Genomic DNA, 57,671 nt, shown 5'->3' with positions numbered 1-57,671 from the left:
GAACGTGCCGCTCTTAAAAGCTGGCTATATAGTTCAAACCTTTCTATTTCAGGAAGTTGAATTAAAATATCCTTCCGTACGTACTCTTTTAACCGGAAACACTCCTTCCAGCATTCTAATTCTTCAAAATTTCCATACAAAGCTATTTTTATCAATGGAACTATTGAGATTGAAAATCGAGGAAACTTGAAACATCAAATTATTCACTTTAACCACTAACCACGCCCCCCATTTACCAGTCCCCCGATAATCAAATCACCATCCCCGCAGCAACCGTTTCATTGGTACTTTCATCGATCAGGATAAAACTTCCGGTACCTTTGTTTTGGTTGTATTCGTCTACGAGTAAAGGCTTGGTAGTACGCATCTTTACGCGAATGATATCGTTCATGCCTATGGTATCGTATTCCTCCTGACGGTGTAAGGTATTGATATCTACCTTATACAACACTTCTTTGATCATCGCCCGGGCTTCTACACTGGTATGCTTGATCGCATATTTGGCTCTGGGACTCATCACATCACTGTTCATCCAGCACAACATCGCCTCGACATCTTGCTGAGGCTCAGGTTGATTGTGCTCACGCACGATCATATCTCCTCGACTGATGTCGATCTCATCTTCCAGATTGATGGTTACCGATTGCGGAGGGAAGGCTTCTTCCAGTTCTTCTTCACCCAATACAATAGACTGGATCTTTGATTTAAAACCAGAGGGCAATACCATCACCTCATCTCCTTTTTTAAAGATCCCACTGGTCACCCTACCCGCATAACCCCGGTAGTCGTGAAATTCATCACTAAAAGGCCTGATGACATTTTGCACCGGAAAACGGCAGTCTACCAAATTGTGATCACTACTGATATGAATGTTCTCCAAGGTCCCGAGTAAGGAATCTCCTGAAAACCACGGCATGTTAGCAGACTTATCTACCACATTGTCCCCATTTAAAGCGGAGATCGGGATAAAGCGCACATCGTTGATCTTCAGCTTTGAAGCAAAGCTTTTATACTCCTCAATGATCTCATTAAAACGTTCTTCTCCGTAGTCTACCAGATCCATCTTATTGACGCAAACCACAATGTGTTGAATTTGCAAGAGCGACGCAATAAATGAATGGCGTTTGGTCTGCTCGATCACTCCCTTACGGGCATCGACCAAGATCAAGGCCAAGTTGGCTGTTGAAGCCCCGGTGATCATATTGCGGGTATATTGCACATGGCCCGGCGTATCGGCAATAATAAATTTGCGTTTTGGAGTCGCAAAATAGCGATACGCCACATCGATGGTGATCCCCTGCTCGCGCTCGTCTTTCAAGCCGTCGGTAAGGTGAGCCAGCTCCAGGTGACTGATTCCTTTCTTTTCTGATATCTTTTGTAAGTTGTCAATTTGATCTTCGTAAAGAGACTTCGAATCAAACAGCAACCTTCCTATCAAGGTACTTTTACCATCATCTACACTTCCTGCAGTGGTAAAACGTAATATCTCTTTTTCTTCGTGTTGTAATCCCATTGTTTGTTGCTTAGCTGTTTAGAAATATCCTTCTTTTTTACGATCCTCCATGGCGGTTTCTGAGCGTTTGTCGTCAGAACGATTGCCACGTTCGGTCTGGCGGGCGATCGCTACCTCTTCCAAAATAAGTTCTAAGGTATCGGCTTCTGATTCTGAACCTCCGGTGATGGTAATGTCTCCCAAGGTACGGAAGCGTATTTTCTTGGTCACCACTTCTTCCTTAGGTCTTAGGCTAATGAACTCCGAATTGGGGATCCAAGTGCCTTGTCTACGGATCACTTGACGCTCGTGTGCAAAATACAACGAAGGAATGGCGATATTGTTTAAGGTTAAATACTGCCACACATCCAGCTCGGTCCAGTTGCTTATAGGAAAGACCCTGAAGTTCTCCCCCATATTGAGCTTTCCGTTGAGCAGGTTCCATAATTCGGGACGCTGGTTTTTAGGATTCCACTGCCCAAAATCATCGCGATGCGAAAAGAAACGCTCTTTAGCACGAGCCTTTTCTTCATCTCTTCGACCTCCTCCTATACAGGCATCAAACTGATGCTCTTCAATTGCCTCTAGAAGTGTGGTCGTTTGCAATTTGTTTCGGTTGGCATCTATCCCGGTCTCTTCTTTTACCGAACCGCTTTTGATCGAGTCTTCTACCAAACCTACCACTAGTTTAGCCCCTAGTTGTTCCATCAACTGGTCGCGAAACGCAATGGTCTCCGGAAAGTTATGTCCGGTATCTACGTGCAAAAAGGTAAAAGGGATTTTGGCCGGGTAAAAGGCTTTACGAGCCAATGCGGTCACTAAGATCGAGTCTTTACCTCCGGAAAACAAAATGGCCGGGTTTTCAAACTGTGCTGCGGTCTCCCGCAAGATGTATATGGCCTCTGCCTCCAGTTCCTGCAAATGCGATAATGCGTATTTTCTCATAATGTACTGGTTAGTCTATTTTTAATTGTATTCCAAATCTGTACAACACATTCGTCAACAGATTGTTCGTTTGTTTTGATTTCTATATCAGGATTTTTAGGCACCTCAAACGGCGCTGTTATCCCTGTAAAATTAGGAATCTCTCCTTTTCTCGCCCGAGCATACAAGCCTTTTACATCACGGGCTTCACATACTTCCAGCGGACAATTCACGTAGATTTCTACATAATCTTCACCCAAGATGGCTTTAGCTCGCTGCCGGTCTTGATGCATCGGCGTGATAAAAGCCGTAAGTACCACCGTGCCGGCATCGGCAAACAGCTTCCCTACCTCTGCGATCCTGCGAATATTTTCCGAACGTTCCTCGACAGTAAATCCCAGATCTTTATTGAGCCCCATACGAATATTGTCGCCATCAAGCGTATAGGTATCTATATGTTTTTCAAACAAAAATGCTTCGAGTGCGTCGCTTACGGTTGATTTACCACTTCCAGAGAGCCCAACAAACCATAAAACCATAGATTGATGTTGCTTTTTTTGAGCCCTCAGGTCTCTTGCAACCTGAAATGCTTGTTTTTTCACATTTGTGCTTTTCATTAAGTATATTTTAATTTCAAATACAGCAAAACCACACCTAAATAAAGTGCAGTGAACGGTAATCCTATTTTCCAAAAATCTTTAAACCGATAATCACCGGGAGCCATGATCAACAAATTAGTCTGATAGCCTATGGGGGTCATAAAAGCTGCCGATGCCGCAAATCCCACAGCCAAAAAAAGAGCTTCTCCAGGAATTCCTGTTTTTTGACTTATTGAATACGCTAAAGGAAAGACTATAGAAACCGCAGCTACATTAGTTATAAAAGATGTTAGCACTACGGTAAAAAGCATAAGCCCTAAAACTATACCCTCAAACCCAAAAGGCATAACCACTCGTAAGATAGCGGCACTTACTTGTTCTGAGAGACCAGAATTAATGAAAACCTCACCAACAATAAGAGAAGCGACGAGAATGACAAATAAATTACCTTTTAATTCTTTGATTACTTCACTCCGAGAAGCAAACTTTAATAAAAAAGTAAGCCCTAAAACCAACACCAGAAATAAAAATAGGCTTATTTTAAATACTAGTGCAAATGTAGCGATCAACACAATTCCCCCTAAAAGAGTATATTTTTTACGGCTTGGAATTTGTTCTTGAGTTACATTAGATAGGATATAAAAATCAGCTTTTAGAGATTCTGTAATATACGTATGTGGAACCACGATCAAAAGATCTCCACTCTTCAACCGCATCTCTCCAATTCTACCGCTTAAATCTTCACTATTGCGATGTACTGCTAAGATGGTTGCGCCATAGCGCTGCCTAAAGTTAGTTTGATTTACTTTTTTACCATCTAATGACGAATTAGTAGGAATAGAAAGCTCTAAAAAAGCAAGCTTTTGCCCTTGCATAAGTTTCTTATGAGCAATAAATTCAAGATTTTTTTGCTCTGCATTAATTTGCATCACATCAGCCAAACTCCCTGAGAAGATAAGTCGGTCATCTTCTTGTAAGATCATATTTTTTGAAGCGACCACTTCAAAATTGCGATCCCCTCTAACCAATTCAATTAGAGAAACTCCTTTCAAGTTTTTAAGACCACTATCTGATAACGGCAAACCGATTAATTTAGAATAAGCCCCTATACGTGCTTCGATAAAATACTTACGCACTTCATCTTGTTTTCTCGCAAAAGGCAAGGATCGAGAGGGCAATATGCGATAACCTACGATTATTAGATATAAGATCCATGTTGACAATACAAACAAACCAGGTACCAAAAAATCTGTAAACTGAAGCCCTTTCAATCCGCTAGACTCTATCAATCCATTCAATATAAGATTTGTAGATGTACCTATTAGAGTTAACATTCCACCTACTATGGCAGAAAAAGACAAAGGAATTAAGAATTTAGAAGGTGAAACGCCATACTTCTCTGCTTTCTGCATTACGTAGGGTATTAAAATTATAACAACCGGCGTGTTATTAAAAAATCCAGAAATTAAAGATACAAAAAGACACAAAACCCCTAGAAAAAGCAATGGGGACTGAATAGAACCTAATACTTTATCAAAATAAAATCCTAGATTTATATTGGAATTGATAATAGAAGAAAGTGCGATAACTAAGAAAATCACCAAAATACTCTTAGTGATTGCCGCACGAAGAATCATATCTACATCTACATACCCCAACACTAAAAACAAGAATACCACAATTGAAAAAACCAATGCAGGTTTGAGCCTTCCCACTACCAGTTCAAACACCATCACCAGGAGAATAACCCCGACTATACCGGCAGCATAAACATCTAAAACATTTCTAATTTCTTCCAATTTATAATTTGCTTTACACTAAGGCTTCAATAGATTACACTATCATTAAAAAATACGGAGTAATAAGTTAGGTAAGTTTTAAGCGTGCTTAAGCTGCTCATACAAAATCCCGCTAAAAAGCAAGCCTTTTGATTGAGATAAACTTTACCCATAAAGGTTCTTAATTTAAAAAACGAGGTAGACACTTTAACGCTGACCTTAATAAGACAATTACAGAACTATGATTTTAAATAAGACCACCAATTAAACATCAAATTCAATCACTGTTAAGTGCGCAGCAAACTTTAAAAAAACTTTTACAATTAACGTTCAATCCAAAGTGAATACATAAACTTCACTCAGTATTTTTTTTTACAATATTATGCAGTTTTAATTCTTAATCCTACAAAATCGATAGGAATTTATCCTTTAGTTATATTATTTAGGGTATTCTAACATATAAAAGCCACACACTTCTAGACTTTTCCTAGGTTTTTTGCTTGATTTTAGAACAAAGTCAATAGAAGAATAATACATCCCCGCTACAATTTAATAATGAATTTAAAGATTTAAGAAAGTTATACGCAAGAAAGCGTTGTCGGAAACCCAACACAGCTGACTCTATAAATCATCTAGAAAAAGGGTTAACGTATACACGTTAAAGGAGAAGACCTCGCAATCAGATGATATGCATAAAAAACTCTTTTCTGATACCCCAACCTTCGCTATACAAAAAAAGGGAGCGCCCCTAAAGACACTCCCTTTTTGTTAAATTAAAACAGTTAACGCTACTCCTGAAAGGTGGTTTCCCCATCCCATTCCATATAACCACCTAACAGGTTGTAGGTAGTTTCAAAACCTAATTGATCCATCAGCTGGGCTGCTTGTCCGCTTCGATTTCCGGAACGGCAATAGATGTAATAGTGCTTTGATTTATCAAGTTCGTTGACTTTATCAATAAAGCCCTGTCCTTCATAAATATCAATATGATGCGAATTCGGAATGATGCCTTCATCCACCTCATTTTGGGTGCGCACATCTAGGATGAATGCCTTATCGTCTTTTGCGATCTGCGCTTCCCATTCTTCCTGAGTTATATTTTTCATGATGTATTGTATTAAGATTAAGTCTCAAAATTAAAGCATTGCCCGCGCTTCTCCAACGCGATCAGGCTTTAATAGAACAACCAATGGCTTTGGTGGTTTCGGGATTCACTTCTTGATCGTTTAAAAGCGCCTCAACCGCCTGAGCCACAAAAAATGTGGTCACCGTCGAAGCATCGCGAACGCTATCGTCTATAGCCCCTATGTATTTTACCTCTAAAGCATCATCCTTTTTTTGGAGCACATAAACGTGCGGTGTTTTGGTCGCTCCATATTCGGCATAGATCTCATGATTGGCATCATAGAGATAGGGATAGGTAAATTGCTTGGATGCAGCTAAATCCTGCATTTCTGTAAAGCTTTCTCCTGCTTGAATCTCCGGATCATTCGGATTGATCGCAATCACCGGATAGCCTTTCGGTTTGAATTGTGTATCCAGGGCTTGTATACGCTCCTGATTGGCAATAGCAAACGGACAGGTATTACAGGTAAAAACAACAATAAAACCTTTAGCCTCTTCAAAATCGGATAAGGAAACCATGCTTCCGTCTACATTTTTCAACCGAAAATCCCCAACAGCATCACCTATTTCATACCCCGATTTAAAACTACCTAAACTGGCAATTGCTATCGCAGAAACGACCATAACAAGCGTAAGCGCTATTAATACTTTTAAGGACTTCATGTTATTCTTTTAAGTTAGGTTGTAAACTCAATAATTCGTTCTCGAGCTCCCGGTAGGAAAAGCTTTGCTCGTAAAACATATATTCTTCATTCGTTATGATAAGGCTTGCCGGTATAGCGCCACTCCAATCTTCTGAAACCTGAGGGATCCAGGTGTTCCCGTGTGCATCGTCCAGGTACAGCACTTTTGACTGAAGTTTCTTCTCCTTAATATAAGGAATAAGCCGTTGTTCAATTTGGTCTGAAAAGTCCAAACTCACCAGCAAAACTTCGACTCCCTTTTTGTGGTACGCTGCATAAAGCTTTTCAAAAGCCGGCAATTCTTTAACACAAGGCGCACACCAGGTCGCCCAAAAGTTGATCACTTTCACCCTGCCTGCTTTAGGGAAATCCAACATAGGCTTAAAGGCCTCAAAATCATACACGGGCAAATGATATCCATCAACCGACAGCATTTTTAGCGGTTTTGGCGTTCGGGTAGACGCAACTTTAGAGGCACAGCCTGCTAAAAGCATAACGCAACATAAAATACCCAATCTCCTAAACAATCGCTACCCGGTTTTTAATTTAACGACCACTACACGAAAGTTTCTTACTCTTGTAAGTCAAGAAAACCGCTTCGCAATGGACTGCGTAAATTTAAGGATTACAACATTTTGATAACAGATTTTAGGATTTGTATAACACCTACAGCGTTGTAACCAGAGGATTTTCGTTAAAAAGCCTTAAGAATACGTTAAAAATTACACCAGATTCTCATCGAATCCAAATAAACCATACATTTGTACATACAAATATTGTAGATACAGGATGAAGATTGAAGAAGCATTAAAAATAGGAAATGGGTTGGATTTATCATCCAAAACCCTGATCAATATCCAATACACTTCCAGAATACTGGAAGAAAAATTTGCTGCGCTTCTTAAAGAATATGATCTGAGTACGCCGCAATTCAATGTTTTGCGCATTTTGCGTGGTCAAAAGGGCAAACCTGCAAGTCTTGCATGCATTCAGGAGCGCATGGTAGATCGCAGCAGCAACACAACGCGCCTGGTAGATAAACTGATCAAGAAAGAATTGGTAAGCCGACGCATTTGTCCCGATAATCGTAGAAAGGTCGAAATAGAAATAACCACTAACGGATTGAAACTTTTAAAAGAACTGGACCCCCTCACCTCGGCTGCAAATGCCAACAACACTTCAAGCCTCAATGACGACGAATTAGTAACACTTAATAACCTATTAGATAAACTTAGAACCGATGAGTAATTATATCGATGATTTAAACTGGCGCTACGCTGTTAAACAATTTGATGCTTCCAAAAAAGTATCCGATGAAGATTTACAAAGGCTTATAGATGCAGTGCAACTTTCTGCTTCTTCTTATGGGTTGCAACCTTATAAAATTTTAGTGGTAAAAGATCAAGCCGTAAAAGAAAAGCTAAAAGCCGCAGGATACAATCAGTCTCAATTTAGCGATGCTACCGCCGTATTTGTATTTGCACATCAAACCGACTTTGACGCAGAACTCGTAGACTCTTATATCGAGCTCTCAGAACGCATCAAAGAACTTGAAACAGGAACGCTGGAAGGCTATGCAAACTTGATGAAAAATGCACTTCTTAACCTGCCTCAGGAAGCCAAAGCAGGGTGGACCTCTAGACAGGCTTACATCGCTCTGGGCAATTTACTAAGCGCCGCTGCTGCACATAAAATAGACACCTGCCCTATGGAAGGTTTTGAGGCAACTGCTTTTGATGAAATCTTAGGCCTTACCGAACAAAACCTGCACGCCGTAGTTGTTGCTGCAGTAGGATACCGCAGCGCGGAAGATGAAACCCAACATGCTCCAAAAGTAAGACGCCCTCAGGAAGAACTTTTCGAGATCATCTAAAAATTTTTTAATCAAATATTTGTACATACAACTTTAATCTATACAACAATGAAAATTCAGAATTCCATCAGCAACCTTAATCAAAGCTTAGCAAAACTAAACCTGGCTTCAAAAAAAGCCTTCAATCAAATAAACCGCGATAATCGCGTTAAATCAGTATTAATTTTAGCAGTAGGCGTTGCCGCTGCATCATTTACAACAAAAACAATCATGGAAAAAGTAAGCGTAAAAAGCAGTTCAATCACTTGGGTAGGTAAAAAAGTGACCGGTAAGCATTCAGGAACTATCGATCTTAAAGATGGTTTTTTTGAAATGGAAAACGGAAGCATCACCGGAGGTGAGTTTGTTATCGACATGAACAGCATCGCGTGTACAGACTTAGAAGGAGACAGCAAAGGTCAATTAGAAGGTCACCTTAAAAGTGATGATTTCTTTGGTGTAGAAAATCACCCAACTGCCAAATTGGTCATCACCAATGCGGTTAAAGACGGAAATTCGTATACAGTAACCGGTGACCTTACCATCAAAGAAACTACAGCGCCTATCTCTTTTGACTTGCAACAAGCAGGTGATAATTTCACAACTACCCTAACCATCGACCGTAGTAAATACAACGTGCGTTACGGATCTGGTAGCTTCTTTGACAACTTAGGAGATAAAACCATCTATGACGACTTCACACTAGACATCAACTTGTCTATCTAATTGATCGTCTATCATAAGTATTTAGAAAGCTGTCTTTAAAAAGACAGCTTTTTTTGTGATATATTCTAAAAGACCCCCTTATTTATTAATCCAAACTTTCTTAAATAAATCATCAGAATCACTCATAAACGAGGGTTCTCAAAAAAACATTGATAACATTATTCAAGGCCCATGTTCTTTTGCCTTGATGCCAAAGAACCAACCTGCCTGCCGCCAGGCAGGAAAATCAAGGGGTTTAGTTTACCATAGATCAAGAAAAAGACAAAACACCCGAAAACTTGTACGGTGTAGTGATTCCCTCGGTTCAGAATAGCTGCAGGAAGCTCCGAAAGACAGGAGCGATAGCGACGCGGAGCTGACAAAGCGGTTTTCGCCTAAGCGAAAAATTCCTAAGCGAGGGGCTCTTTTCTTTTGTTACTTTTCTTTGGAGAGGCAAAGAAAAGTAAATAAAATTATACGTAAGTAAAATTACTCCTATCGACCTTAAAAGATTCACGAGCTCAGAAAACACACAACTAAAGGATTCACGTTATCCAAAAACGGAAATGCGATTACCCACGGGATAAAACCACCTAAGACGACTTTAGACTAAACATCAACTTGTCTATCTAATATTTTTTAAAAGTAATTTTAAATTTTGTTTGTCGCTTAAGCATCAATTTTTATCTTTGGAGCTCAAATTATGAAAAACAAAACAGTAAATACTTGGTGGTGGATCTCGCAACAGTAATGTCGTGAAACAACCTTGTATTTAAAATTTAAATAACTGAAAGGCCTGTCTCACGACAGGTCTTTTTTGTTTCGCCTAACAACCAAAAAAAATGAAATATACCTTAAAAACGCACAGCAAGAAGATTCTTGCCGATACCATCACTCCGGTTTCGGTATACCTTCGCCTGCGGGATCGCTTCCCCAACAGTCTGCTTCTCGAGAGTAGCGACTACCGGGCTAACGACAATACCTTCAGCTACATCTGTTGTAAACCTATAGGTTCGATCACCGTAAAGGACGAAATTATTACGGAAAGTTTCCCTGACGGAAAAACCACAACCACGAGCATCGACTACACTACCGATGTAGTCGGAATCATCGAAGCTTTTGCCAAAAAGTTTGAGACCGAAGACAACGATAAAAAGTTCATTCAAAACGGCCTTTTTGGTTATATGAGTTATGATGCCGTGCGCTATTTTGAAGATATTGAGATCACCAAAAAAGAAGGCGCGCTGGATGTCCCCGATCTGTATTATGCGGTTTATCAAAACATCATTGCGATCAATCATTTTAATAATGAGGCCTATATTTTTTCGCATACCTACAATGAAGAAAATAATCTGAGTGAGATCGCACAGCTGCTTACGGTAAAAAGTTTTGCAGAGTACCATTTCAAATTAGAAGGCGCACAACAATCGCAAATGTCTGATGACGCCTTTATGGATTTGGTTAAAACCTGTAAAAAACATTGCCAACGCGGTGATGTATTTCAGATCGTACCTTCTAAGCGCTTTTCTCAAAATTTCAGCGGTGATGAATTCAATGTGTATCGCAGTTTACGCAGTGTAAATCCTTCGCCGTATTTATTCTTTTTTGACTACGGAAATTTTAAGATCTTCGGAAGTTCTCCCGAAGCCCAACTCATCGTTAAAGAGGGTAAAGCTGAAATTCACCCCATCGCCGGGACTTTTAAACGTACCGGTAATGATGAGAAAGATGCCGTTTTAGCCAAGAAACTTTCTGAAGATGCCAAGGAAAACAGCGAGCACGTGATGCTGGTAGATTTGGCCCGCAACGACTTAAGCCGCAATGGCAGCAACGTGAAAGTAGAGACCTATCGCGAGGTACAATATTTTTCGCACGTGATCCATTTAGTGAGTAAAGTTACAGGAACCAAACATCCTGAAACCTCAACCATGCGCGTAGTAGCAGACACCTTTCCTGCCGGAACTTTGAGTGGTGCGCCCAAGCACAATGCGATGAAGTTACTGGAGAAATACGAACCCATAAACCGAGATTTCTACGGAGGTGCGATCGGCTTTATGGATTTTAACGGAAACTTCAATCACGCTATCATCATCCGTTCTTTTTTAAGTAAAAACCATCAATTACATTATCAGGCAGGCGCTGGTATCGTAAGCGACAGTGTTCCTGAAAAAGAATTAGAAGAAGTATATAACAAATTAGGCGCGCTTACTAAAGCCCTTAAACTTGCTGAAGAACTATAACATGAAAAAACAGGTTTTAGTCATAGACAATTACGACAGTTTTGTGTACAACCTTGTGCATTATCTTGAAGATCTAGACTGCGAAGTCACCGTAAAACGCAACGACCAACTCAGTCTTGAAGAGGTTGCTGCTTACGATAAAATCTTGCTTTCACCAGGTCCGGGAATTCCGGAAGAAGCCGGTTTGCTTCTTGAAATTATCAAGACCTACGCCCCTACTAAAAGTATGTTTGGCGTGTGCCTAGGTCAGCAAGCCATCGGCGAAGTTTTTGGTGGCACGCTCATCAACCTGGATCAGGTCTTTCACGGTGTTGCCACTTCAGCCAAACAGTTGGTTGCAGACGAACCCCTTTTCAAAGACATCCCAACAGAATTTGAGATCGGAAGATACCATTCGTGGGTCGTTGCTCCCGAGAATTTCCCGGAAGCTTTAGAGATCACTTCGGTAGATGTGAATGGGCAAATTATGTCTTTACGTCATAAAGAATATGACGTGCGCGGCGTACAATTTCATCCCGAATCGGTACTCACTCCGGAAGGCAAAACAATGATCAAAAACTGGGTAAATAATTAAAGGTTTTTTCTATTTCCGTGAAGACGGAAATCTCATGAACCCAACTAAAATTGCTTCCGTGAAGACGGAAATCTTATAAAATAACAGAAGTAGTCCATTTCCGTGAAGACGGAAATCTCAAATAAATAATAATGCTTCCCTACGGAGTACTTATAACGAATAATGAAAACAATATTAAACAGACTCATAAACCACGAGCAACTCAATAAAGAAGAGGCACGAGAGGTTTTGGTCAACATCTCTGAAGGAAAATACAACACCAGCCAAATCGCTGCTTTTATCACCGTGTATATGATGCGTAGCATTACGGTTGAAGAACTTGCCGGCTTTAGAGACGCACTTCTGGATCTATGTATCGCTGTTCCCTTTGAAGGCTATAACGCGATCGATCTTTGCGGAACCGGCGGTGACGGTAAAAATACATTCAACATTTCTACGCTTTCTTCTTTTGTAGCTGCAGGCGCAGGAATCAACGTAACCAAGCACGGAAACTACGGAGTTTCTTCGGTGAGCGGAAGCAGCAACGTTATGGAAAGCTTCGGAATAAAATTCACCAACGATACCGACTTTTTAAAGCGCTGTCTGGATGAAGCCGGTATTTGTGTACTCCACGCGCCGCTCTTTCATCCTGCGATGAAAAATGTAGGACCTATTCGCCGCGAACTCGGCGTAAAAACCTTTTTCAACATGTTGGGGCCTATGGTAAATCCGGCGTTTCCTGAGAATCAACTTGTGGGTGTTTTCAATCTGGAACTGGCTCGTTTATACGGGTATCTGTATCAGGATACTAAAAAGAATTTTACCATTTTACACAGTATCGATGGCTATGACGAAATTTCCCTTACCGGAAATACCAAAGCCATTCGCAACACCAGCGAGCGTATGTTAACGGCTGAAGATTTTGGGGTACACACGATCAAACAGGAAGACATTTATGGTGGGGATACGATCGAATCTTCTGCTGCGATCTTTAAAAAAGTGATCAGCGGTAAGGGTACCGATGCACAAAACAATGTGGTTTGCGCCAATGCAGGAATGGCCATTGCCACCGTTAAAAACCTCGAGCCTAAAGCTGGCTTTGAACTTGCCAAAGAAGCTCTTCTAAGCGGAAAAGGACTCGAACGCTTAAATAAACTCATAGCCCTAAGCAGCAAATAAGATGAATATTTTAGACAAAATAATCGCTGATAAATATAAAGAAGTAGCCTTACGCAAGCAGCTGATTCCGGTGAAGCAATTGGAGCAGTCGGTGCTTTTTGAACGTAAATCGCCTTCGCTTGCACAAGCCTTGAGCACAAGCGCTTCAGGAATCATCGCAGAGCATAAACGCCGGTCGCCCAGTAAAGCGACGATCAACCACAACCTCAACGTGCAAGATGTCGCCCGTGGTTACGAGCAAGCCGGAGTTTGCGGAATGAGCGTACTTACCGATGGTAAATATTTTGGCGGCTCGCTAGACGATCTGTTGCTCGCCCGTGCAGCGTCTCAATTACCGCTTTTGCGCAAAGAATTTGTGATCGACACCTATCAAATTCTGGAAGCGAAAGCTTATGGTGCCGATGTGATCTTGCTCATTGCAGCAGTGCTAACACGGGAAGAGATCAAAAGCCTTTCAGAATTTGCAAAATCACTTGGTCTTGATGTGCTTCTCGAAGTCCATAATTTAGAAGAATTGCAAAAGTCGGTTATGCCGTCTTTAGATATGTTGGGCGTAAACAATCGCAACCTAAAAACTTTTGAAGTCAGTCTCGAAACCAGCAAAAGCCTTTCTGCTGAAATCCCAGATGACTTTGTAAAAGTCTCTGAAAGCGGAATCAGTTCGATCGAAGCGATCAAAGCCTTACAGCCGTATGGTTACAAAGGATTTCTTATTGGCGAGAACTTTATGAAAACTGACGACCCTGGCGCCAGCGCCACTGAGTTTATCAAACAGCTTATTTAATAGTATATAAATTAAATTGAATACTAAATAGTATACATGCGAAGCCTCCTTTTGTTCCAGAATAGGCTTTATAAAATGGGAAAGACAGCGTAGCGCCCATTTTATAAAATGGTTTCCATAACCGGCTAAGGTTATGGAAAATTCCTAACAAAAGGCGTCTTTTTCTTTGGTTCGTTTCTTTTGGAAGAGCAAAAGAAATGAACAAAACACAATAGGAAGCACTAATGCTTATGATCAAAAAAATCCATCATAAAAAAAATAATAGACTAAGCCTTAAGGTTTGTGGTATGAAACACAACACGCTTGAAGTTGCGCAACTCCAACCGGATTATTTGGGTTTTATCTTCTTTGAAAAAAGTAAACGAAATTATGACAAAGCCCATATTGAAATCCTTCCGGAAGGGATCCAGAAAGTGGGTGTTTTTGTAGATGCAAGCATCGAATTTGTCATCGATAAAATCAAGCAGTTTCAGTTTGATGTGATTCAGTTGCACGGTAGCGAAACTCCGGAATATTGTAAGAGGCTTCAAACAGATTCAAAAGTTGAACTCTGGAAAGTCTTCAGCATAAAAGACCACTTTGACTTTTCGGTTTTGGAAGCTTATGAAGCTGTGATCGATAAATTTTTATTTGACACCAAAGGAAAGGAAAAAGGCGGCAATGGCTATACCTTTGATTGGAGCGTGCTTCAAGACTATCCTTCGCAAAAGCCTTTTATCTTAAGTGGCGGTATAGGATTGGAAGAAATCCCAGCGGTAAACGAACTTAAAAAAACAGCACTCCCGCTGGCGGGAATTGATGTCAACAGTAAATTTGAAGACAAACCGGGATTGAAAAATATAGACTTGTTAAAGTCACTTGTAAACGAATTAAATAGATAAAGATTTCCGTCTGAGTTGAAATAAAAGAATACTGTGAATTAAAAGTTTCCGTCGTAGTTTATCCAGAGCGATAGCCGAAGGGCGGAAATATCAATATAGAATTATGAACTACAATGTAAATGAAAAAGGATATTATGGAGATTTTGGCGGCGCCTACATCCCAGAAATGCTATATCCTAATGTAGAAGAACTGCGTCAGAATTATATAAAAGTGATGCAGGAGCCGGATTTTCAAGAGGAATTTAAGGCACTTTTAAAAGAATATGTAGGGCGTCCTACTCCACTCTATTATGCTAAGCGTTTTTCTGAAAAATACGGGACAAATGTTTATCTCAAACGCGAGGATCTGTGTCATACAGGAGCGCATAAGGTTAACAACACCATCGGTCAGATCTTGATGGCCAAGCGTCTGGGTAAAAACCGCATCATCGCAGAAACCGGTGCCGGTCAGCACGGGGTGGCTACGGCTACCGTATGTGCGTTGATGGGCTTAGAATGCATTGTGTACATGGGAGCGATAGACATCAAACGTCAGGCGCCTAACGTAGCCCGAATGAAAATGCTGGGCGCTACGGTAGTTCCTGCAGAATCTGGTAGTAAAACCCTAAAGGACGCCACTAACGAAGCGATTCGGGATTGGATCAACAATCCAACCGATACGCATTATATTATTGGTAGTGTGGTTGGGCCTCACCCCTATCCCGATATGGTGGCGCGTTTTCAAAGTGTGATCTCTGAGGAAGTAAAAAAGCAATTGCTTGAGAAAGAAGGGCGTGAAAATCCTGATTATGTTGTGGCTTGTGTAGGCGGCGGAAGTAACGCAGCCGGGATTTACTACCATTACCTTGACACTCCCGAAGTTGGCATCATCGCAGTAGAAGCCGCCGGAAAAGGAATAAATTCCGGGGAAAGCGCCGCAACTTCAGCCTTGGGTAAAGAAGGGATCATTCACGGAAGCAAAACCCTCTTGATGCAAACCGATGACGGACAGATCACCGAGCCGTATTCGATTTCTGCAGGTCTCGATTATCCCGGAGTTGGACCTATGCACGCACATTTATTTAGAAGCGGTCGAGGTGAGTTCATCAGCATCACCGATGCCGATGCGATGCAAGCCGGTCTTGAATTGTGTAAACTGGAAGGGATCATCCCCGCGATCGAATCGTCTCACGCTTTGGCGATTTTTGAAGAACGCAAGTTTAAAAAAGAGGATATCGTGGTCGTGAATTTGAGTGGTAGAGGAGATAAGGATCTAAGTACATTTATAGATTACTTCAAACTCGCTTAAGCGCGTTTGAATTTTTCATTTCCGCGAAGGCGGAAATCCCTTGAATGTAAGCACACATTTTAAATGGAAGAATTATTCTACATATATATTCTTACAAATAAAAACCACACAGTGCTTTACATTGGAGTTACCAGTGATTTAAAAAGAAGACTTAAACAGCATAAACAAAAGAGCAATAAAGGATTTACAAGAAAGTACAATGTTGAAAAACTCCTCTATTTTGAATCGAGCCCTTATGTCGAAAATGCCATTAAAAGAGAGAAACAGCTCAAAAAATGGAATAGAGCCTGGAAAGAAAATCTGATCAACGAAATGAATCCTGATTGGAACGATCTGAGTTGGATGCTAGACGAATGAGGTTTCTGTAGAATACAACATATTTAAAACTTGACTTGGATTTGAAAGATTTCCGCTGAGCATATAATTGGAATTAGAATTAGACTGGAAAGATTTCCGCTGAGCACAACGTAATTAAAACTTGAATTGAATTGGAGAGATTTCCGCCTAAAGTTTATCCTGAGCGAGAGTCGAAGGACGGAAATGACTAAACATATTATTATGAACAGAATAAATACGAAATTAGAAGAAGGTAAAAAGTTGCTTTCTATATACTTCACCGCGGGTTATCCTAAACTGGAAGACACCACAACAGTTATTGAAGAGCTTGTAAAATCAGGAGTTGATATGATCGAGATCGGTTTACCGTTTAGCGATCCCTTAGCAGATGGGCCCACGATTCAGGAGAGTTCTACCGCAGCTTTAAAAAACGGAATGACCACTGCAAAGCTCTTTGATCAGATCAAAGACATTAGGAAAACCGTTGATATTCCGTTGATCGTGATGGGGTATTTTAATCCCATGCTTCAGTATGGTGTTGAAAAATTCTGCGCTACCTGTGCAGAAATAGGCATAGACGGACTCATCATGCCAGATCTTCCGCTTGCGGAATATGAAGAACACTATCAAGCTACTTTTGAAAAATACGGTCTTAAGATGATCTTTTTGATCACGCCTCAAACTTCAGATGAGCGCATCAGACAGATCGATGCAGCAAGTGATGGTTTTATTTACATGGTGAGCAGTGCAAGTACTACAGGTAAAACTTCGGGCTTCAGCAATGTTCAAACCGATTATTTTGAGCGCATCGCTGCTTTAAATCTGAAAAATCCACAGATCGTAGGTTTTGGTATTAAAGATGAGGAAACTTTTAAGGCAGCAACACAAACCGCTCAGGGTGCCATTATAGGTTCAGCATTTATCAAAACGCTTACCGAAAAGGGTATTGAGGGCATTTCTGGCTTTATTAAAAGCATTAGACCCTAAGTCTTAACCCGCTTTTAGCAAGTTCTTATCAATAATTAACAGCTGTACTTCTTATCTTGAGGTCAACAAAAAAAGAAAACTATTATGGATAAGAAATTTGAACGAACAGTAGACCAGAAAGACAGCGATCCTACAAGCAGCCTTGGAGATCGTAAAAAGAACACCAATAAAGTGGATATTGATGAAAAAACCATCAAAGACCAACAAAACAAGCACTAAACGCTTGGGCTAACCACCAAAAACTAAAAAAGCCGATACTTAACGTATCGGCTTTTTTAGTGCGCTATTTTGCATCGCTGCCCACCAGATTGTAGGTAGGATCTTCGATAATATTCACATCAATGATCGCCTCGGCATTCTTCAGCAAACGGCGACAATCGGGGCTCAAGTGTCGTAAATAAACGGTCTTGCCCAGTTTATGATAACGGCTGGTCACCACGTTCAAGGCTTCGATAGCCGACATATCTGCTACCCGACTTTCTTTAAAATCGATGATGATCTTGTTGGGATCGTTCAGGATATCAAACTTCTCTGTAAAATTGGTGGTCGAGGCAAAGAATAACGGTCCGTAGATCTCATAATGCTTGGTTCCTTCATCGTCTACATATTTTCTAGCTCGAATGCGTTTGGCACTTTCCCAGGCAAAAAACAAGGCAGAAAGAATCACACCAACCAACACGGCCAGTGCAAGGTTGTGCAAGATAACGGTGATAGCAGCCACGATGATCACCAAGAAAATATCTTTTTTAGGTACTTTATTGAAAATACGCAGCGTGGCCCACTCAAAGGTTCCTACCGCTACCATAATCATCACCCCAACGAGTGCCGCCATCGGAACTTTTTCAATAACCGGCGCACCGAATAATACAATAATAAGAATGGTAAATGCAGCGATAATACCAGATAAACGCGCTCTGGATCCCGCTGAAAGATTCACCAAGGTTTGTGCGATCATCGGGCAACCTCCCATTCCGAAGAAAAATCCGTTGAGTAGGTTAGAACTTCCTTGAGCGATACACTCCCGGTTTCCGTCTCCTTTGGTTTGTGTGATCTCATCGACAAGATTCAAGGTAAGCAAACCTTCAGTAAGTCCTACTGCCGCCATCACCATAGAATACGGAGCGATCACTTTTAAAGTTTCATAAGAAATAGGAATTTCAGGAATATGGAACGGAGGGAAACCACCGCTTACCGAAGCGATATCTTTAACCGTTTTGGTGTCAATTCCGAAGAAATACACCAACGCAAAAACCACAATTATAGCAACCAAAGAAGATGGAACCGCTTTTGTCAACTTCGGAAGAAAAATCACGATCAATACTGTAAGTGCAGCCAGACCTGCCATAATTAATAAAGGTGTACCGGTTAACCACGCTACTTCCCCATTTATTATGGTTTTAAATTGCTTGATCTGCGACATAAAGATCACAATAGCCAGACCGTTTACAAACCCAAACATCACCGGATGCGGCACCAGACGAATAAACTTCCCCAGTTTAAAGAGTCCGATCAATACCTGGATGACTCCAGCAAGTGCTACAGCCGCCAAAACATATTCTAAACCGTGGGAATTCATCAACGCGATCAGGGTGATCACGGTGGCTCCTGCTCCTCCCGAGATCATCCCAGGACGGCCACCAAAAATCGCGGTCACTAAGCCTGCAATAAAAGAAGCATATAAACCCATCAAAGGAGGAAGACCAGCTAGAATCGCAAAAGAAAGCGATTCAGGAATCATGGTCATCGCAACCGTAAGACCGGCTAGAATTTCAGTTTTGTAATTGACCTTTTGAGTTAAATCAAATAAGTTAAATACTTTTTTCATGAAGTAGTTTTGTGCAAAAAGCGTGTGTTTTTTATTGGGGTAAACAGTCAAAAAAATCAAGAATCGCACTTGAAATGCACTGTTATTTAGCAGGTTAAAACCCTGCTCAATTCGGCTGCAAAAATAGCTTTTTTAATGAGAAGGGCAAGCACATCACAGCAGGATACGCCTGTAATGGCTAGAGTTTACCAATCAAGCTGTTACGCAAAGGATTTCGCTAACACGCGGCATTTCAGAAGCCGTTAAACTTATATTAATCTGGCACTGCTGCAGATCGCTGGCTCGCTAAAGTCTTATTTTCGTATAAAATCTCAAACTATGAAAACATACCTCTATATTTTAGCCGGTCTCGTTTTGCTCACCGGTTGTAAAAATGATAAATCGGTTTCTGAAGATAAACAGGAAGAACTTGCCGATAATGGTCCTGTAACTGTTGAAACGACTGTAGGACCTTTAGAACTCCCCGCTCCTTTTGCTTCAGAATCGGTTACTAAAGAAAGTAAGGTAGTTGCTTGGCCTGCCGGAAAAACACCGGTAGCTGCCGAAGGTTTTAAAGTAGAACGCTTTGCCGACTCCTTAAAGCATCCCCGATGGACCTATGTTGCACCCAACAATGATATTTTTGTTGCTGAATCGAACACCAAAGACAGCGCCAACAGAATCACCTTGTTACGAGACACAAATGCTGACGGAGCTATCGACGAACGCTATATTTTTAAAGAAGACCTCAACCAAAATTTTGGAATGCTAGTTTTAGACGGTTCGTTTTACATTGCAAACACCGATGGTTTGTACCGCTTTCCATACACCGAAGGCCAAACCAAGTTAGAAGGTGAAGGCGAGAAAATCGTTGAGCTTTCAGCGAGTGGTTACAACAACCACTGGACGCGGAATATCATCACCAACGAAGCCGGAGATAAAATCTATATTTCGGTAGGATCTGCCAGTAATGTGGGAGAACAAGGAATGGAAAAAGAAGAACGTCGCGCCAATATTCTTGAAGTGAATCCTGATGGTAGCGGAGAGATCATTTATGCTTCCGGACTTAGAAACCCTGTGGGAATGGATTGGAATCCGGTGACCGGTGATCTTTGGACGGCCGTAAATGAGCGCGATGAATTGGGTAATAACCTAGTTCCCGATTATGCAACGAGCGTTAAAAAAGGTGGCTGGTACGGGTGGCCGTACAGCTATTACGGGCAAATCAATGATCCGCGATGGGAAGACGATCCGCATCAGGATTTAGTAGATCAAGCCCTCATTCCTGATGTTCCTTTAGGACCGCACACCGCTTCTTTAGGCTTTACGTTTTACACTGCAGATCAATTCCCGGAAATGTATCAAAACGGAGCATTTGTAGGACAACACGGGTCTTGGAACCGCGAACCTTTTTCTGGCTATAAAGTAGTTTTTATTCCATTTGAAAATGGAATTCCCAAAGAACCTGTTGACTTTTTAACCGGGTTTATTCCTGATGAAAACGGAAACGAAGTTTATGGTCGCCCGGTGGCAACCACAGTTGCTCCCGATGGTTCCTTATTAGTAAATGATGATGACGGCGGAGCGATCTGGCGTGTTTCTGCAGAATAAACTAACCCATATAAAACTTCTTGGCATTTAGTCCTTCGGCGGTGCCAAGCAGTGGGTATATGTTTTAGTATTTTTGAAGTTCATTAGAATTTCCATCCTCGATTAGCGAGTACTTTATGAAAAATATTCTTTTAGGTCTGTTGTTGTTTTCCGGATGTGTATTTGCGCAAGAGAAAACAGCAACAGACTCTGTTTTTGTACGCAACACCTTAGGTGAAGTTATCATCACCTCCACGCCTATTCAAGACAAATTGCAACGTATTCCTGCGGCGGTAAATAGCATTACGGCTGAAGATTTTCAGCGTGGTGACCAACTTTCCATCGCTAATGAGCTCAATAAAAACCCGGGAATTCAAATGCAGCAAGGTGCGCTCAACACCAGTCGCATCAGCATCAGAGGCCTAGGAGCGCGTAGTCAATATTCCACAAATCGCGTAAAGGCCTATATTGAAGGTATTCCCTTGACTACCGGAGAAGGAGAAACTACCTTAGAAGATATAGACCTCAACCTGATCGAACGTATGGAGATTATCAAAGGCCCCGCGAGCAGCAGCTACGGAGCCGGATTGGGTGGCGCGATCAATATTTCAGTAATCAAACCAAAACCAGAAAATAGCAGGATTAGGTTGAATGGGATCGCAGGTGCTTACGGTCTTTTTAAAAGCGGAATCACTGCAATGCTTGGTAATCGTGAAACCGGCGGATTTGTAAGTTATAATCATCTCGAGAAAGATGGCTTTAGAGCCAACAGCAATTACAACCGAAACACGCTTACCGCTTATGCCAAAACACAACTTAACGAAGTGAGTTCGCTTTCTTTCTTCGGAAATTATACGCGTTTAAAAGCATTCATCCCAAGTTCTGTAAATGCTGAAACCTTGCAAAACAGTCCCGAGGATGCCGCATTCACTTGGGGGCAAGCCCAAGGTTATGAATCTTACGACAAAGCTTTAGCCGGGCTTGCTTATAAATGGGACATCAATGCCAACAATAGCTGGCAAACCAGTGTTTTCGCCAATTACCGTGATGGGTATGAACCCCGGCCTTTTGATATTCTTGATGAAGATTCTTTTGCGTTTGGTATTCGAAGCAGTTTAAATTCGCAGTTTTCGCTATTCAATATTCCCGGAAAAAGCAGTATTGGAGTCGAATATTTTGATGAGCATTATCAAGCGCAACTCTTTGAGAATTTATATGAAGAAAACAACGGTAACGGAAGTCTGCAAGGCAATCGCTTTAGCAATCAAGAACAAGATCGCAAATACTTAAATCTTTTCGCACAATTAAGTCTACAGCTTACGCCAAAGTTTAAAGCGGATTTAGGACTGAATTACAACCACAGCAGATACCGTCTGGACGATCACCTTAACGAAAGTAATGTCGATAACAGCGGCGTGTACACCTATCCCAGAATCTTTTTACCACAAGCCGGCCTGAGTTACGAGGTGGCTAATGATAAATTTATCTATGCCTCGATAAGTCGTGGCTTTTCTTTACCCACAGTTGCCGAAACGCTGACTCCCGAAGGCGCTATAAATCCTGAAATCAAACCTGAGATCGGTTTCAATTATGAATTAGGGCTGAAAGCACAATGGCTGGATCATAGACTCTACACAGAGCTCGCTTTGTACACGGTACAAGTTAATGATCTCCTTGTTGCCGAACGCGTGGGTAATGATCAATACGTGGGTCGCAATGCAGGCGCTACCGATCATAACGGGATTGAATTCTTAATCAATTATCGTGAAAATTTAACGCCAGCATGGTCGCTTCAGCCGTATGGGTCTTTAGCGCTGAATGACTATTCGTTTGATGCCTTTGTAGATAATGATGAAGATTATAGCGGAAACGAGCTTACCGGAGTTGCAGATCAGGTGATCAATCTCGGCCTGGATGTGGCTTTTCAAAACCGTTTTAAGTTCAACATCAATTACCGTTACACCGGAAGCATTCCGTTGAATGACGCCAATACACTTTATAGCGATGCTTACAATCTGGTGAACCTTCGGGCAGATTATAGTTTTGATCTTTTTGCTAAAGTAAAAACCCGAATTTTTGCCGGCGTAAACAATGTTTTTGACACCGATTATGCTGCACAAATATTGCCTAATGCTACAGGATTTGGTGGTGCAGCACCACGTTATTATTATCCCGGAGAACCTGTAAATTTCTATACCGGATTAAACGTGAAGCTGTTTTAAAACTAATTTCCGTCAGAGAGTTTCATTCCATTTTCACCAAATTTGTTGAGTTCGGTTTCAAAGCTGTCAGCGAGTGCTATGAATTTATCTAAAAGGTCTAATTGATTTTCAGGTTCTAGCAGATTGCCCGGCAATTGCATCGCATCACAGTACTCAAAAAACAGATTGTGGTAATACGCGTCAATTCCCAGTTGTTCGACTAAAAACTCCCGGTTAAAATAATCATCGGTAGCAAAGAGCACCCGGTATTGTTTATAAGTAATGGGAGCATATTTTTCCTTTTGTTTGGAAGGGTCTTTTTTAAACAGACTTAAAAAAAGCCGTCCCAACTCCATAAAATCAACACCATTGGTACTGTTAGGCGGTCGGTACAACTGGCGGTTCTTTTTGATATCATTCTGAATCCTGCTGTTGAAAATACTATCGTATTCTTTGACGTCAAATTTCTTCTCCTTCGGCGCTTCGGTAAGGCGCACTTCGTCGAGTTCGTTCAGGTTCTCTTTAAGTTCAACCACCCAGATCTTTTCGAGCTGATAGGGTTCTACTACAAAAACCTGGGTTTCCATAAAAGGCGCACTAAAAACCAAAGAATCTTCTAATCGCGCAGCTAAGCTAAAATCTCCTTCATCTGTAGTCGTCGTACTTTTATGCTGCGTCAGGTTTTGCACCAAAACACCGGGAACGCGTTTATCGCCCGCATATACTTTTCCTGAAGTATTTTGAGCACGCAGTGTGCCAGCGCAAAGCAAACTGAAGCCTAGAAGAATGTATATAAATCTCATCAAAACAATTTAGGTTGCGAAGTTAGCTTAATTAGTTTGTGCCTGTTTATGAAAATCGGAACTGGTCTTAAGCAGATACTCTAAAAAGCGCATTTGATTCTTTTCTTGCAAAAGACGCGCATCTATTTTTCTACTTAAACAATAATCAAAAAACAAGGGCTCTTCTTCTCCGGTGATCGACAATTGATTTCTCAAAAGTTGCTGATTGAAGAAAGCGTCTTTTTTAAAGAATGCTTCAAGTTCGCCTAATTTTAAGATTCTAAACCGGTTAGGATCTTCTGCTTTTTCTTTTTTATCTTTCTTTATCGAATTCCATACCATTTTTCCTATCGCGATAAAATCTATCCCTCCTCCGGTAGGATTCGGACTGTACATTCCCGGATTTTCCTGAATATCTTTTTTCAGCCAGAAATTGAAGTTTTTATCGTACTCTTCAACACTAAACTCTTTAACGGAATTAGTTGCAGTGATGGTCACGGCATCCAATTCATTTCGGTTTTCTTTCAATTCGACTACCCAGATCTCTTCAAGCTGGTAGGGCTCTATTTTATGAATTTGTGTCTTAAAAAAGGAATAACTAAAGATCAAAGAATCTCCAAGTTCAGCAGCGATCTTAAAATCTCCCTGCGCATTGGTCGAAGTCATGACATCTTGAGTCTTGTTGATAATAAGTACGCCTTCTAGCGGTTTATCATTTGCATATACTTTACCCTTAGTTTCTTGAGCTTGAAAACTAAAACTTAGCAGAAAAAATAAAACAGGGAGTAAAGGTCTTGGCATAATCAGGTCTGTTGCATAATGACCTGATCTATGTGCTAATGTTGCAAAACTTTATACGCGTACCGCGTCTGGCACCAAGCCGGTGTAATCCCCGCCATTGCGAATAACATCACGCACGATGGAAGAAGAAATATAACTTTTACCTGAAGAAGTGAGCAAGAATACCGTTTCTATTTGCGCCAGCTTTCTGTTGGTATGCGCAATAGCCTTCTCAAACTCAAAATCTGCCGGATTGCGCAAACCTCTAAGAATAAAGCCGGAATCTGTAGCATTACAAAAATCAACCGTAAGCCCTTGATACGTCATGACTTTGATCTTGGGTTCGTCTTTAAACGACTCTTTTAAGAAACGCTCGCGCTGCTCTAAAGTGAACATATATTTCTTATCGGCATTGACCCCGATCGCTAAAATGATCTCATCAAAAAGCTTTAAGCCCCGCTCGATAATATCATAATGTCCTAAAGTAAGCGGATCAAATGATCCCGGAAATACTGCGCGTTTCATAATTAGGAATTCAATGTTTAAAGTTCAAAATTAAAGGTACAAAAACTGGAGCGTTTGAAGCTTGTGGTTTAAGGTTGCTTAAAGTCTATAAAATATTCAGCCCATTGGCGGTGCCTAAAAAAGTTGCTTTTCAGATTATCTACTGTTTACTGGGACTGCCTACTGAGACGTTCTATCACGCATCGCTTGCTCAATAACATTATCAAACAACTCTGGCAAGCTTATCCCTGCCACCTTTGCCTGCTGCGGGATGATACTCGCAGGACTCAATCCCGGTGTGGTGTTTACTTCTAAAAAATGCGGCTCTCCATTATGGAATATAAATTCTGCCCGGGTAAGCCCTTTCAGCTTTAAGATCTTGAACACCTTTTCAGCTTCGCGTTGTACGGCTTCGGTTTGCGCATCGGTGATTCTTGCCGGTGTGATCTCTTGCGATTTACCTTCGTATTTTGCCTGGTAATCAAAGAAGTCATTGTCGCTTACAATTTCCGTCACCGGAAGCGCCATGACGTTTCCCTGATAATTGATCACACCCACCGAAACTTCGGTTCCTTCTAAAAAGGATTCGATAATGATCTCATCATCTTCTTTAAAAGCCACTTCGATCGCTCCTTCTAGTTCTTCGGCACCATAAACTTTAGAAACCCCATAACTGCTTCCCGCTTTATTGGCTTTTACAAAACAAGGCAAACCTACTTGCTCCAAAATTTCAGTCGCATGGATCGCATCACCTTTATTCAGCAAATAATTGGTTGCGGTTTTGATTCCGTAGGCTTTCAACACACCGATGCAATCCCGCTTATTAAAGGTAAGCGCAGCCTCATAATAATTGCACGCCGTCTGCGGAATATTCAAAAGCTTCAAATAGGCCTGCAAAATTCCGTCTTCTCCAGGCGTACCGTGAATGGTGTTAAAGACGCAGTCAAAAGTAATCTTAGTACCCTCTACATTTATAGAAAAATCAGCCTTGTCAACAGGAATAGGCTTGTGATCTGCGTGTTTGCAAAACCATCCTTCTTTCAAGATATGAATAGGAAATACATTATATTTTGATTGGTCTAAGTGCTTGCAAACCGTATTCCCGCTCAAGATCGAGATATTCACCTCACTTGAGAATCCACCCATCACGACTGCAATATTTTTTTTTGACATAGTAAAAATGAAAGCTTTACGTTATCTAGTAATAAGATGACTTTCTGGTCATCTTCAGCTATTGAAAAAACAATTTTAATTAAGCTCGGTTTACCGAGTACTTTAAGGCTTCAAAGAACGTTATTTTTAGAATAAATAGGCAAAAAAAATGATTGCAATTGAGCGTCAGCCAATTTTAAACTAAGTTTGTAGCCGCAAATTCGCTATCTATGGGATTCTTTAAATTTATATTCAGCAAAGTGTTTTTAAAACAGCTCTTGCTGGCGTTACTGGCACTCGTTCTTCTTGTTTTTGGACTGCTGTATTGGCTACGCGCATCAACAAATCACGACCAGCGTATCGCGGTGCCAGACCTTAGCAAAATGTCTTTAGGTCTCGTGCAGCAAGAGCTCGAGAATGCCGACTTGAATTATGTGGTGATCGACTCTTCAAATTACAATCCAGATTTCCCAACCTTTTCTGTAATTGAGCAAAATCCGGCTGCAGGAAAATTTGTAAAAGAAGGCCGAAAAATCTATTTGGTTTTAAATCCATCAGGATACCGAAAAATTGAAATCCCAGAATTGGTAGGTAGAACACAACGTCAGGTAGAACCTACGCTGCTTGCCCTTGGATTCAAAATAGGAAAAATTGACTATCGCGATCATATAAGTTCTGACGAAGTACTTGAATTGCGCCACGACGGGAAAACCCTTAAAGTAGGCGACCCCCTGCGGAAAACTTCGGTCATTGATCTGGTTGTAGGTAATGGAAAAGGCAGCTACCGCACTTCTGGCGATGCTGCACAAGATGTAATTAATGATGCTGAAGATTTAGACGATGCAGGATTTTAAAACCGAAGGTCCTGATGAGCAGGACGATGAATTGTATGAGCATTACAGCTTTACTGCGGGCAAAGGCCAAGAGCCGCTGCGTGTAGATAAATTTCTGATGAATTTTATTGAGAAAGCGACGCGTAATAAAATTCAGCAAGCCGCAAAAAATGGCAACATTCAGGTGAATGGAGCCGTTGTAAAACAAAATCATAAAGTAAAAGCCAATGATGTGGTTCGGGTACTTTTTGAGCATCCGCCTTATGAATTTTTACTTACGCCTGAAGATATTCCGTTAGATATTGTTTTTGAAGATGACACACTGCTTGTGGTGAATAAACCCGCCGGTATGGTCGTACATCCCGGTCACGGTAATTACAGTGGTACGCTCATTAATGCATTGATCTATCATTTTGACAACCTGCCCGAAAATAGCAGCGGCAGACCCGGGCTGGTGCATCGCATAGATAAAGACACCAGCGGACTTCTCGTAGTCGCAAAGACCGAGGAGGCTATGACGCATCTGGCCAAACAGTTTTTTGATAAAACCAGTGAGCGCGAGTACATCGCGATCGTATGGGGAAATGTCGAAGAAGACCAAGGCACTGTTGAAGGGCATATAGGCCGTCACCCTAAAAACCGTATGCAAAACACGGTTTATGAGGACGGCGATCAAGGTAAGGAAGCTGTGACACATTATAAAGTCTTAGAACGCTTAGGCTATGTGACCAAAATCTCCTGTAAGCTTGAAACCGGCCGCACGCATCAAATTCGTGTGCATATGAAGCACATAGGACACACGCTTTTTAACGATGAGCGCTATGGCGGGGATGCGATCTTAAAAGGAACCACCTTTACCAAGTATAAACAGTTTGTAGAAAATTGCTTTAAAGTTTTGCCCAGACAAGCTTTACACGCAAAAACCCTAGGCTTTGAACATCCAAAAACAGGGGAATGGATGCGTTTTGACAGTGCGATCCCTGAAGATATGGAAGCCTGCATCGAGAAGTGGCGTAATTATGCAAAACACGCGATGGAATAGCACTATTGCAAATGCTGTTTTAAATTAAGTACCTTTAACCTATGCTCGATTTTATTCCAGATAATTTTCAATCTATACTCATCATTGTTGTTTTGGCTGTGCTTTTTTTAGCTGTGATGGCAAACAATAAACGCAATCAAAGTAAATTAAGAGACCGTCGCAAACGGAATTTTAAAACCGATTACTTCAAGCTTAAAAATGAGCGTGAAAAAGAATCAAACTCCTAAAAACTAAGCTGTGAAAATCTATACCAAAACCGGAGATAAAGGTACTACCGCCCTCTTTGGCGGCACACGGGTATCTAAGCACAACATACGCATTGAAAGCTACGGCACCTTAGACGAACTCAATTCGTATTTAGGCCTGCTACGCGATCAGGAAATTGACGCGCACAGCAAAGCTTCTTTGATTAGTATACAAGAGAAACTATTTGTAATTGGCGCTATTCTGGCAACAGATCCTGAAAAGGCTGTTCTAAAAAATGGAAAAGAGCGCTTAAATATTGATAAGGTAAGCGAGGCCGATATTCTATTCTTAGAACAAGAAATGGATGCAATGGACGAGCAGCTACCGCCAATGACCCATTTTATCCTACCCGGCGGACATCAAACGGTGTCATTCTGTCACATTTCACGCGCGGTATGCCGCAGAGCGGAAAGACTCGCAACCGCTCTTTATCAGGAAGTTCCGTTTGAAGAAAATGCACTTAAATATTTAAACCGCCTTTCTGACTATCTCTTTGTACTGGCACGGAAGTTGTCTAAAGATTTGCAGGCTGAAGAAATAAAATGGATTCCTGAAAAGAAGGAGTAAAACCTCCAAAACTGAAGCCTAAACCTCGTAATCACAAGAGATTACAGACGTTCATAAAAATAATTTTGAATTAACATTCAATTTTCTTGGATTTTACGTTAATAAATTTATTTTTGCAAAAAAAATAAATACGTTAACTTATGTACTGGACATTAGAACTAGCTTCTCATTTGAGCGACGCACCTTGGCCTGCAACCAAAGATGAATTGATTGATTATGCAATTAGAACGGGAGCACCATTAGAAGTTGTTGAGAACTTACAAGCTATGGAGGATGAAGGGGACTCTTACGATTCGATTGACGAAATATGGCCAGACTACCCGTCTGAAGACGACTACCTCTGGAATGAGGATGAATACTAGATTTTACAACATTGTAAACATAAAGAAGTCTCGCTATGAGGCTTTTTTTTTGCTTAAATTTGAAGTGCAAAAAAGAGGAATTCAGTTTTAAAAATTCTTCAGAAGAATAAATATATTTTCATACTAAAAAATGAAAATAGATCCTGAGACTTCAGGATTAGATGACATTAATTTTTCCCTTTAAATCGAAACCATAGGTTTCGCCGGGATAAAAGAAAAAACCAATTATGGGATTATTAGACAAAGTATTGAAGGTTTTTGTAGGTGACAAATCCAAACAAGATGTCGCTGCAATTCAACCTATTGTTGATAAAATAAAAAGTTTTGAAGCGCAGCTTGAAGCCTTATCACACGATGAGTTACGACAAAAAACTATAGAATTTAAAGCAAAAATCGCCGACGCTCTTGCCGATACTAACGCCTCTTTATTGAAATTAGAGAAAGAAGCAGACGAAACGGAGGACATCGACCGTAAAGAAGAGATTTATGCAGAGATCGACAAGCTAAAAGACGAGTCTTATAAAATAAGTGAAGATGTCTTAAACGATATTCTTCCAGAAGCTTTTGCTGTGGTTAAAGAGACAGCAAAACGCTTTGTTCATAACCCAGAATTAAAAGTAACAGCAAGTGCCTTTGATCGCGAACTGAGTGCCGAGCACGATTATGTTCAGCTTGATGGAGATGATGCGATCTGGTCAAACAGCTGGGACGCTGCCGGAAAGCCCATCACTTGGGATATGATTCATTACGATGTACAGCTTATAGGTGGTGTGGCGATGCACCAAGGTAAAATTGCAGAGATGCAAACCGGTGAAGGTAAAACCCTTGTGGCAACGCTTCCGGTTTATCTTAACGCACTTACCGGGAACGGAGTACACTTGGTAACCGTTAACGATTATCTAGCCAAACGTGATAGTGCGTGGATGGCACCACTTTTCAACTTTCACGGTCTTACCGTAGACTGTATCGATTACCACAGACCTAATTCTGCTGCTCGTAGAAAAGCCTATGCTGCAGACATTACTTATGGAACCAACAACGAGTTTGGTTTTGACTACTTGCGCGATAATATGGCGCACGCACCAAACGATCTGGTACAACGTGCCCCTAACTATGCGATCGTCGATGAAGTCGATTCGGTATTAGTAGATGATGCGCGTACGCCATTGATCATTTCAGGGCCTGTACCAAAAGGAGATCAACACGAGTTTGATGCGTTGAAGCCAAAAATCGATAGCTTAGTAAGCCTTCAGCGTCAACAACTCACAGGAACTTTAGCCGAAGCAAAAAAGCTTATTTCAGCAGGCGATACTAAAGAAGGTGCTATTCTTTTATTACGCGTATACCGTGGTCTTCCAAAGAATAAAGCCCTGATTAAATATTTAAGTGAAGAAGGAATTCGTCAACTTTTACAGAAGACTGAAAACCACTATATGCAAGACAACAATCGCGAGATGCACGTGATTGATTCTGAATTATATTTCACCATTGACGAAAAGAACAACCAGATCGAATTAACCGATAAAGGTATCGATCACTTGTCTGGAAAAGAAGATCCTAATTTCTTCATTATGCCAGAAATGGGCGTTGAGATCAGCAAGATCGAAAACGCAAATCTTTCTACCGAAGAAGAAGCTGAAAAGAAAGAAGAGCTTTTTAGAGAATTCAGTGTAAAGAGTGAGCGTATTCACACGATGAACCAGCTGTTAAAAGCCTACACTTTATTTGAAAAGGACACCGAATATGTGGTGATGGACAATAAAGTGAAGATCGTTGATGAGCAAACCGGTCGTATTATGGACGGGCGTCGTTACAGCGATGGTTTACACCAGGCGATCGAAGCAAAAGAAAATGTAAAGATCGAAGACGCTACCCAGACTTTTGCAACGGTAACGCTTCAGAATTACTTTAGAATGTACCGTAAACTTTCGGGTATGACGGGTACTGCAGTAACAGAAGCCGGCGAATTCTGGGAAATTTACGAATTGGACGTTGTTGAAATTCCTACCAACCGCCCGATTGCCAGAGATGATAGAGATGATAAAGTTTATAAGACCAAACGTGAAAAGTATAACGCGGTTATAGACGAGGTACAAGTAATGGTAGAGGCCGGAAGACCGGTACTTATCGGTACAACTTCGGTAGAAATCTCTGAGATCTTGAGCAGAATGCTTTCAATGCGTAAGATTCAGCATAACGTATTGAACGCAAAATTGCATAAAAAAGAAGCCGATATTGTTGCCGATGCAGGTAACGCCGGTCAGGTTACGATCGCTACCAATATGGCGGGTCGTGGTACCGATATTAAATTAAGTAATGAAGTTAAAGATGCAGGTGGTCTTGCGATCATAGGTACCGAACGTCACGATTCGCGTCGTGTAGACCGTCAGTTGCGTGGTCGTTCTGGACGTCAGGGAGATCCAGGTAGTTCTCAGTTCTACGTGTCGCTTGAAGATAACCTGATGCGTTTATTCGGTTCTGAACGAATCGCTAAAATGATGGATCGTATGGGGCTTCAGGAAGGTGAAGTAATCCAGCACGGAATGATCTCTAAGTCTATCGAGCGTGCACAGAAAAAAGTTGAAGAGAACAACTTTGGTGTACGTAAGCGTCTTTTGGAGTATGATGATGTGATGAATGCGCAACGTGAGGTGATTTACAAGCGTCGCTATCACGCATTATTTGGGGAGCGTCTACGCGTAGATGTCGCCAATATGATCTACGACACTTCTGAAGCGATCGCCGAAACCAATAAAATGGCGCAGGACTTCAAAAACTTTGAGTTTGAGCTGATTCGTTTCTTCTCGATGAGCAGTCCGGTTGATGAAGCCCAATTTGCGAGTTCGTCTGCAAAACAACTTGCAGTGACCGTTTATGAGGCGGCTCTTAAACATTACAAGGAAAAAATGGAGCGCAATGCCGCACTCGCCTTCCCTATCATTAGTAATGTTTATGAAAATCCTGAAAGCAATTATGAGCGTATCGTGGTTCCTTTTTCTGACGGAAACAAAGAACTTAAGGTGGTCACCAATTTGAAAGACGCATACGAGTCTGAAGGGAAACAACTCATCACCGACTTTGAAAAGAATATCACACTTGCGATCATTGATGATGCCTGGAAAACGCATTTACGCAAGATGGATGAATTGAAGCAAAGTGTGCAGCTTGCGGTTCACGAGCAAAAAGACCCGTTATTGATCTATAAGTTTGAAGCTTTTGAGCTCTTCAAACAAATGATCGATCAGGTAAATAAAGATGTTATTTCTTTCTTATTTAAAGGAGAATTGCCGGTACAGCAACAAAATCAGATTAGAGAAGCACGTCAAGTACGTCAAACCGAAAAGACACAGACTTCTAAAGAAGAAATCCCTAATCTTGATGAGCGCGCCGCACAAAGCCGTGCAGCAAGTGGCAATACACAACCTCAACGTCAACAAGTGACCGAGACCATCACCCGCGAGCGCCCTAAAATAGGTCGTAATGACAAAGTAACGATCAAGCACGTGATGAATGGAGAAAACAAAACAATGAAGTTTAAACAAGCTATTCCACTTCTTGACAAAGGAGATTGGGTACTTGTAGATGAATAAGATTATAGAATTCAAACAGCAAAAAAGTCCGGTTAACAACCGGACTTTTTTTGTGAATAACTATTTGCAATCTGTTGCTTTTAATCTTTACATAAACTTAATATTGCAGCCTTTTTGAGACCTGAGAATACCCCTAGTTTTGCAATCTAAAATCCTATTATATTGTTTTCTAAAGAACGTCTACACAACGAGTTAATTCAATCTACAAACATGTCTGCAGTAGAGCTGCGCGCGTGGTTGCGCACCGATATTGCTCCCATAACCGTGGCCAATTACAAGGATGCTCCTTCATTGGATCAATCCAATAAATTGCTGACGATCCTGATGAAAAATACAGAGGAACTTACCAAGACAGACTGCTTTTTTATTCAAAGTATTTTACAGCGTATTAAATACCTAAAAAACAACCGTAGCCGAGAAGGTTACGCGCGTCTTGACTGGGAAAACAGTTTACGCAACCTAGGCTTCGATGTAAAAAAGCAAATCAAACCTGCCAGAAAAGTAAAGGCCTATTATTAGCTAAATTTAAAGGCACCACTTTTAAATAATTTAGATTTATACTACCTTCAATACGCCTTAAGGCTGAAACAGGCTGGTATGAAAAATTGTAGGTTAGAATTAAAATGGGCGGTTATCTATACACTTTTTCTTTTGGTATGGATGGTTTTTGAGCGGTTGATGGGCTGGCACGATGTGCATATTGCCAAGCATCACCTTTACACCTTGCTTATATACCTTCCTACAGCTTTAGTGTATTACTTGGCCTTAAGCGATAAGCGCAATAATTTCTACGGTGGCATCATAACCTTTAAACAAGCTTTTATCTGCGGATTGGTTTTGACGATTTTTATTGCTTTTTTAGCAATTCCTGCGCAATACATCATAAGCACGTACATTACCCCTCAGTATTTTGAAAATGTAATCGCCTATGCCGTCCAAAGCGGCAAAGCTACTCCTGAAGAAGCTGCATCGTTCTTCAATCTTCAAAGCTATATGATTCAAGCGGTAGCAGGAAGTCTTGCTTTCGGACTCGTTTTGAGTGCCTTGATTTCCATTTTTGTTAGGAGAAAATGATAAGAAAAATCTAAATCTTTCAGCAAAAAATCATGTTGAATTATCTTTGAAGCATGACAAAGAAAATCCAACTCATGTGTTCTGACATTGATGGAACACTACTCAATGCAAAACGCGATATCGCTCCCGAAACTGCTCAGGCAGTAGAAAAATTACCTAAAGATTTCCCAATCATTCTAGCCTCTTCAAGAATGCCTTCGGCAATGTATTATTTACAAGAAAAAATAGGTCGCTTAGGCAGTCCCATCATCAGTTACAATGGCGGACTTGTACTGGATGATAAAGGTGAAAAACTATACAGTCAGACAGTTTCTCTTGATTTTCTTGAAACCGTGATCGCACATCAAAAGGATTATGATTACAACATCAGCACCTATTGTACTGACACTTGGCGTACCGCAAAATCAGATTACTGGACCTTACGGGAAATAAGAAGCACGCGTGTAGAACCTGTTTACACTCCGTTAAAGGAACACGTAGCTGTTTTAAAAGCCATAGACGAACAACCGCATAAAATTATGTGTATGGGTTCGCCCAGAGCTATAGATAGCCTAATCAGCACGCTGAAAGAAAAACACGGAGATGAAGCCCATCTTTACCGTTCTAAAGATGTGTATGTAGAAATTACTCCAAAAAACATTGACAAAAGCAGTGCTCTTGAGACTTTGATCAGCAAAAAATACAATTTGACTTTAGATCAAGTCATCGCATTTGGAGATAACTTTAACGATACCACGATGATCAAAAATGTAGGTCTTGGCGTTGCTGTTGCCAATGCAGCACAAGAAGTAAAGGATGTTGCAGATTATGTATGTTCTTATACTAATAAAGAACATGCTGTAGCAAAAGCCATAGAAAAATTTCTAATCTAGGTAAAACCGTAAGAGTCAATTTCACCTCAACACAAGCTATTAGGTTTAATCTCATTTTATCAAATAAAAAAAGAGAGGCGCAACTTCAACCAATCAGTGCGCCTCTCAAAACAACCTAACCAATAATCGTTATTTCTTAGTCTAAATACTTTTCAAAATTATTCACTTCGATCTTTGCTCCCAGATCGTGCATCAAATTGTACAAGCCAAAAAATGTGCGGTTGATGTATAAAAAATGTTTGCTACCACGGTTACCATTCATTTTTCGAAGTTGGGTATCTTTTGAATACTTATCACTTAAGTCTGCAATTTGAGCAAAGAAACTTTCGTCACTAAAATCAAAAGTCTCGAGGTGAAAGGGCTTGGTAAACAGACTCAACATTTCATGAAATAGCTCAGAGAAAAAAGCAATTTCTTCAGGGGAATCTTCTTTCTTCAGTATTTCCAGTTCAAACATCTTTTCTTTAAAAATGACAGGATCATTTATATTTTCGGGCTTTGCAAGCTCAAAATAAGGTTCATAAAATTCCTGAGGCACTTTCTTGATGCATCCAAAATCAATAGCGATCAAATTATGATCAGCATCCACGAGGAAATTACCAGGATGTGGATCTGCGTGAACCTGCTTTAGGTGATGCATTTGGAACATATAAAAATCCCATAGTGCTTGGCCTATCTTATCTGCGGCATCTTTATCGGTATTCACTTCTGTAAATTCACTAAGATGCACACCCGTCATCCAGTCCATCGTAATGATGCGCTCACTAGAGAGCTCCGGATAATATTTAGGAAAGCGCAAATCGGGGATAATGCTACACTGCCTGGTGATTTCCTGACTTTGCTTTACTTCCAGCAAATAATCGGTCTCTTCAAGAAGCTTTTCTTCAACCTCTTTAAAATACTTTTCTTTATCCTTTCCCTTAAGATTGAACATCCTGGTAGCAATTGGCTTCACTAGAGCCAAATCGCTACTTATACTATCTGCAACACCGGGATATTGAATTTTCACAGCAAGTTTTTTCCCATCTAATGTAGCCTGATGCACCTGACCGATGCTTGCGGCATTCACACTATCTTTTTTAAAGGTGTCAAATAGGTCTTCAGGATATTTATCTAAATATTTTTTAAAGGTTTTTCTAACCAATGCTGCAGAAAGTGGTGGTACTGAAAACTGAGACAGAGAGAATTTTTCAACATATGCCTTTGGCAAAATATTCTTCTCCATACTCAACATTTGTGCTACTTTAAGTGCACTACCTTTTAGACTTTTAAGTCCGTCATAAATATCTTCAGCATTTTCATCGTCTAATTCTTCTCGTGTTAAATTAGCATTGAAGGCTTTTTTGCTGTAATATTTAGCATAATTCCCTCCAACTTTTACTCCAGTCTTGACGAGCTGCGAGGCACGGGACAGTTTATTGGTAGGTATGTGATCTATCGTTTTCATACCTTTTATTTAGTTCTACTGAAATTTTCTTTAAACAAAAATTTACCAAAATCCAGCACACTCTCTAAAGGTGTGGTGTTAAAGACATCAAAGATTGCGTTCACTGATTTTTCAATGGCTACATCGGTCTTTTCAAAACGTGCCGAGTTATCATCCATCCAATACTTCATTAGAAAGAGCGTTTGCAACCAAGCACCTTCACTAAAGATTGAAACAGGATTTTTAGTAAAACGAGAAGATTTTTCTTCATTGCTTTGTTCGATCAAATCACTTGCAAATTCACGTACTTTTAAACGTAGATCTCGCAATTGAGCCAGTGATTTTAATTGGTCTTTTTGCTCCTGAAGTGCAAAAAGCACGTAACTGCGATTGGCAGTCAATACTTCAAAAAATGTATAGAAGAACGACAACATTTTTTCCCTGTTTGGATATGTTGTATACTCTTGATTTTTGTGTAAAACAGCTACGGTATTTTCATAAAAAGCAACCCAAATCGCCTCCCTAATTCCTTGAAAAGAACCGTAAAAGTTATAAAACGCTCCTTCTTCTATATTGTGCTCTTTACAAAATTTAAATACAGAAGCAGGTCGATGTCCGTGTTCCAGAACATATTCCATATACATCGTCATTACAGCTTCTGCAGTAAGCTTTGGTGCCTTTTTAGTAGTGGTTGTTTTTTTTGTAGTTGCCATAAAGTGTTTTCTTTAGCTCATTGTAAAAGTAACTATGTTCAACATTTTTTCAAAGATGTTAAACAAAAGCTTTCGTTAAAGTTCTTTCAGTTTAAATGAAAGTTGTGTCAGTTTGTCACGCAATACGCTTTGGTATTTTTTTTGAAATCTTCGTGTCACAATTATTAATTTAAAATCAAGTTTTACCGAAGTTTCTTCGGTTTTAAAAAATCAAATACATTATGTCTACAGGTAAAATCAATGTTGCTGTTGAGAACATTTTTCCGTTGATCAAAAAGTTCTTATACAGTGATCACGAGATCTTCTTGCGTGAGTTAATTTCTAATGCAACCGATGCTACACTTAAATTAAAGCACTTGACCAACATTGGCGAAGCCAGCGTTGAATATGGAAATCCGGTAATCGATGTAAAAATTGACAAGGATGCCAAAACCCTAAGCATTACCGATCAAGGTATTGGTATGACCGAAGAGGAAGTACAGAAATACATTAATGAAGTTGCTTTTTCTGGTGCAGAAGAGTTTCTTGACAAGTATAAAGACACTGCAAAAGACAGCGGAATTATCGGGCATTTTGGTTTAGGTTTCTATTCGGCTTTTATGGTTGCGCGCAAAGTAGAAATCATCACAAAATCTTATAAAGACGAGCCTGCTGTAAAATGGGAATGTGACGGTTCGCCAGAATTCACAATTTCACCGGCTGATAAAGACGTTCGCGGAACAGAGATCATCCTTCACATCGCTGAAGATTCTGAAGAGTTCTTAGAAGAAAATCGCATTAGCGAACTGTTGACAAAATACAACAAGTTTATGCCGGTGCCGATTAAATTTGGTACTAAAGAAGAGACGCTTCCACTTCCTGAAGATGCTCCGGAAGATGCTGAAGCCGAAACTAAGACTCTTGATAATATCATCAACAACCCGAATCCGGCGTGGACAAAACAGCCTACCGATCTTGAGGAACAAGATTATAAAGATTTTTACCGCGAGCTCTACCCAATGCAGTTTGAAGAGCCGCTTTTTCACATTCATTTGAATGTTGATTATCCTTTCAATCTTACCGGTATTCTTTACTTCCCGCGTTTGGGACAGGATATGAATATCCAAAAAGATAGAATTCAGCTTTATCAAAATCAGGTTTTTGTAACCGATAATGTTGAAGGTATCGTTCCTGAATTCTTGACAATGCTTCGTGGAGTGATTGATTCTCCAGATATCCCTCTTAACGTATCACGTTCTTACCTTCAGGCAGACGGTGCAGTTAAGAAAATCTCGAGCTACATCACCCGTAAAGTGGCAGATAAACTGAAGTCGCTTTTCAATGAAGATCGCGAAGATTTTGAAAAGAAATGGAACGATATCAAAGTGGTGATCGAGTACGGAATGCTAAGCGAAGATAAATTCTTTGACAAAGCGGATGCTTTTGCACTTTATCCTACGGTAGACGACACCTATTTTACATTTGCAGAGCTTCAAGAAAAAATCAAAGAAAATCAGACCGACAAGGATGGTAAGCTGGTTGTACTTTATGCATCTAATAAAGATGCACAACACCAGTACATTCAAGCAGCAAAAGATAAAGGATATGAGGTACTATTATTAGATTCTCCTATCGTTTCTCACTTGCTTCAAAAGCTTGAAACCTCTAAAGAAAACATCAGCTTTGTACGTGTAGATGGTGATGACATCAATAATTTGATCAAAAAAGACGAGGAGCAAATCTCTAAACTTTCTGATGATGAAAAAGAAAGTTTAAAAACTTTATTAGAAGAAACCATAAATGATAAATCGTACACTGTAAAACTTGAGGCAATGGATAGCAACTCTGCTCCGTTTATGATCACCCAGCCAGAGTTTATGCGTCGTATGAAAGAAATGCAAGCAACCGGCGGCGGTGGCGGTATGTTTGGTATGGGTAACATGCCAGATATGTACAACCTTGTGGTAAACACCAATAGCGAGCTTGTAGGTGAAATTCTAAACACCAAAACCAAGAAAAAACAAGAGCGTTTGATCACGCAGTCTATGGATTTGGCACGTTTATCTCAGGGCTTGCTTAAAGGCGAAGCTTTAACTAACTTTGTGAAACGCTCCTATGAGATGATTAAATAGGTAGTTAGATCTTAGATTTGAGACACCTGGATCTAGAAGCCTGACTTCATAATTAAAACCGCTCTTTTTGAGCGGTTTTTTTATGCCTTAATTCTAACGATTCTTTAACCACTCGTAGCCGGCGATTACAGCTTAATTTGGTAAATTCACTTAACCAAATTTTTATAATGTTTCAGTTTACTGCTACGTATACCGATCTATACCAATTGAGTATGGCTCAGGTTTACTTTAATAAAAATCAAAACCAGCAAGCGGTTTTTGATTACTTCTTTAGAAAACTTCCTTTCAATGGTGGCTATGCAATTTTTGCCGGACTCGAGGAGATCATCTCTATAATCGAAGAACTTCGATTTTCAGAAAGAGATATCACTTACCTCAAAGAGCACGATTTCGAACCTGAATTTTTAGCCTATTTAAAGGACTTTCGCTTTCGCGGAACTATCAATGCTATGCAGGAAGGCGAAATCGTTTTTCCTACAGCACCTGTCCTTCAAGTTGAAGCCAACCTCATCGAAGCTCAGATCATTGAAACCATCTTGCTCAATACGCTGAATTTTCAAACCTTGATCGCGACCAAAGCAAGTCGCATACGCAATGTTGCCGGTGACAAAACTTTGCTCGATTTTGGATTGCGCAGAGCACAAGGACCAGGCGGATATTACGCTTCAAGAGCTGCAATGGTAGGAGGATTTGACGGAAGCAGTAATGTGATCACCGGGCGTGATTATGGTTTTCCTATTAGCGGTACGATGGCGCACGCTTTTGTACAAAGTTATGATGACGAACTTACCGCATTTAGAGATTTTGCAGAGAACAGACCTAAAAACTGCGTGTTACTGGTAGACACTTATGATACCTTAAAAAGTGGAATGCCTAACGCAATTACTGTCGCAAAAGAAATGGAAGCACGTGGTCAAAAGTTACTTGCCATTCGATTAGACAGTGGTGACCTCGCCTATTTAGCCAAACGCTGCCGTACTATGCTCGATCAAGCCGGTCTGGATTATGTAAAAATTGCAGCTTCTAATCAGTTGGATGAATATGTCATTCAAAGTTTACAAAATCAAAATGCACCCATAGATGTTTATGGTGTAGGTACCAATCTGGTTATTGGCAAGCCTAACGGCGCTCTAGATGGCGTTTACAAACTTTCTTTTGCTAACGGAAAGCCGCGTATCAAAATTTCTGAAAGTATCTCAAAAGTGACGCTTCCGCATAAAAAACAAGTCTATAGAATTCTGACTGAAGATAATGTACTTATAGGTGCAGATGCAATCGCTTTATCTAAAGAAGCGCATATCTCCGTTATGCATCATCCTGTAGAACCTTTCAAAAACCTCAACATTGATGATTTAAAACAGCAAGCGATGTTGCAACCGGTGATGCAACAAGGAAAACGGGTTTATCCTGAAAAAACAGTGCAGGAAATTGCTGCTTTTAGCAAGAAACAATTGGCCGCTTTACCTGACGAATTTAAGCGTTTTGACAATCCGCATATTTATAAAGTAGGCATTAGTGACCAGCTCAAAGACGAACGCGACCGATTGATTGCCGAACATAAAAATTAACTTATGAGAGTATTCACCCTGTGTTTTCTATTATTCGCTCTTGCGCTTTCAGCTTCTGCCCAGGATGTTAAGCCAAAAGACCGTTTAACTCAGGAAGAAAATGAAACTTGGCTTCAAAAGTATCAGCAACTTGATGATTCAGAAGAAAAGCTAAAAATGATCAAAGCCAAGATTCTTTACGATGCGCAATTTGTAGGTCCGCGCCCCGGCATTTCATTAACCGGTTTAAATGAAGCGCAACGTCAGGCCTTAAAAGAACGAGAAAGCAAAAAACCTAAAGTTACCGCTGATTGCAAAATCCTTTTTGTTTTACAAACAACACAATCCCACTTTTTAGATTTAGAGAAAAGTCCACAATACAAAGCTTTTGTTGAACACTTAGAAACGTTCTCGATTTCTGACACCATCTTAACTGGCGCTAGTGCATCTGCGATATACGGAACTCGAGCACGTTGCGGCGTAGTTCTTTTAAAAACTGAAGATCCTGACGCTCTCAACTATTTAAAAACTATAAACAACCAGAAATAACCAATACTTATGAAAGCCCTTGTAATCATCGACATGCAAAACGATTTTATGCCCGGCGGTGCGCTAGCCGTTCCCGGTGGAGATCAAATCATTCCTTTAGTGAATAAGCTTCAGGAAAAATTTGAACTGGTCATTGCCACGCAAGACTGGCATCCTGAAAACCACTCGAGCTTTGCAGATAATCATCACGACAAAGAAAATTTTGATACTACCACGATCGATGGTCTAGAACAAACCTTATGGCCTGTGCACTGTGTACAAACCACAGGTGGAGCAGACTTTCACCCACATATGAATGCGGCGCGTATTGAAGCTATTTTTAGAAAAGGAACAGATCCTAAAATTGACAGCTATAGCGGCTTCTATGACAACGCACACAAAAAGTCAACAGGTCTTTCTGGATATTTAAAAGGAAAGGGAATCACTTCGCTACACTTTTGTGGTTTAGCTGCAGAATATTGCGTGAGCTACTCTGTGCTCGATGCGCTTGACGAAGGTTTTAAAGTCACGCTTTATGAAGATGCTACACGTGCGCTTAATGAAGCTGATTTTGAAAAGATGAAAAAGCAAATTCTCGATAAAGGCGGAAGAATCAAACACGCCGAAGAATTAGTATAATGCTTCTGGGAGGAATTGATGGTTGCAAAGGCGGTTGGCTCGTGATTTTTAAGAACGAAGGGGCATTTTCATACGAAGTTATTTCTTCGATTGAAACGCTCAATCAGCACTTTTTGCAACCATCTCGTTTTTTTATAGATATGCCGATAGGGCTTTCTTCCGAAGGTTTTACCCGAACCTTAGAAACTACACTACGCACAGAACTTCAATCTAGAAGGTCAACCATCTTTAATCCTCCTACCCGGGAAGCAACCTACGAGCCAGATCGAGATAAGGCCAAGCAGCTCAATAAGCGCATAGAAGGCAAAAGCCTTTCTGAACAAACACTTAATATAAAAAGTAAAATACGCGAACTCGACCATTTTCTACTCCATCAAAAGAATTTAGCGCTTGAATTGATTGAAAGTCATCCCGAAATCTGTTTTAAATACCTCAACAAAGGCGAGGTTTTGCAGAGTAAAAAAAGTACTTCTGAAGGTATTGAAGATCGTTTAAGACTATTGTCTAGGTATGATCAGGATGCTTACGCACTTTATCAAGAGATCTTGAAGAATACACAACGTAAATGGGTGAAACGCGATGATATTCTAGATGCTCTTGTGCTTTGTATTTCAAATGAACTGAGCTTTCTCAAAAAAACATACTATTTTGAAGATGAGAATGTACAAGATTTGAAAGGTCTCAAAATCAGGTTAGCCTATTTTAAATAGTTTTATCCAGATTTGTATTATATAAAGTATAAATTAATGTAAATTGAGCGGGCAAATCAGCCCCCAAAGGAATAATGTAAAACTCTACTTATTACGCGGTACGTTTTTCAAACGGCTGTAATGTCTCCCTAGCAAACAGTAATAAGCGACTAACTCTTATTTATGAAATTGTTATACAAACGATGGAGACTTTTTTTATACCTCACCATAGGTCTCGTATGGATTCTGTTTTCAATTACTAAAAATGTTATTATTGACGAGCCTTTAAACACTATTGATTATTTATTAGCCTGTTTGGGTATCTATTATCTAGGTAAATTTATTTATCAATATCGATTTCAATATTTAACAGTCACGCAAGATCACATCATCAAACACTTTCCTTTTTATTCTAAATCGATCGAAATTCAAAATATTGATCGATTTTACAGAAATAAAGTTGGAGATTATGTCATTGAAGCAGGTTCAAAGAAAATCAGGATCAATCCCATTATCGTAGAAAAAAAATCGTTGGAAGCATTTAAAGACTTCACCAATCAACTTCAAATTAAACAAGAAGTACATTAAAGTATTCACATGAATTATGTTTGGCATCTTTATGTAATGGCCGCAATGTATATCCTCGCAGGAATTATGCATTTTGTAAAGCCAAAAGCCTATATGCGCATTATGCCCAGATATCTGCCTGCACATAAAACGCTCGTTTATTTAAGCGGTCTAGCAGAAATACTATTGGGTATCTTCCTTTGTTTTCCAGATACTAAGAATATCGCTATTTGGGGAGTTGTCCTTATGTTGGCTGTTTTCCTTTTAGTCCACTTTTATATGCTTTCTTCAGTAAAAGCCGGACTCAACTTACCCAAATGGTTATTATGGGGTCGCATAATCCTTCAATTTGGGCTAATCTATTGGGCTTTATTTTATCTTGACGCATAAAAAAAGTCCTGCTCATTTCTGGCAGGACTTTTCCATTATTAGGGTATTAAGCTTATTTGATAGCAATTTGTTTTGAGAAATAGTCTTTACCTATTGAAACTCCAATTCTGTAGTTACCTGCTGGTAATTCTTCAAAATTTAGTGCTTGTTTCACAACAAGATTATGATCAGACATTGACTCGATAATCGCTCCACTCTCGTCATAAACTCTCGTAGTTGTTTTTACTTCCTTAGGATTGGTAAAAGAAATCATTACGATGTCATTTTCAACTCTATAATTAGGTTTGAAAATAGTTTTACTTTCGTCCTTTACGATATCAAGACCTTTAAATTCTTTTTTGATTGTGGTATACGATTTAGCATAATCATCTTCGTAGATCAAGTAGTATTTTCCTACCGGCAATTCTTCTAAACTTAAAGTCTTAGAGTCGTTTGCTACACTTCCTGCATACTCACTGTAAAGACGCTCTCCATCAACATCCTCAAGATAAATTTGAGCTCCTTCTATTGCATTAGTATATTCAACTTTTACTTGAAAGTCTTCATTTACTGTTACTGCAATTCCATCTGCTGCACTGGCATTTAGAGTAAGGGCTAAAGTCAATGCGAATACCAAAGTTTTAAATATTTTTTTCATAGTTTTTGGTTTTTGTGAGTGTTTTAATTTTTTCACATTACAAATGTAGGGCTCAAATGCACCTTGAAATAGAACCTATTGTGCAATTTTATGTGCTATTTTAACCTTGAAGCAATTAAAAAAATTAACTTTGTGAAAAACATATATATTTAGGTTAATATAGCACAGGTTTTAGGTTAAGACCTATGCTAACTTTATACTTAATTAACAGGAAATACTATGATAAAATCCCCAAAACCAGCTTTTGAAAAAATTGAACCGGGTTTTGGCAGCTCGTTTGCTTACCGTACCTATGATGAAAATCACGAGAATAACAGTCACAATTTCTGGCATTATCATCCTGAACTTGAGTTGGTTTATGTAAAGGGTGGTACCGGTAAACGACAAGTGGGTAGTCATATTTCTTACTATCGCAACGGCGAACTCATTCTCATTGGTTCAAATTTACCCCATTGCGGTTTCACAGATTCTCTTAATAATTATGAACGTGAAACGGTTATTCAAATGCATCCAGATTTTTTGGGCCCAGAATTTTTCAGTATCCCGGAAATGCGCGGAATCAAAGCGCTATTTGAACGTGCAAAAATGGGAATCGTTTTTCACGGGGAATTGAAACGCTCGGTAGGCTCAAAAATTGAAGCTATAAAAGAAGCTTCTAATTACAACCGACTATTAGTACTTCTTGAAATTTTAAAGGAATTAGAAGCTGCAGATAAATACACGGTTCTCAACGCCCAAGGCTTCATACTTGAAACGGAACTACAAGACAATAACAGAATCAATATTATATTCAATTTTGTAAAAGAAGAATTCAAGCGTCAAATCACTTTGGAAGAAATTTCAGAACTGGTAAGTATGACGGTTCCTGCTTTTTGCAGATACTTTAAAAAGATCACCGGCAAAACATTTACACAATTTGTAAATGAATACCGTCTCGTACACGCAGCAAAACTACTTCACGAAAAACCCATAAGCATTACAGACGTTTGTTATGAAAGCGGTTTTAATAATTTTAGCCACTTCAACAAGCAATTTAAAAGGTTCACCGGTAAGACACCTTCAACCTATCGCAATGAACTCAAATTTGTTGTTTCTTAATACCATTTTTTAGCCTTCTTCGCTTTAAAATAGGTTTTTAACTACACCCAAAGAGATTCCTTCTGTCCACTTTCCCTTTAAAATCTTTTTGGTTTAACATATCCTTGGGCACAGAAGAATTTAAAAAGTAAGTATTTCTTACAATTTCATAATAAGATTTAGACAAATTGATTTAGAAAGTTCACTACTAAAGCCTTTTAGCAATCAAAACACACAGTAAATCAAAGGATTACATTCTGAGGATAAATGCTAATATTTTGTTAAAAGTCGATGAAATGAAAATTAAATCCAGATTTCTTGTAACTTTTATCTATCCTCTAAGACGCATATACCACCCCTTATTTAATCTAAATCCTACTGTGTGCCATGATACAACTTAATTGGCAAGATATATTTATAATTGATCGATTTTCTACATCGAGATGGGATCCTGATAATAATGGTGACCTCTATTTTCAAATCCTTTTTATCGAAGAAGGAAGCGGTCGAATTACAATTAAAAATAAAGTTACGCCTTTCAAAAGTCGTGATATTTTTGTGTTTGCCAAGGATGAAATTCCGCAGATCAAAACCCACGAGACTACTACTTTTATCGTATTCAAATTTACAGATCTCTTGTTCTCGAGTAAGATCAATCTTCCCGACCGCCAATCTTGGCTTCGTCGAAGCGAGTTTATTTTAAATCACCCCAAAAGAAAATTTGAAGAATCGCTTAAAAGCGGAGAAGATCGCTATCTTATCTGGCGTATTTTATTTTTTATTCGAAAAGAAAACAACGCAAAAGAGCAATACCATTTACAAATCATTGCAAATATGGTAAGTACCATTCTTAGCATTCTTGCGCGTAATGTGACCAGCAAAAATCCTGAAAGTGTAAAACCTCGATCACATAAAAAATCAGATCGTATCGATGAGATTTACGCTTACATCAGATACAATATTTACGATTCTAACTTGCTTAAAATTTCAGCTATTGCTAAGCATTTTCATATTACCAGCAGTACGCTAAGCAATTACTTTAAGAAGGAAACCGGCAATTCGTTACACAACTATATTTTGCTTTATAAATTAGAAATTGCAAAAGATAGATTGCTCAATTCAGATTTTACAGTTTCACAAATTGCTATTCAGCTTGGCTTTACAGATGAGAGTCATCTTACGCGTATTTTCAAGAAGTATTGTGATGCAACACCCAAACAATACAAGGACAGCCATATCACAACCGAAGAATAAGATTATTCTTAGTAGTGATTGAACTGTAAAAAACTCAAAATAGTATTTAAAAAACACGGGCTATGATCTCAAAAAAATCATAGCCCGTGTTTTTAATCTAAGGCTGTTCTTTTAATCAAACAACTCATTTAAAAGTGCTGCTAAGCGCACACCTCCTTTTTGCAATTGGTTTTGAACCATCTGGTTATAATCTGCTTGATAGCGATAACTTAGCTTCTCTCCTATTTCGGCAGAGTCATACACTTTTTCTGCTAAAATCTGCCCTTCACTTACCCAATCCATCAAATCGCCTTTACTGATCTCTTTAAATTGCTTTTTAGATACTTGACCAAAATTTGTGGCTAGTTCGCTATACGACATCCCGTAACTCTCGATAAGTTTTGAATCCCAAAGCGAGTGTAAGTTCGTCCCGTTATTAAACCAACGTACTTGAAAGTCATTTCCACCTTTATCTTCTGCGTGTCCTAAATGCAACGGCTGGTGAAGATCTCCTATAAAATGCACCAACATCTTTAAGTAAAAACGTTTTTCTTCTACAGTAGCATCTTCAGAAGTGATCACTTCTTTACACGTATTGATTCCTTGTACTAGATCGCCATATTTATTTTTATCTGCTTCGGCATAGCTCAAACCTGGCGCGATATTCACATAATGCCAACTGCTGTATTTTCTATACTCTTCATAACTTTTGATCTCATCGCCATAAGTCGAAACGGTCACCAGAGTTTCAGCTCCTAAAAGCTTCTCTATAGCTTTCTTTGTACGCGGCTTTAAATATTTTACCGCAATAGCAGCTGTCGCTCGATGTCCCTTGCTTCCCCAATCATCTCCTTCTGTATCAAAAGCAAAACTTTTAAAACCTATCAAACTGGTTACTACTAAACCTAAAATCAACGTTCTCATTATTTTTTTTTGCAAACTTAAAACATTGAATCGCTTTATAAGGCTCTTTTTTCGACTCTAATGATTCTAAAAGTTTATCAATATGAGTTTCAAAACTATAGAAAATCACAATATTGAAGAGACTTTCGATTTCTAAAACAATTAAACTTATCTTACGATTAATTCTGTGCAAGACTTTAGTTAACTAAATATCTTTGCCATTGATTTTGGCATCATTTTTAATAAGTTAAATCTTATATGAAAACGTTTAAAGAAATACAGCGGTTTGACCAATGGTGGTTGCGTCTATTGTTAGTTGTCATTTTAGCAATTGCGGTAAGCCCTATTGTTATGGAGTGGGATACACTTGATCTTTCACGATACGAACTTGCATCTGTGGTATTGAGTATTCTTGTGGTGCTCGCATTATTCTTAGGGTTTTGGTACATTTTTAAATTAGAGACCACAATAGATGAAAAAGGAATCACCTACAGGTTTGTTCCGTTTCACATTAAATCCAGATTTAAATCCTGGCAAGAGATCAAAAGTGCCAGCATACGTAAATACAATCCTATTCGAGAATATGGTGGTTGGGGATATCGTATCTCTTTTACAAAACGCAAAGCGCTTACCACCAAGGGAAAAAAAGGACTTCAACTTGTTTTTCAAGACGGAAACGAGCTCTTGCTGGGCACACAACATCCCGAAAAAATCGCTCAGCTACTTAAGCATTATAATATTCAATAAACCTTCTGCGTATGCGGTACAACTTGCTGCTTTGCTTTTTATTCAGTGTTTTTTTTACTCAGGCTCAGAATATTTCAGAAACTGAAGTACGCGTTACTGATTTAATCAGCGGTTCTCTCCTAAAGCCTGAAAAACAAACCGATACTTTAGTCATCATAATTGCCGGTTCCGGGCCTACAGATCGTAACGGCAATCAACAGATGATGAACAATAACAGTTTGAAAAAACTGGCACAACAACTTACCAAAAATGGTTTTGCAAGCTTTAGATACGACAAGCGCTTGTTTGCGCTTATGCGTCAAAACGCCTTGATTGAAGAGCAACTGCGCTTTGATGATTTTGTAAATGATGCTGTTGCAGTCACCAAGCACTTTAAAAATCAAGGATATAATCACATTATTTTGCTTGGCCATTCTCAGGGCGCACTTATCGCAAAACTTGCTGCACTACAAACCAGCGTAGACAAAGTGATCTCCGTAGCCGGCGCCGGTCAATCTATTGATAACCTCATTATAGACCAACTTAAAGCACAGGCTCCGGGATTGGTTGAAAATGCCAGACAAGCTTTTTCTGATTTGAAAGAAAAAGGAAAAGCAGAAAGCTACAGCCCGGGATTAAGTTCCTTATTCAGACCCTCTGTACAGCCTTTTATGAAGAGTTGGGTAAAATATAACCCTGCTGAAACTATTGCTTCTTTAGAGCTTCCTATTTTGCTTGTAAGCGGCAGTAAAGACCTTCAGATTCCATCAGAAGAGACCGAATATTTAAAAAAGGCACAACCCAATGCTCAATTAGCAATGATTGAAAATATGAATCACGTCTTAACGATTATAGAAGGTGATGACATCGAAAATGGCAAATCCTACAATGAATCGGCTAGACCTATTTCTTCAGAATTAATAGAGGTCATTACTTCGTTTATTCGCACAAACTGATTCTACTTATTCAAGTGTTTATAATTTACACGGAGTAACACAACTTCCGCTAGCTTTTAAAGAAGATTTTAGGCATATTTGTAGCCCTCAAAAAATCATAAAATGCAAATTAGATTAACTATTCTTAGCCTTGTGAGTTTATTTTTACTAGCAAGTTGCAGCAAGGATGGAGATTTTACACTTACCGGAAAAGTAAACGGATTAAAAAAAGGAAAAATTTATCTTCAACGTATTGAAGACACTTCCTTAGTGACTATTGATAGTGTTATTGTAGATGGCGACCCAACGTTTGAGTTTATCACAGACCTTAAAGAACCGCAAATCGTTTATCTGGCACTTGAGAAAGTAGATGCTTACGAGTATGATGATCGTATTATGATCTTTGCAGAACCGGGACAAATGACCGTCAACACTTCGCTTAAGAATTTTGAAAGCCAGGCTGCGATCACAGGTTCACAGAATCAGCAAAAATTAGACGAGTATACTAAAATCATACGTCGCTTTAATGACCAAAACCTTGATTTGATTAAAAAGAGTTTTGAGGTTAGAAAAGAAGGATGGGAAGACTCTATTGTATTTTACGACAATAAGTTGCAGAACCTAACCAAGCGAAAATACCTTTACACCGTGAATTTTGCATTAAATAATAAAGAGTATGAAGTAGCTCCTTATCTGGCAGTTTCTGAAATTTTTGATGCAAACGTGAAGTATCTTGATACCATATACAGTTCTTTAAAACCGAAAATCAGACGCTCTAAATACGGGAAGGCTTTAAAGGATTATATTAAAGAGCGTAAAGATATGCCTGAAGAAACTACAACAACTACAACAGATTCTACCTACACTGAGTAGTTCATAATATTCTTGTAAGTCAAATCCCTTCGAGCAGTTCCTAGAGCTTTAGACTTTGAAACGAATTTTCAACTTTGTGAAAAGCCTTGTGTAATTAAACTCTTGGGTGGTACTCATAAAAAAGCCTTCAATAATTGAAGGCTTTTTTATTTGCATTTTGCTCTTGTTATAAATCGTTAACACGATCAATAAGTGCTTTACCGCGCTCTTCAAGCTCGGCGCTTACCGCTTTTAACTGCGCGCGACGATCGTCTACCTTACGATCGTTTACTTTAGCGATCAATTCGTCAAAAGTTTTTATTGCATCATCAATAATTGCTTCTGATTTAGTGTGATCTTCTTTAGGATTAATTGCCTCCCAGATATAAACCGCATCAATAATATCTCCAAGAACAAAATTAATATCTTTTTTAAGGTCTCTTATACTTGCCATAAATTAAATTTTCGGCAAAAATACGCCTAATTATCAGATGTTCTACAAGTAAACTTCCAGAATCTCGCAAGAATCTGCTTTCAGGCTTACAGCCTCATTTGCTGCAGGAATAAGCAAGGTTTCGCCTGCAGATAAGTTACCTGTTGTTGAACCGTCTGAAAATTCCAGAGCACCAGAAACCACAATAATAATCGTGAAAGAATCCTTGCGGCTCACCTCATAAGCTTCGGTTAAGTTGACCCACTCGGTTTTAAAATAGGTATGATGCTTAACGACCTGAGGTTTATTAGTTACACTACGATCGTAGTCCAGTTTAAAGTCTTGTGTGGTTTCAAAGTCAAGCACTTCTCTCGACTCCTTAACGTGAAGGTCTCTTAGATTCCCGTCATCGTCCTTTCGGTTATAATCATATACGCGATAAGTCACATCTGACGTTTGTTGAATTTCTGCAAGTAACACACCTCCACCTATTGCGTGAATGCGTCCTGCATTAATAAAGAACGCATCTCCTTCATTTACCACGTGCTGATCCATCACTTCTTCGATGGTCAAATTATCTATGCGCTCATCATATTCCTCTTTAGTGATTTTTTGATTGAAACCCACCGTGAGTTTCGCTCCTTCATCAGCCTGCATTATGTACCACATTTCAGTTTTTCCTACGCCTGTTGGAGAAGTTTCATCTGTAGGATGTACCTGTATGGAAAGATCGCTGGCAGCATCAATGAATTTAATCAACAACGGAAAATGAGGACCAAATACGTCATGAACTTTAGTTCCTAAAAGCCCTTCTGGATTTGCAACAATAGCCTCATGAAGCGATTTTCCAGCAAGTGCTCCGTTTTTAACCGTACTTTGACCTTCTTTCAAATCGGCAATTTCCCAGCTCTCTCCTACTTTTGCCGTAGCACTGGTTCCTTTGCTAAAAATCGCATTCAGTTTTTGACCTCCCCAGATTTTCTCTTTTAGAACCGGGTCGAATGTCATTGGATAAATTGATGTACTCATATTCTTTTGCGCCTTAAGGCATATTGATTAGTATATAGTTATCTTTTTTTTAGTTGCCGGAATAGGTTACCGAATTACGCGGAGTTTCATACAACGTAATTTCAATAGCAAATTTAGCATCTAGTTTTGCTTTAAGCCTGTCGTAAATTACCACACAAATATTCTCTGCTGTTGGATTAAGTTGTGAAAACTCAGGGACGTCGAGATTCAAGTTCTTATGATCAAAAGGTTCCTCAACCTCAGATTTGATAAGATCCTTGAGCACTTTTAGGTCAATCACAAAACCGGTTTCAGGGTCAATTTCTCCTGTAACCGCAACGATCAGTTCGTAATTATGCCCGTGATAGTTAGGATAACTGCATTTACCAAAAACCTCTAGATTTTTAGCATCATCCCAATCAGCTCTGTAAAGTCTGTGCGCTGCATTAAAATGTGCTTTGCGCTTTACGGTAACAGTTTTCATTAGCGCTCGATCTGGTTATAAAATTTATCAAAGATGATCTTAAACCACTCAGTATAACGCGTTGGGTTCTCTTTCATATCAGCTTCGATCGCTTCGAGTGACATCCACTTCCATTCTGAAACTTCATCCGGGTTTATATTGGGTGTCCCGTTAAAATCTCCTAATAAAATATGATCGTACTCGTGCTCAGTTAGGCCATTATCAAACGGAGCCTTATAGATGAAGGAGATGTTTTCTTCAAGCTCTGTAGTAAAACCCATCTCTTCCATAAGGCGACGTTTACCGGCTTCTATATTGCTTTCTCCTTCACGCTGATGACTGCAACAGGTATTCGTCCATAACCCCGGGGAATGATACTTATGTGCTGCTCTACGCTGAATCATTAATTCTTTTTGATCATTGAAAACAAAGACCGAAAATGCCCTATGTAAAAGCGCTTTTTCGTGCGCTTCCATCTTAGGCATCAAACCTACCTGCCTATCATTTTCATCAACCAAAATCACCAATTCTTCTTTCATAAATTTATTTTTAACGGTAAATGTACAAATACATTACCCCCTTAACAATAGAAAAAGCCTTCTAAAATTTAGAAGGCTTTTAACGGGTTTGTTATGTAGATGCAACTTCAACTATTAATAATCCTGAACGATAAATTCGCTTCGTCTATTAAGTTGATGTTGTTCTTCGGTACAGTCTACACCATTACTACATTCATTTAGTAATTGAGTTTCACCATATCCTCTTCCAGATAAGCGTTCTCTTGCGATTCCGCCTTTTTCAACAATGTAGTTTATGGTAGATTGATTTCGACGCTCAGAAAGTGCTAAGTTATAAGCATCATTACCTCGACTGTCTGTATGTGATCTTACATCTATGCGTAAGTCTGGATATTCTTTTAGTATCTCAATAATTTTAGCAAGTTCTACTGCCGCGTCAGGTCTGATGTTTGATTTATCAAAATCGAAATAGATTGGGTTGATCAACTTTCCTAAATCGAAACTTGGAGGAATTGCCGTAACGGCAGGCTCTAATTCTAACACTACAGTAACTTCACTACTTTCTGAAGGAATTTCCACCAATTTCTCGTCGGTCACATATCCTTCCATTTCAGCTCTGGCAAAATATTCTTCTCCGCACTCAGGATCTTGAAAGCTATAAGTAGCTTCAGGGGCTTCGGCAGAACCTGAAGCGATAAGATCATTATTCAGATTTCTAATCCCTACTAAAGCACCATTAAGAGGTTCTTTGGTTTCCTTATCAACCACCTTTACGATTAATGTGCTTTCACAAGCAGCCTTAATAAAACTGTAGATATCATCATCTAAAGGATCGTTAGCTCTGTTAGATGCAAAAAATCCTTTACCTGTGTCACTGTTGATTATGAATGTAAAATCATCTTTTGTACTATTAACAGGAGCACCTACATTTTCTATAGTTTCACTTTCAAAATCATAAACATATACATCGAGCCCACCTAAACCTGCACGGCCGTCAGTTGAGAAGTATAGCTTTCCGTCTTTACTAATAAACGGAAAAGTCTCTCGCCCGGGAGTATTTATTTTATCGCCTAAATTTTCAACGGTGCCAAAAGAGCCATCTTCATTGATCGCAACCTTCCATAAATCTGATTCTCCGAGAGAGCCCGGTCTATCAGAAGCAAAATAAAGCGTTTTCCCATCGGGAGTTATTGCAGGGTGCGCAGTAGAAAAACTATTATCGTTAAATGGCAATTCTTCAATAGCCCCTAAACCTTCGGTAGTTTTAGCAGCTTTATAGAGCTTGAGACGATTTGTTTTATTGCGATCTGCTCGGTATTGATCTTTAGTAAAGTTATTACGTGTAAAGTACAACGCGTTCCCATCAGGACTCAAAACTGCTGTACTCTCGTGAAATTCTGTATTGATACTTCCTCCCAGTTTAGACACAGTACTTACTTGATTCTGATCGTCTATAGCACCCACATATAAATCTAGAAATGGCTGATTATTCCATTTATGAACACGTCTGGTAAACACACCGGTATCCCTAGTAGATGAGAACAACAATTGTTCGCCATAGAAAGCAGGCGCAAAGTCAGAATATTTTGCAGCATTAGCTTTTAGTTTCTCAATCTCATACGAGGCACTTCCTTCTTTAATTTCAGAAATGCTTTGTTCTGCATATAGATCTTCTGAGTCTTCAGACAACTCTTGATAACGAGCGATCATCTCCTCAGATTTATCGTACTCCTGCTCTGCTCTTAGCGCTTGAGCATATCGAAAATATTGATTAGGCGTAACCTCACTTTGATATTTTTCTACAAGTTTTGAATACCAATTTACGGCCTCACTATAATCTGCATTATAATAAAAGCTATCTCCAAGCTTGGCAAAAAGATCGGCAGATTCATAACCTTCTTCCGCTACGCGCAAATAGATCTTTTGAGAATCTACAAATGCATATTGGTTAAATTGTTTATTTCCTTTAGCAACTTTGCGTTCTTGTCCAAAACTACTGGTCAAAACAGAAAGAAAAAGCGCTATAAATAGATAATGTATTTTTAATCGCATAGGGGCGTGTTTTAAAGTTAAAAGAATCGCGGAGTTAACATACGATTATACTCTTTGAACAATTCAAACCGAAGAAATACTTCATAGGTCCCGTTGTTGTACGTTGCATTCCCCAGATCTGTCGACTCTCTATCATAAGCAAAACCTACAAGTAAGCCGTCATTTACTTGAAAAGCCGCTAAAGCACTCAAAGCTGCGCTCCATCTATAAGAAGCTCCTAAAGTAAGTTTATCATACAATAAGAAATTGGCATTCACGTCTACCGCAAGAGGAGCTCCGGCAACCATTTTAACCAAGGTTGAAGGCTTAAACTTTAAATTTCGGTTCACGTCAAATACGTAACCGGCTAAAGCATAGTAATGAATTTCCTCTTCAGACACAAAGGTTTGTGCTCCTTGCGCACCGCTTCGGTCAAAGTGATCTGTTCGCAATAATTGGGGAGCAGATAAACCTCCATAAAATTTAGAGTCATGATAAAAAATACCCACACCCACATTAGGTGATAGTTTATTATCAATATTTACTAAAAACGGATCATTCTGGTTGAAAGGATTGGTTCTACTGAAATCAACATCAAGCAAATTCAAAGATCCCTTCAAACCGAAACTCAACTTCCCTTCCATTCCCGTTTCAATGCTATAACTAAAATCGGTATTGAAGTAAGTTTCTCGCGCAGGCCCCAAAACATCATTAACCAAGCTAAAACCTAAACCTACCTTTCCTAAGCCAATAGGACTATGTACAGAAAGATTTTGAGTACTGGGCGCTCCATCTAGGCCTACCCACTGGCTGCGGTGCAACAGTAAAATACTGGTAACCCCACGGTTCCCCGCGTAAGCGGGGTTTATAACCAACGGGTTGTACATATATTGTGTGTATTGTGGATCTTGCTGACTATACCCTGTTACCGAAACAAACAGAATAAACAACAATACCAACTTACCCAAATTTCTATTTATCATATGAAGTTGTTTATAGTAAATACTCACTGAGTAAATCATTTTTAATTAATGTATAAGAATGAAGCCTTTCTTCTTACTTCACCCGTATCAGGATCTGCATATTCGATTATGTAATAATAAGTTCCTGTAGGAAGACGTTCACCTCGACGCACTGTTGCACGCCCATCTGAGAAGCCTCTAAACACATTATCATTATCTATGCTATAACCTTCTGTACTGTACACTTCTACACCCCAACGGTTAAAGATCTGAACTTTATTATCAGGATAATCGTCTATATTCTCGATCATAAAGATATCGTTAAGTCCATCTCCGTTAGGCGTCATTACATTATAAATCACAATATCCTCGTCTGATAACACATTTGGTATAATGGTAATGGTAACATCATCAGGCTCTCCATCTCCGTTAGCATCCACATCATCACTATTATTAGGATCATCAGAAAGATCTTCGATAATTTCACCATCAGGAGCTTCTCCGGTAACAAGCGCTTGGTTCTCCACAAACAACTGCTCAATATCACTTTGTGTGATCGCATAAGTTGCTGTAAACGTAGTTCCATCAACTTCTCCTGGAGCTAAGTCAATCGGACCTCCTGTTACATCTACCAGTGGATCTTCAATAACAATATCGGTTATTGTAACTTCTCCAGTATTGTAAACTGTAAAGGTATACGAGATGGTCTCACCTACTTGTGGTCGCTGATCACCATTCTCATCATTAAACACACCTACTTTCTCTAGACTTAAACTAGCTACCAGTGGTTCCAGATCACTTCCTCTTACAGAAATATAAACTGTAGCCACATCGGTCGCAACTGGAGATCCGGTATCAGAAATTTGATACGTAAACTGGTCTGTCCCTATAAAGCCAGCATTTGGTGTATAGGTAAATGAACCATCAGGATTGATCACTAGTGTTCCGTTTGAAGGACCATTTAGCGGTGTAGTATTTACATCTACTTGTTGAGACTGTCCTTCAGGATCAAAGTCATTATCTAAAACGTTTCCAGAAATAGTATTGTCAACTAAACCGAAATAAGCATCATCATTTGCAACAGTAGAATTACCATAATCTGGTGTAACCTCAATTGTTACAGTTCCTGTTGTACATTCTGAAGGCGCTCCGTCATCACATACTGTATACTCAAAACTATCTTCACCTGTGAAGCCAAGCTCTGGAGTATAGGCAAATGTTCCATCAGGATTTACAGTAACGCTTCCATTAGTTGGTTGCGTATTACCGGTTACTGTAATCGTATCACCATCAGGATCAAAGTCATTGACTAACACATTACCAGTTGCTGGAACTCCTGATTCAGTGATAACAGTATCGTCATTAGCTACCGGCGGCTCATTAACATCTCTCTCATCTTCCATTGGTAATACCTGAATGACCACATCTGCATTATCACAAGCCTGTGGACTACCACCGTCACATACTTCATAGCTGAACGTATCTTCACCGATGAAGCCATCGTTTGGTGTGTAGGTATAGGTTCCGTCAGGATTGAAGACTAATGTACCGTTGGTTGGCTGCGTAAGCACAGTGTACACCTCGCTACCTGCTGGCCCATCAGGATTTTCATCATTAGTTCCTACATCTCCGCTCACCGGCTGACCTTCGAACGTATCGTTGATGTCATTGATCGCCAGGATGGTGTTTCCACCATTTTCACTTGGATCTACACTGATGTATACCGTTGCGGTATCCTGTGCTCCGTTGGCATCTTCAATGGTATAGGTAAACTGATCTGCACCGCTGAAGCCTACACTTGGTATATAGCTTACGCTTCCGTCTGCGTCAACACTTACGCTTCCGTTTGCAGGCTGCGTATTGCTGATCACACTGATCGCATCTCCTTCAGGATCGCTATCATTAGTAAGCACGTTTCCGGTGATCTCTTCTCCGATGTAACCGAAGAATGCATCGTCATTCGCTACTGTTGTGTTATCAGTATCGGCAATCACTTCAATAGTTACTGTACCTGTTGCACATAATGATGGATCTGCATCATCACATACCGTGTACTCAAAACTATCCTCGCCTACAAAGCCAGGCTCTGGAGTATAGGTGAAGGTTCCGTCAGGATTTACAGTAACGCTTCCGTTAGTTGGTTGCGTATTTCCTGTTACAGTAATTGTATCACCATCAGGATCAAAGTCATTTACCAATACATTACCATCAACAGGAGTTCCTGTTTCTGTAATGGCCGTGTCGTCATTCGCTACAGGTGCTGCATTATCAGGAGTACCAATCGGTAATACCTGAATGATCACATCTGCATTATCACAAGCCTGTGGACTACCACCGTCACATACTTCATAGCTGAAGGTATCTTCACCGATGAAGTCATCGTTTGGTGTGTAGGTATAGGTTCCGTCAGGATTGAAGACTAACGTACCGTTGGTTGGCTGCGTAAGTACAGTGTACACCTCGCTACCTGCTGGTCCG

General features: G+C 39.7%; 59 protein-coding genes (1 of these 59 running past the window's edge). 35 read left to right on the top strand and 24 right to left on the bottom strand.

What is annotated here, in order from left to right; genetic code table 11:
- The 8 genes from WA338_RS14990 to WA338_RS14955 all read right to left on the bottom strand — a co-directional run.
- Nucleotides 1-155: the 5' portion of a four helix bundle protein gene (locus WA338_RS14990; RefSeq protein ID WP_336093962.1), read on the bottom strand. 142 nt of this gene lie to the left of the window's left edge; 155 of the gene's 297 nt are visible here — the first part of the coding sequence; the start codon lies at nt 153-155; its stop codon lies beyond the left edge, outside the window.
- Between the two features lie 95 nt (nt 156-250).
- Nucleotides 251-1,513, bottom strand: a complete 1,263-nt coding sequence (cysN, locus tag WA338_RS14985) for a sulfate adenylyltransferase subunit CysN (protein WP_336093960.1) — start codon at nt 1,511-1,513, stop codon at nt 251-253.
- A gap of 18 nt (nt 1,514-1,531) precedes the next feature.
- The gene (gene cysD / locus WA338_RS14980) at nt 1,532-2,437 is read right to left on the bottom strand and encodes a sulfate adenylyltransferase subunit CysD (protein ID WP_009781102.1); all 906 of its coding nucleotides are present in this window, start codon (nt 2,435-2,437) and stop codon (nt 1,532-1,534) included.
- Nucleotides 2,434-3,033 carry an adenylyl-sulfate kinase gene (cysC, locus tag WA338_RS14975; protein WP_336093957.1) on the bottom strand — a complete coding sequence of 200 codons (600 nt, stop codon included), beginning with the start codon at nt 3,031-3,033 and terminating at the stop codon, nt 2,434-2,436. Before cysC ends, cysD begins: the two co-directional genes overlap by 4 nt.
- Nucleotides 3,033-4,814, bottom strand: a complete 1,782-nt coding sequence (locus WA338_RS14970; protein WP_009781104.1) for an SLC13 family permease — start codon at nt 4,812-4,814, stop codon at nt 3,033-3,035. The genes cysC and WA338_RS14970 overlap by 1 nt, the downstream gene beginning before the upstream one ends.
- A gap of 767 nt (nt 4,815-5,581) precedes the next feature.
- On the bottom strand, nt 5,582-5,899 hold the full coding sequence (locus WA338_RS14965) for a rhodanese-like domain-containing protein (protein WP_009781105.1): 318 nt from the start codon (nt 5,897-5,899) through the stop codon (nt 5,582-5,584).
- Between the two features lie 61 nt (nt 5,900-5,960).
- The gene (locus WA338_RS14960) at nt 5,961-6,581 is read right to left on the bottom strand and encodes a thioredoxin family protein (RefSeq protein ID WP_009781106.1); all 621 of its coding nucleotides are present in this window, start codon (nt 6,579-6,581) and stop codon (nt 5,961-5,963) included.
- 1 nt (nt 6,582) lies between these two features.
- The gene (locus WA338_RS14955) at nt 6,583-7,035 is read right to left on the bottom strand and encodes a TlpA disulfide reductase family protein (RefSeq protein WP_273016900.1); all 453 of its coding nucleotides are present in this window, start codon (nt 7,033-7,035) and stop codon (nt 6,583-6,585) included.
- A 355-nt stretch (nt 7,036-7,390) separates the two neighbouring features.
- Here WA338_RS14955 and WA338_RS14950 point away from each other — a divergent pair, with 355 nt between their 5' ends.
- The 12 genes from WA338_RS14950 (at nt 7,391) to WA338_RS14895 (ending at nt 17,625) form a co-directional block, all read left to right on the top strand.
- Nucleotides 7,391-7,849 (top strand): MarR family winged helix-turn-helix transcriptional regulator, encoded by a 459-nt coding sequence (locus tag WA338_RS14950; RefSeq protein WP_336093950.1) that lies wholly within the window; start codon nt 7,391-7,393, stop codon nt 7,847-7,849.
- On the top strand, nt 7,842-8,474 hold the full coding sequence (locus WA338_RS14945) for an NAD(P)H-dependent oxidoreductase (RefSeq protein ID WP_336093949.1): 633 nt from the start codon (nt 7,842-7,844) through the stop codon (nt 8,472-8,474). Before WA338_RS14950 ends, WA338_RS14945 begins: the two co-directional genes overlap by 8 nt.
- 48 nt (nt 8,475-8,522) lie before the next feature.
- Nucleotides 8,523-9,179 carry a YceI family protein gene (locus tag WA338_RS14940; protein WP_336093947.1) on the top strand — a complete coding sequence of 219 codons (657 nt, stop codon included), beginning with the start codon at nt 8,523-8,525 and terminating at the stop codon, nt 9,177-9,179.
- A gap of 821 nt (nt 9,180-10,000) precedes the next feature.
- Nucleotides 10,001-11,398 carry an anthranilate synthase component I family protein gene (locus tag WA338_RS14935; protein ID WP_336093945.1) on the top strand — a complete coding sequence of 466 codons (1,398 nt, stop codon included), beginning with the start codon at nt 10,001-10,003 and terminating at the stop codon, nt 11,396-11,398.
- Between the two features lies 1 nt (nt 11,399).
- Nucleotides 11,400-11,972, top strand: a complete 573-nt coding sequence (locus WA338_RS14930; RefSeq protein WP_336093943.1) for an anthranilate synthase component II — start codon at nt 11,400-11,402, stop codon at nt 11,970-11,972.
- Between the two features lie 162 nt (nt 11,973-12,134).
- Nucleotides 12,135-13,130, top strand: coding sequence for an anthranilate phosphoribosyltransferase (trpD, locus tag WA338_RS14925; protein ID WP_336093941.1), 996 nt, complete (start codon nt 12,135-12,137; stop codon nt 13,128-13,130).
- A 1-nt stretch (nt 13,131) separates the two neighbouring features.
- Entirely contained in the window at nt 13,132-13,914 is a 783-nt protein-coding gene (trpC, locus tag WA338_RS14920) for an indole-3-glycerol phosphate synthase TrpC (protein ID WP_336093939.1), read from the top strand.
- Nucleotides 13,915-14,201: 287 nt separating this feature from the next.
- Nucleotides 14,202-14,795, top strand: a complete 594-nt coding sequence (locus WA338_RS14915; protein WP_336093937.1) for a phosphoribosylanthranilate isomerase — start codon at nt 14,202-14,204, stop codon at nt 14,793-14,795.
- Between the two features lie 103 nt (nt 14,796-14,898).
- Nucleotides 14,899-16,083 (top strand): tryptophan synthase subunit beta, encoded by a 1,185-nt coding sequence (gene trpB / locus WA338_RS14910; RefSeq protein ID WP_336093935.1) that lies wholly within the window; start codon nt 14,899-14,901, stop codon nt 16,081-16,083.
- 63 nt (nt 16,084-16,146) lie between these two features.
- A complete protein-coding gene (locus WA338_RS14905; RefSeq protein ID WP_009781117.1) occupies nt 16,147-16,440 on the top strand; it encodes a GIY-YIG nuclease family protein in 294 nt (97 codons plus the stop codon).
- Between the two features lie 201 nt (nt 16,441-16,641).
- Nucleotides 16,642-17,406: a tryptophan synthase subunit alpha gene (gene trpA, locus WA338_RS14900; protein ID WP_336093932.1), complete on the top strand. Its 765-nt coding sequence runs from the start codon at nt 16,642-16,644 to the stop codon at nt 17,404-17,406.
- Nucleotides 17,407-17,490: 84 nt separating this feature from the next.
- The gene (locus WA338_RS14895) at nt 17,491-17,625 is read left to right on the top strand and encodes a hypothetical protein (protein ID WP_009781119.1); all 135 of its coding nucleotides are present in this window, start codon (nt 17,491-17,493) and stop codon (nt 17,623-17,625) included.
- Nucleotides 17,626-17,689: 64 nt separating this feature from the next.
- Here the strand turns inward: WA338_RS14895 and WA338_RS14890 are convergent, their stop codons facing one another.
- Nucleotides 17,690-19,231: a SulP family inorganic anion transporter gene (locus WA338_RS14890; RefSeq protein ID WP_273016336.1), complete on the bottom strand. Its 1,542-nt coding sequence runs from the start codon at nt 19,229-19,231 to the stop codon at nt 17,690-17,692.
- Between the two features lie 318 nt (nt 19,232-19,549).
- Between WA338_RS14890 and WA338_RS14885 the strand changes: the two genes are divergently transcribed.
- Both WA338_RS14885 and WA338_RS14880 read left to right on the top strand, forming a co-directional pair.
- Nucleotides 19,550-20,821 (top strand): PQQ-dependent sugar dehydrogenase, encoded by a 1,272-nt coding sequence (locus WA338_RS14885; protein ID WP_336093930.1) that lies wholly within the window; start codon nt 19,550-19,552, stop codon nt 20,819-20,821.
- 116 nt (nt 20,822-20,937) lie between these two features.
- On the top strand, nt 20,938-23,022 hold the full coding sequence (locus tag WA338_RS14880; protein ID WP_009781122.1) for a TonB-dependent receptor family protein: 2,085 nt from the start codon (nt 20,938-20,940) through the stop codon (nt 23,020-23,022).
- Nucleotides 23,023-23,024: 2 nt separating this feature from the next.
- Here the strand turns inward: WA338_RS14880 and WA338_RS14875 are convergent, their stop codons facing one another.
- The 4 genes from WA338_RS14875 to WA338_RS14860 all read right to left on the bottom strand — a co-directional run bounded on the left by WA338_RS14875 (nt 23,025) and on the right by WA338_RS14860 (nt 26,240).
- Nucleotides 23,025-23,804, bottom strand: a complete 780-nt coding sequence (locus WA338_RS14875; RefSeq protein WP_336093928.1) for a hypothetical protein — start codon at nt 23,802-23,804, stop codon at nt 23,025-23,027.
- Nucleotides 23,805-23,831: 27 nt separating this feature from the next.
- A complete protein-coding gene (locus WA338_RS14870; RefSeq protein ID WP_009781124.1) occupies nt 23,832-24,584 on the bottom strand; it encodes a carboxypeptidase-like regulatory domain-containing protein in 753 nt (250 codons plus the stop codon).
- A 51-nt stretch (nt 24,585-24,635) separates the two neighbouring features.
- Nucleotides 24,636-25,088, bottom strand: coding sequence for a pantetheine-phosphate adenylyltransferase (gene coaD, locus WA338_RS14865; RefSeq protein ID WP_009781125.1), 453 nt, complete (start codon nt 25,086-25,088; stop codon nt 24,636-24,638).
- A 159-nt stretch (nt 25,089-25,247) separates the two neighbouring features.
- Entirely contained in the window at nt 25,248-26,240 is a 993-nt protein-coding gene (locus tag WA338_RS14860; protein WP_336093925.1) for a D-alanine--D-alanine ligase, read from the bottom strand.
- Nucleotides 26,241-26,449: 209 nt separating this feature from the next.
- On the opposite strand from WA338_RS14860, the gene WA338_RS14855 reads away from it, so the two are divergent.
- The 9 genes from WA338_RS14855 (at nt 26,450) to WA338_RS14815 (ending at nt 34,805) form a co-directional block, all read left to right on the top strand.
- Nucleotides 26,450-27,073 (top strand): PASTA domain-containing protein, encoded by a 624-nt coding sequence (locus WA338_RS14855; RefSeq protein ID WP_336093923.1) that lies wholly within the window; start codon nt 26,450-26,452, stop codon nt 27,071-27,073.
- The gene (locus tag WA338_RS14850) at nt 27,060-28,094 is read left to right on the top strand and encodes an RluA family pseudouridine synthase (protein ID WP_009781128.1); all 1,035 of its coding nucleotides are present in this window, start codon (nt 27,060-27,062) and stop codon (nt 28,092-28,094) included. Before WA338_RS14855 ends, WA338_RS14850 begins: the two co-directional genes overlap by 14 nt.
- Before the next feature lie 41 nt (nt 28,095-28,135).
- The gene (locus WA338_RS14845; protein WP_009781129.1) at nt 28,136-28,321 is read left to right on the top strand and encodes a hypothetical protein; all 186 of its coding nucleotides are present in this window, start codon (nt 28,136-28,138) and stop codon (nt 28,319-28,321) included.
- Between the two features lie 10 nt (nt 28,322-28,331).
- Complete coding sequence (locus WA338_RS14840; RefSeq protein WP_336093919.1) at nt 28,332-28,907, top strand: cob(I)yrinic acid a,c-diamide adenosyltransferase; 576 nt, start codon at nt 28,332-28,334, stop codon at nt 28,905-28,907.
- Nucleotides 28,908-29,047: 140 nt separating this feature from the next.
- The gene (locus tag WA338_RS14835; RefSeq protein WP_009781131.1) at nt 29,048-29,269 is read left to right on the top strand and encodes a DUF2795 domain-containing protein; all 222 of its coding nucleotides are present in this window, start codon (nt 29,048-29,050) and stop codon (nt 29,267-29,269) included.
- 227 nt (nt 29,270-29,496) lie between these two features.
- A complete protein-coding gene (gene secA, locus WA338_RS14830) occupies nt 29,497-32,859 on the top strand; it encodes a preprotein translocase subunit SecA (RefSeq protein ID WP_336093916.1) in 3,363 nt (1,120 codons plus the stop codon).
- A gap of 210 nt (nt 32,860-33,069) precedes the next feature.
- Nucleotides 33,070-33,378 (top strand): hypothetical protein, encoded by a 309-nt coding sequence (locus tag WA338_RS14825; RefSeq protein WP_336093914.1) that lies wholly within the window; start codon nt 33,070-33,072, stop codon nt 33,376-33,378.
- A gap of 78 nt (nt 33,379-33,456) precedes the next feature.
- Nucleotides 33,457-33,933, top strand: a complete 477-nt coding sequence (locus tag WA338_RS14820) for a DUF4199 domain-containing protein (RefSeq protein ID WP_336093912.1) — start codon at nt 33,457-33,459, stop codon at nt 33,931-33,933.
- 53 nt (nt 33,934-33,986) lie between these two features.
- Nucleotides 33,987-34,805 (top strand): Cof-type HAD-IIB family hydrolase, encoded by an 819-nt coding sequence (locus WA338_RS14815; protein ID WP_336093910.1) that lies wholly within the window; start codon nt 33,987-33,989, stop codon nt 34,803-34,805.
- Between the two features lie 136 nt (nt 34,806-34,941).
- Here the strand turns inward: WA338_RS14815 and WA338_RS14810 are convergent, their stop codons facing one another.
- Nucleotides 34,942-36,252, bottom strand: a complete 1,311-nt coding sequence (locus WA338_RS14810) for an ABC1 kinase family protein (protein WP_336093908.1) — start codon at nt 36,250-36,252, stop codon at nt 34,942-34,944.
- A 5-nt stretch (nt 36,253-36,257) separates the two neighbouring features.
- On the bottom strand, nt 36,258-36,944 hold the full coding sequence (locus WA338_RS14805; protein WP_336093906.1) for a TetR/AcrR family transcriptional regulator: 687 nt from the start codon (nt 36,942-36,944) through the stop codon (nt 36,258-36,260).
- A gap of 221 nt (nt 36,945-37,165) precedes the next feature.
- Between WA338_RS14805 and htpG the strand changes: the two genes are divergently transcribed.
- The 7 genes from htpG (at nt 37,166) to WA338_RS14770 (ending at nt 43,415) form a co-directional block, all read left to right on the top strand.
- Complete coding sequence (gene htpG, locus WA338_RS14800; protein WP_336093904.1) at nt 37,166-39,055, top strand: molecular chaperone HtpG; 1,890 nt, start codon at nt 37,166-37,168, stop codon at nt 39,053-39,055.
- Between the two features lie 167 nt (nt 39,056-39,222).
- A complete protein-coding gene (locus WA338_RS14795) occupies nt 39,223-40,623 on the top strand; it encodes a nicotinate phosphoribosyltransferase (protein ID WP_336093902.1) in 1,401 nt (466 codons plus the stop codon).
- Nucleotides 40,624-40,626: 3 nt separating this feature from the next.
- Nucleotides 40,627-41,151 carry a hypothetical protein gene (locus WA338_RS14790; protein ID WP_336093900.1) on the top strand — a complete coding sequence of 175 codons (525 nt, stop codon included), beginning with the start codon at nt 40,627-40,629 and terminating at the stop codon, nt 41,149-41,151.
- Nucleotides 41,152-41,160: 9 nt separating this feature from the next.
- Nucleotides 41,161-41,769, top strand: coding sequence for a bifunctional nicotinamidase/pyrazinamidase (gene pncA, locus WA338_RS14785; protein WP_336093898.1), 609 nt, complete (start codon nt 41,161-41,163; stop codon nt 41,767-41,769).
- Entirely contained in the window at nt 41,769-42,479 is a 711-nt protein-coding gene (locus WA338_RS14780; RefSeq protein ID WP_336093896.1) for a DUF429 domain-containing protein, read from the top strand. Before pncA ends, WA338_RS14780 begins: the two co-directional genes overlap by 1 nt.
- A gap of 162 nt (nt 42,480-42,641) precedes the next feature.
- Nucleotides 42,642-43,046, top strand: a complete 405-nt coding sequence (locus WA338_RS14775) for a hypothetical protein (RefSeq protein ID WP_009781143.1) — start codon at nt 42,642-42,644, stop codon at nt 43,044-43,046.
- Between the two features lie 9 nt (nt 43,047-43,055).
- A complete protein-coding gene (locus WA338_RS14770; RefSeq protein ID WP_009781144.1) occupies nt 43,056-43,415 on the top strand; it encodes a DoxX family protein in 360 nt (119 codons plus the stop codon).
- A 52-nt stretch (nt 43,416-43,467) separates the two neighbouring features.
- Here WA338_RS14770 and WA338_RS14765 read toward each other — a convergent pair whose 3' ends face one another.
- Nucleotides 43,468-44,052 carry a hypothetical protein gene (locus WA338_RS14765; RefSeq protein WP_272986174.1) on the bottom strand — a complete coding sequence of 195 codons (585 nt, stop codon included), beginning with the start codon at nt 44,050-44,052 and terminating at the stop codon, nt 43,468-43,470.
- Nucleotides 44,053-44,271: 219 nt separating this feature from the next.
- Here WA338_RS14765 and WA338_RS14760 point away from each other — a divergent pair, with 219 nt between their 5' ends.
- Both WA338_RS14760 and WA338_RS14755 read left to right on the top strand, forming a co-directional pair.
- A complete protein-coding gene (locus tag WA338_RS14760; RefSeq protein WP_272986173.1) occupies nt 44,272-45,150 on the top strand; it encodes an AraC family transcriptional regulator in 879 nt (292 codons plus the stop codon).
- A gap of 366 nt (nt 45,151-45,516) precedes the next feature.
- Nucleotides 45,517-46,383: a helix-turn-helix domain-containing protein gene (locus WA338_RS14755; RefSeq protein WP_336093891.1), complete on the top strand. Its 867-nt coding sequence runs from the start codon at nt 45,517-45,519 to the stop codon at nt 46,381-46,383.
- Nucleotides 46,384-46,494: 111 nt separating this feature from the next.
- On the opposite strand, the gene WA338_RS14750 is transcribed toward WA338_RS14755, so the two are convergent.
- Nucleotides 46,495-47,286, bottom strand: coding sequence for a S1/P1 nuclease (locus tag WA338_RS14750; protein ID WP_336093889.1), 792 nt, complete (start codon nt 47,284-47,286; stop codon nt 46,495-46,497).
- A 237-nt stretch (nt 47,287-47,523) separates the two neighbouring features.
- On the opposite strand from WA338_RS14750, the gene WA338_RS14745 reads away from it, so the two are divergent.
- The 3 genes from WA338_RS14745 (at nt 47,524) to WA338_RS14735 (ending at nt 49,799) form a co-directional block, all read left to right on the top strand.
- Nucleotides 47,524-48,012: a hypothetical protein gene (locus WA338_RS14745; protein WP_272986170.1), complete on the top strand. Its 489-nt coding sequence runs from the start codon at nt 47,524-47,526 to the stop codon at nt 48,010-48,012.
- Nucleotides 48,013-48,023: 11 nt separating this feature from the next.
- A complete protein-coding gene (locus tag WA338_RS14740; RefSeq protein WP_272986169.1) occupies nt 48,024-48,947 on the top strand; it encodes an alpha/beta hydrolase in 924 nt (307 codons plus the stop codon).
- 102 nt (nt 48,948-49,049) lie between these two features.
- The gene (locus WA338_RS14735) at nt 49,050-49,799 is read left to right on the top strand and encodes a DUF4369 domain-containing protein (RefSeq protein WP_009781151.1); all 750 of its coding nucleotides are present in this window, start codon (nt 49,050-49,052) and stop codon (nt 49,797-49,799) included.
- Between the two features lie 166 nt (nt 49,800-49,965).
- Here WA338_RS14735 and WA338_RS14730 read toward each other — a convergent pair whose 3' ends face one another.
- From WA338_RS14730 to WA338_RS14700, 7 genes are all read right to left on the bottom strand, one after another.
- A complete protein-coding gene (locus WA338_RS14730; protein ID WP_009781152.1) occupies nt 49,966-50,232 on the bottom strand; it encodes a hypothetical protein in 267 nt (88 codons plus the stop codon).
- A gap of 42 nt (nt 50,233-50,274) precedes the next feature.
- On the bottom strand, nt 50,275-51,240 hold the full coding sequence (locus WA338_RS14725) for a type I phosphomannose isomerase catalytic subunit (RefSeq protein ID WP_273016311.1): 966 nt from the start codon (nt 51,238-51,240) through the stop codon (nt 50,275-50,277).
- 49 nt (nt 51,241-51,289) lie between these two features.
- Complete coding sequence (locus WA338_RS14720) at nt 51,290-51,703, bottom strand: 6-pyruvoyl trahydropterin synthase family protein (RefSeq protein ID WP_273016310.1); 414 nt, start codon at nt 51,701-51,703, stop codon at nt 51,290-51,292.
- Complete coding sequence (gene idi, locus WA338_RS14715) at nt 51,703-52,221, bottom strand: isopentenyl-diphosphate Delta-isomerase (protein ID WP_273016309.1); 519 nt, start codon at nt 52,219-52,221, stop codon at nt 51,703-51,705. The genes WA338_RS14720 and idi overlap by 1 nt, the downstream gene beginning before the upstream one ends.
- Before the next feature lie 114 nt (nt 52,222-52,335).
- Nucleotides 52,336-54,252 (bottom strand): OmpA family protein, encoded by a 1,917-nt coding sequence (locus tag WA338_RS14710; protein WP_273016308.1) that lies wholly within the window; start codon nt 54,250-54,252, stop codon nt 52,336-52,338.
- 17 nt (nt 54,253-54,269) lie between these two features.
- A complete protein-coding gene (locus tag WA338_RS14705; RefSeq protein WP_273016306.1) occupies nt 54,270-55,214 on the bottom strand; it encodes a PorP/SprF family type IX secretion system membrane protein in 945 nt (314 codons plus the stop codon).
- A 41-nt stretch (nt 55,215-55,255) separates the two neighbouring features.
- Nucleotides 55,256-57,671, bottom strand: a 2,416-nt coding sequence (locus WA338_RS14700) for an Ig-like domain-containing protein (protein WP_336093882.1), incomplete at its 5' end; no start/stop codon positions are given.

Origin of the sequence: Leeuwenhoekiella sp. CH_XMU1409-2 (assembly GCF_037029365.1) — a bacterium.
GTDB classification, from domain to species: domain Bacteria; phylum Bacteroidota; class Bacteroidia; order Flavobacteriales; family Flavobacteriaceae; genus Leeuwenhoekiella; species Leeuwenhoekiella blandensis.
Note: the sequence above shows the minus strand (reverse complement) of the source record. Positions and strands in the feature narration are given on the sequence as shown.

Coding starts and splice junctions, on each gene's coding strand:
- coaD (WP_009781125.1), bottom strand. CDS start 25,088: ATGAAACGCGCAGTATTTCCGGGATCATTTGATCCGCTTACTTTAGGA.
- cysD (WP_009781102.1), bottom strand. CDS start 2,437: ATGAGAAAATACGCATTATCGCATTTGCAGGAACTGGAGGCAGAGGCC.
- cysN (WP_336093960.1), bottom strand. CDS start 1,513: ATGGGATTACAACACGAAGAAAAAGAGATATTACGTTTTACCACTGCA.
- WA338_RS14710 (WP_273016308.1), bottom strand. CDS start 54,252: ATGCGATTAAAAATACATTATCTATTTATAGCGCTTTTTCTTTCTGTT.
- trpD (WP_336093941.1), top strand. CDS start 12,135: ATGAAAACAATATTAAACAGACTCATAAACCACGAGCAACTCAATAAA.
- WA338_RS14895 (WP_009781119.1), top strand. CDS start 17,491: ATGGATAAGAAATTTGAACGAACAGTAGACCAGAAAGACAGCGATCCT.
- WA338_RS14795 (WP_336093902.1), top strand. CDS start 39,223: ATGTTTCAGTTTACTGCTACGTATACCGATCTATACCAATTGAGTATG.
- WA338_RS14790 (WP_336093900.1), top strand. CDS start 40,627: ATGAGAGTATTCACCCTGTGTTTTCTATTATTCGCTCTTGCGCTTTCA.
- WA338_RS14950 (WP_336093950.1), top strand. CDS start 7,391: ATGAAGATTGAAGAAGCATTAAAAATAGGAAATGGGTTGGATTTATCA.
- WA338_RS14880 (WP_009781122.1), top strand. CDS start 20,938: ATGAAAAATATTCTTTTAGGTCTGTTGTTGTTTTCCGGATGTGTATTT.
- WA338_RS14955 (WP_273016900.1), bottom strand. CDS start 7,035: ATGCTGTCGGTTGATGGATATCATTTGCCCGTGTATGATTTTGAGGCC.
- WA338_RS14810 (WP_336093908.1), bottom strand. CDS start 36,252: ATGAAAACGATAGATCACATACCTACCAATAAACTGTCCCGTGCCTCG.
- WA338_RS14780 (WP_336093896.1), top strand. CDS start 41,769: ATGCTTCTGGGAGGAATTGATGGTTGCAAAGGCGGTTGGCTCGTGATT.
- WA338_RS14885 (WP_336093930.1), top strand. CDS start 19,550: ATGAAAACATACCTCTATATTTTAGCCGGTCTCGTTTTGCTCACCGGT.
- WA338_RS14905 (WP_009781117.1), top strand. CDS start 16,147: ATGGAAGAATTATTCTACATATATATTCTTACAAATAAAAACCACACA.
- WA338_RS14740 (WP_272986169.1), top strand. CDS start 48,024: ATGCGGTACAACTTGCTGCTTTGCTTTTTATTCAGTGTTTTTTTTACT.
- WA338_RS14890 (WP_273016336.1), bottom strand. CDS start 19,231: ATGAAAAAAGTATTTAACTTATTTGATTTAACTCAAAAGGTCAATTAC.
- WA338_RS14775 (WP_009781143.1), top strand. CDS start 42,642: ATGAAATTGTTATACAAACGATGGAGACTTTTTTTATACCTCACCATA.
- trpC (WP_336093939.1), top strand. CDS start 13,132: ATGAATATTTTAGACAAAATAATCGCTGATAAATATAAAGAAGTAGCC.
- WA338_RS14755 (WP_336093891.1), top strand. CDS start 45,517: ATGATACAACTTAATTGGCAAGATATATTTATAATTGATCGATTTTCT.
- WA338_RS14870 (WP_009781124.1), bottom strand. CDS start 24,584: ATGCCAAGACCTTTACTCCCTGTTTTATTTTTTCTGCTAAGTTTTAGT.
- WA338_RS14760 (WP_272986173.1), top strand. CDS start 44,272: ATGATAAAATCCCCAAAACCAGCTTTTGAAAAAATTGAACCGGGTTTT.
- WA338_RS14720 (WP_273016310.1), bottom strand. CDS start 51,703: ATGAAAACTGTTACCGTAAAGCGCAAAGCACATTTTAATGCAGCGCAC.
- WA338_RS14730 (WP_009781152.1), bottom strand. CDS start 50,232: ATGGCAAGTATAAGAGACCTTAAAAAAGATATTAATTTTGTTCTTGGA.
- WA338_RS14835 (WP_009781131.1), top strand. CDS start 29,048: ATGTACTGGACATTAGAACTAGCTTCTCATTTGAGCGACGCACCTTGG.
- WA338_RS14735 (WP_009781151.1), top strand. CDS start 49,050: ATGCAAATTAGATTAACTATTCTTAGCCTTGTGAGTTTATTTTTACTA.
- trpB (WP_336093935.1), top strand. CDS start 14,899: ATGAACTACAATGTAAATGAAAAAGGATATTATGGAGATTTTGGCGGC.
- WA338_RS14915 (WP_336093937.1), top strand. CDS start 14,202: ATGAAACACAACACGCTTGAAGTTGCGCAACTCCAACCGGATTATTTG.
- WA338_RS14855 (WP_336093923.1), top strand. CDS start 26,450: ATGGGATTCTTTAAATTTATATTCAGCAAAGTGTTTTTAAAACAGCTC.
- htpG (WP_336093904.1), top strand. CDS start 37,166: ATGTCTACAGGTAAAATCAATGTTGCTGTTGAGAACATTTTTCCGTTG.
- WA338_RS14945 (WP_336093949.1), top strand. CDS start 7,842: ATGAGTAATTATATCGATGATTTAAACTGGCGCTACGCTGTTAAACAA.
- WA338_RS14770 (WP_009781144.1), top strand. CDS start 43,056: ATGAATTATGTTTGGCATCTTTATGTAATGGCCGCAATGTATATCCTC.
- WA338_RS14860 (WP_336093925.1), bottom strand. CDS start 26,240: ATGTCAAAAAAAAATATTGCAGTCGTGATGGGTGGATTCTCAAGTGAG.
- trpA (WP_336093932.1), top strand. CDS start 16,642: ATGAACAGAATAAATACGAAATTAGAAGAAGGTAAAAAGTTGCTTTCT.
- WA338_RS14820 (WP_336093912.1), top strand. CDS start 33,457: ATGAAAAATTGTAGGTTAGAATTAAAATGGGCGGTTATCTATACACTT.
- WA338_RS14850 (WP_009781128.1), top strand. CDS start 27,060: ATGCAGGATTTTAAAACCGAAGGTCCTGATGAGCAGGACGATGAATTG.
- WA338_RS14805 (WP_336093906.1), bottom strand. CDS start 36,944: ATGGCAACTACAAAAAAAACAACCACTACTAAAAAGGCACCAAAGCTT.
- WA338_RS14940 (WP_336093947.1), top strand. CDS start 8,523: ATGAAAATTCAGAATTCCATCAGCAACCTTAATCAAAGCTTAGCAAAA.
- pncA (WP_336093898.1), top strand. CDS start 41,161: ATGAAAGCCCTTGTAATCATCGACATGCAAAACGATTTTATGCCCGGC.
- WA338_RS14815 (WP_336093910.1), top strand. CDS start 33,987: ATGACAAAGAAAATCCAACTCATGTGTTCTGACATTGATGGAACACTA.
- idi (WP_273016309.1), bottom strand. CDS start 52,221: ATGAAAGAAGAATTGGTGATTTTGGTTGATGAAAATGATAGGCAGGTA.
- WA338_RS14930 (WP_336093943.1), top strand. CDS start 11,400: ATGAAAAAACAGGTTTTAGTCATAGACAATTACGACAGTTTTGTGTAC.
- WA338_RS14965 (WP_009781105.1), bottom strand. CDS start 5,899: ATGAAAAATATAACTCAGGAAGAATGGGAAGCGCAGATCGCAAAAGAC.
- WA338_RS14750 (WP_336093889.1), bottom strand. CDS start 47,286: ATGAGAACGTTGATTTTAGGTTTAGTAGTAACCAGTTTGATAGGTTTT.
- WA338_RS14705 (WP_273016306.1), bottom strand. CDS start 55,214: ATGATAAATAGAAATTTGGGTAAGTTGGTATTGTTGTTTATTCTGTTT.
- WA338_RS14765 (WP_272986174.1), bottom strand. CDS start 44,052: ATGAAAAAAATATTTAAAACTTTGGTATTCGCATTGACTTTAGCCCTT.
- WA338_RS14725 (WP_273016311.1), bottom strand. CDS start 51,240: ATGAGTACATCAATTTATCCAATGACATTCGACCCGGTTCTAAAAGAG.
- WA338_RS14845 (WP_009781129.1), top strand. CDS start 28,136: ATGCTCGATTTTATTCCAGATAATTTTCAATCTATACTCATCATTGTT.
- WA338_RS14825 (WP_336093914.1), top strand. CDS start 33,070: ATGTCTGCAGTAGAGCTGCGCGCGTGGTTGCGCACCGATATTGCTCCC.
- WA338_RS14935 (WP_336093945.1), top strand. CDS start 10,001: ATGAAATATACCTTAAAAACGCACAGCAAGAAGATTCTTGCCGATACC.
- WA338_RS14875 (WP_336093928.1), bottom strand. CDS start 23,804: ATGAGATTTATATACATTCTTCTAGGCTTCAGTTTGCTTTGCGCTGGC.
- WA338_RS14745 (WP_272986170.1), top strand. CDS start 47,524: ATGAAAACGTTTAAAGAAATACAGCGGTTTGACCAATGGTGGTTGCGT.
- cysC (WP_336093957.1), bottom strand. CDS start 3,033: ATGAAAAGCACAAATGTGAAAAAACAAGCATTTCAGGTTGCAAGAGAC.
- WA338_RS14960 (WP_009781106.1), bottom strand. CDS start 6,581: ATGAAGTCCTTAAAAGTATTAATAGCGCTTACGCTTGTTATGGTCGTT.
- secA (WP_336093916.1), top strand. CDS start 29,497: ATGGGATTATTAGACAAAGTATTGAAGGTTTTTGTAGGTGACAAATCC.